This is a genomic window from Shewanella sp. GD03713 (genome assembly GCF_029843705.1).
GTDB lineage: Bacteria > Pseudomonadota > Gammaproteobacteria > Enterobacterales > Shewanellaceae > Shewanella.
Genome location: NZ_JAOCIW010000001.1, coordinates 2,188,843 through 2,246,513, shown reverse-complemented (window position 1 = coordinate 2,246,513; position 57,671 = coordinate 2,188,843). Strand labels below are relative to the sequence as shown.

The 57,671-nt window shown below is 47.0% G+C and carries 44 protein-coding genes and 3 pseudogenes (1 of these 47 running past the window's edge); 21 read left to right on the top strand and 26 right to left on the bottom strand.

The genetic code is table 11. The annotated features are described in order from the left end of the window. Positions 1-79 precede the first annotated feature (79 nt). Together N5E87_RS09965 and N5E87_RS09960 are read left to right on the top strand one after the other, a co-directional pair. The gene (locus N5E87_RS09965) at positions 80-1,675 is read left to right on the top strand and encodes an MFS transporter (protein WP_086903481.1); all 1,596 of its coding nucleotides are present in this window, start codon (positions 80-82) and stop codon (positions 1,673-1,675) included. A gap of 129 nt (positions 1,676-1,804) precedes the next feature. Then, entirely contained in the window at positions 1,805-4,321 is a 2,517-nt protein-coding gene (locus tag N5E87_RS09960; RefSeq protein WP_279775306.1) for a glucan 1,4-alpha-glucosidase, read from the top strand. A 182-nt stretch (positions 4,322-4,503) separates the two neighbouring features. On the opposite strand, the gene N5E87_RS09955 is transcribed toward N5E87_RS09960, so the two are convergent. Further along, positions 4,504-5,316, bottom strand: coding sequence for a helix-turn-helix transcriptional regulator (locus N5E87_RS09955; RefSeq protein ID WP_126513063.1), 813 nt, complete (start codon positions 5,314-5,316; stop codon positions 4,504-4,506). 79 nt (positions 5,317-5,395) lie between these two features. Between N5E87_RS09955 and N5E87_RS09950 the strand changes: the two genes are divergently transcribed. The 4 genes from N5E87_RS09950 to N5E87_RS09935 all read left to right on the top strand — a co-directional run bounded on the left by N5E87_RS09950 (position 5,396) and on the right by N5E87_RS09935 (position 8,833). Next, positions 5,396-6,784: an SLC13 family permease gene (locus N5E87_RS09950; protein ID WP_086903484.1), complete on the top strand. Its 1,389-nt coding sequence runs from the start codon at positions 5,396-5,398 to the stop codon at positions 6,782-6,784. 284 nt (positions 6,785-7,068) lie between these two features. Next, a complete protein-coding gene (gene umuD, locus N5E87_RS09945) occupies positions 7,069-7,464 on the top strand; it encodes a translesion error-prone DNA polymerase V autoproteolytic subunit (RefSeq protein WP_086903485.1) in 396 nt (131 codons plus the stop codon). A gap of 495 nt (positions 7,465-7,959) precedes the next feature. After that, positions 7,960-8,364 (top strand): hypothetical protein, encoded by a 405-nt coding sequence (locus tag N5E87_RS09940; protein WP_261731774.1) that lies wholly within the window; start codon positions 7,960-7,962, stop codon positions 8,362-8,364. Between the two features lie 28 nt (positions 8,365-8,392). Continuing rightward, positions 8,393-8,833 (top strand): hypothetical protein, encoded by a 441-nt coding sequence (locus N5E87_RS09935; RefSeq protein ID WP_140906933.1) that lies wholly within the window; start codon positions 8,393-8,395, stop codon positions 8,831-8,833. A 244-nt stretch (positions 8,834-9,077) separates the two neighbouring features. Here N5E87_RS09935 and N5E87_RS09930 read toward each other — a convergent pair. Beyond that, positions 9,078-10,058, bottom strand: a pseudogene (locus N5E87_RS09930) (IS5 family transposase). A gap of 65 nt (positions 10,059-10,123) precedes the next feature. Here N5E87_RS09930 and N5E87_RS09925 point away from each other — a divergent pair. Beyond that, positions 10,124-10,246, top strand: a pseudogene (locus N5E87_RS09925) (IS5/IS1182 family transposase); the annotation flags it as partial. 199 nt (positions 10,247-10,445) lie between these two features. Here N5E87_RS09925 and N5E87_RS09920 read toward each other — a convergent pair. The 5 genes from N5E87_RS09920 to N5E87_RS09900 form a co-directional block, all read right to left on the bottom strand. Beyond that, a complete protein-coding gene (locus tag N5E87_RS09920) occupies positions 10,446-10,904 on the bottom strand; it encodes a hypothetical protein (RefSeq protein ID WP_144374600.1) in 459 nt (152 codons plus the stop codon). Then, positions 10,897-12,954 carry a hypothetical protein gene (locus N5E87_RS09915; RefSeq protein WP_261731773.1) on the bottom strand — a complete coding sequence of 686 codons (2,058 nt, stop codon included), beginning with the start codon at positions 12,952-12,954 and terminating at the stop codon, positions 10,897-10,899. Before N5E87_RS09915 ends, N5E87_RS09920 begins: the two co-directional genes overlap by 8 nt. Beyond that, on the bottom strand, positions 12,954-14,699 hold the full coding sequence (locus tag N5E87_RS09910; RefSeq protein ID WP_261731772.1) for a hypothetical protein: 1,746 nt from the start codon (positions 14,697-14,699) through the stop codon (positions 12,954-12,956). The genes N5E87_RS09915 and N5E87_RS09910 overlap by 1 nt, the downstream gene beginning before the upstream one ends. After that, on the bottom strand, positions 14,692-14,829 hold the full coding sequence (locus N5E87_RS09905; RefSeq protein ID WP_279775305.1) for an integrase: 138 nt from the start codon (positions 14,827-14,829) through the stop codon (positions 14,692-14,694). Before N5E87_RS09905 ends, N5E87_RS09910 begins: the two co-directional genes overlap by 8 nt. A 160-nt stretch (positions 14,830-14,989) precedes the next feature. Further along, the gene (locus N5E87_RS09900; protein ID WP_279775304.1) at positions 14,990-16,015 is read right to left on the bottom strand and encodes a site-specific integrase; all 1,026 of its coding nucleotides are present in this window, start codon (positions 16,013-16,015) and stop codon (positions 14,990-14,992) included. A 109-nt stretch (positions 16,016-16,124) separates the two neighbouring features. Between N5E87_RS09900 and umuC the strand changes: the two are divergent. Together umuC and N5E87_RS09890 are read left to right on the top strand one after the other, a co-directional pair. Continuing rightward, positions 16,125-17,366 (top strand): annotated as a pseudogene (gene umuC / locus N5E87_RS09895) (translesion error-prone DNA polymerase V subunit UmuC); the annotation flags it as partial. A 448-nt stretch (positions 17,367-17,814) separates the two neighbouring features. Then, complete coding sequence (locus tag N5E87_RS09890) at positions 17,815-20,487, top strand: TonB-dependent receptor (RefSeq protein ID WP_279775303.1); 2,673 nt, start codon at positions 17,815-17,817, stop codon at positions 20,485-20,487. 85 nt (positions 20,488-20,572) lie between these two features. On the opposite strand, the gene N5E87_RS09885 is transcribed toward N5E87_RS09890, so the two are convergent. Continuing rightward, positions 20,573-20,749, bottom strand: coding sequence for a hypothetical protein (locus N5E87_RS09885; RefSeq protein WP_198134665.1), 177 nt, complete (start codon positions 20,747-20,749; stop codon positions 20,573-20,575). Positions 20,750-20,921: 172 nt separating this feature from the next. On the opposite strand from N5E87_RS09885, the gene N5E87_RS09880 reads away from it, so the two are divergent. The 9 genes from N5E87_RS09880 (at position 20,922) to N5E87_RS09840 (ending at position 28,696) form a co-directional block, all read left to right on the top strand. Next, complete coding sequence (locus N5E87_RS09880; RefSeq protein WP_011626269.1) at positions 20,922-21,326, top strand: ArsC family reductase; 405 nt, start codon at positions 20,922-20,924, stop codon at positions 21,324-21,326. Beyond that, positions 21,323-22,468, top strand: coding sequence for a succinyl-diaminopimelate desuccinylase (gene dapE, locus N5E87_RS09875; RefSeq protein ID WP_279768261.1), 1,146 nt, complete (start codon positions 21,323-21,325; stop codon positions 22,466-22,468). The genes N5E87_RS09880 and dapE overlap by 4 nt, the downstream gene beginning before the upstream one ends. After that, complete coding sequence (locus N5E87_RS09870; protein WP_279775302.1) at positions 22,462-23,262, top strand: M15 family metallopeptidase; 801 nt, start codon at positions 22,462-22,464, stop codon at positions 23,260-23,262. The genes dapE and N5E87_RS09870 overlap by 7 nt, the downstream gene beginning before the upstream one ends. A 65-nt stretch (positions 23,263-23,327) precedes the next feature. Further along, positions 23,328-24,158, top strand: coding sequence for an alpha/beta fold hydrolase (locus tag N5E87_RS09865; protein ID WP_279768255.1), 831 nt, complete (start codon positions 23,328-23,330; stop codon positions 24,156-24,158). A 153-nt stretch (positions 24,159-24,311) separates the two neighbouring features. Continuing rightward, positions 24,312-24,917: a carbonate dehydratase gene (gene can / locus N5E87_RS09860; RefSeq protein ID WP_089067888.1), complete on the top strand. Its 606-nt coding sequence runs from the start codon at positions 24,312-24,314 to the stop codon at positions 24,915-24,917. A gap of 416 nt (positions 24,918-25,333) precedes the next feature. Next, positions 25,334-26,521 carry an 8-amino-3,8-dideoxy-alpha-D-manno-octulosonate transaminase KdnA gene (gene kdnA / locus N5E87_RS09855; RefSeq protein ID WP_011716906.1) on the top strand — a complete coding sequence of 396 codons (1,188 nt, stop codon included), beginning with the start codon at positions 25,334-25,336 and terminating at the stop codon, positions 26,519-26,521. A 19-nt stretch (positions 26,522-26,540) separates the two neighbouring features. Then, positions 26,541-27,611 carry a 3-deoxy-alpha-D-manno-octulosonate 8-oxidase KdnB gene (kdnB, locus tag N5E87_RS09850; RefSeq protein WP_011716905.1) on the top strand — a complete coding sequence of 357 codons (1,071 nt, stop codon included), beginning with the start codon at positions 26,541-26,543 and terminating at the stop codon, positions 27,609-27,611. An 82-nt stretch (positions 27,612-27,693) separates the two neighbouring features. Further along, positions 27,694-28,431, top strand: coding sequence for an 8-amino-3,8-dideoxy-manno-octulosonate cytidylyltransferase KdsB (gene kdsB, locus N5E87_RS09845; protein ID WP_011622622.1), 738 nt, complete (start codon positions 27,694-27,696; stop codon positions 28,429-28,431). A gap of 28 nt (positions 28,432-28,459) precedes the next feature. Further along, complete coding sequence (locus tag N5E87_RS09840; RefSeq protein WP_086903492.1) at positions 28,460-28,696, top strand: DUF2897 family protein; 237 nt, start codon at positions 28,460-28,462, stop codon at positions 28,694-28,696. A gap of 370 nt (positions 28,697-29,066) precedes the next feature. Here N5E87_RS09840 and N5E87_RS09835 read toward each other — a convergent pair whose 3' ends face one another. The 13 genes from N5E87_RS09835 to N5E87_RS09775 form a co-directional block, all read right to left on the bottom strand. Further along, entirely contained in the window at positions 29,067-29,429 is a 363-nt protein-coding gene (locus tag N5E87_RS09835; protein ID WP_279775301.1) for a GNAT family N-acetyltransferase, read from the bottom strand. Positions 29,430-29,618: 189 nt separating this feature from the next. Beyond that, positions 29,619-31,307: a DUF262 domain-containing HNH endonuclease family protein gene (locus tag N5E87_RS09830; RefSeq protein ID WP_279775300.1), complete on the bottom strand. Its 1,689-nt coding sequence runs from the start codon at positions 31,305-31,307 to the stop codon at positions 29,619-29,621. 98 nt (positions 31,308-31,405) lie between these two features. After that, the gene (locus N5E87_RS09825; protein ID WP_279775298.1) at positions 31,406-31,729 is read right to left on the bottom strand and encodes a DUF2834 domain-containing protein; all 324 of its coding nucleotides are present in this window, start codon (positions 31,727-31,729) and stop codon (positions 31,406-31,408) included. Positions 31,730-31,850: 121 nt separating this feature from the next. Further along, complete coding sequence (locus tag N5E87_RS09820) at positions 31,851-32,216, bottom strand: hypothetical protein (RefSeq protein ID WP_279775297.1); 366 nt, start codon at positions 32,214-32,216, stop codon at positions 31,851-31,853. Positions 32,217-32,887: 671 nt separating this feature from the next. Beyond that, the gene (locus N5E87_RS09815; protein ID WP_011626281.1) at positions 32,888-33,475 is read right to left on the bottom strand and encodes a cytochrome c3 family protein; all 588 of its coding nucleotides are present in this window, start codon (positions 33,473-33,475) and stop codon (positions 32,888-32,890) included. An 8-nt stretch (positions 33,476-33,483) separates the two neighbouring features. Next, positions 33,484-33,969 (bottom strand): nitrate reductase cytochrome c-type subunit, encoded by a 486-nt coding sequence (locus tag N5E87_RS09810; protein ID WP_011716901.1) that lies wholly within the window; start codon positions 33,967-33,969, stop codon positions 33,484-33,486. Between the two features lie 10 nt (positions 33,970-33,979). After that, entirely contained in the window at positions 33,980-36,469 is a 2,490-nt protein-coding gene (gene napA / locus N5E87_RS09805) for a nitrate reductase catalytic subunit NapA (protein WP_279775847.1), read from the bottom strand. Between the two features lie 2 nt (positions 36,470-36,471). Beyond that, on the bottom strand, positions 36,472-36,729 hold the full coding sequence (locus tag N5E87_RS09800; protein WP_279775296.1) for a chaperone NapD: 258 nt from the start codon (positions 36,727-36,729) through the stop codon (positions 36,472-36,474). A gap of 44 nt (positions 36,730-36,773) precedes the next feature. Further along, positions 36,774-36,932, bottom strand: a complete 159-nt coding sequence (locus tag N5E87_RS09795) for a nitrate reductase (protein WP_011716898.1) — start codon at positions 36,930-36,932, stop codon at positions 36,774-36,776. Positions 36,933-37,566: 634 nt separating this feature from the next. Further along, a protein-coding gene (locus N5E87_RS09790; RefSeq protein ID WP_086937298.1) for an IS3-like element ISShes2 family transposase occupies positions 37,567-38,795 on the bottom strand; the annotation gives its coding sequence in 2 pieces (ribosomal slippage) (positions 37,567-38,444 and positions 38,444-38,795; 1,230 coding nt in all). Positions 38,796-38,944: 149 nt separating this feature from the next. Beyond that, on the bottom strand, positions 38,945-42,826 hold the full coding sequence (hrpA, locus tag N5E87_RS09785; RefSeq protein WP_279775295.1) for an ATP-dependent RNA helicase HrpA: 3,882 nt from the start codon (positions 42,824-42,826) through the stop codon (positions 38,945-38,947). Positions 42,827-42,954: 128 nt separating this feature from the next. Further along, positions 42,955-43,371, bottom strand: a complete 417-nt coding sequence (locus tag N5E87_RS09780) for a CBS domain-containing protein (protein ID WP_011716896.1) — start codon at positions 43,369-43,371, stop codon at positions 42,955-42,957. Between the two features lie 251 nt (positions 43,372-43,622). Next, positions 43,623-44,654 (bottom strand): isoaspartyl peptidase/L-asparaginase, encoded by a 1,032-nt coding sequence (locus N5E87_RS09775; protein ID WP_086903498.1) that lies wholly within the window; start codon positions 44,652-44,654, stop codon positions 43,623-43,625. 120 nt (positions 44,655-44,774) lie between these two features. Between N5E87_RS09775 and N5E87_RS09770 the strand changes: the two genes are divergently transcribed. Both N5E87_RS09770 and N5E87_RS09765 read left to right on the top strand, forming a co-directional pair. After that, on the top strand, positions 44,775-46,631 hold the full coding sequence (locus tag N5E87_RS09770; protein ID WP_279775293.1) for an autotransporter assembly complex protein TamA: 1,857 nt from the start codon (positions 44,775-44,777) through the stop codon (positions 46,629-46,631). After that, positions 46,628-50,914 (top strand): translocation/assembly module TamB domain-containing protein, encoded by a 4,287-nt coding sequence (locus tag N5E87_RS09765; protein WP_279775292.1) that lies wholly within the window; start codon positions 46,628-46,630, stop codon positions 50,912-50,914. Before N5E87_RS09770 ends, N5E87_RS09765 begins: the two co-directional genes overlap by 4 nt. Before the next feature lie 104 nt (positions 50,915-51,018). Here the strand turns inward: N5E87_RS09765 and rplY are convergent, their stop codons facing one another. Further along, positions 51,019-51,306, bottom strand: a complete 288-nt coding sequence (gene rplY / locus N5E87_RS09760) for a 50S ribosomal protein L25 (RefSeq protein ID WP_011622605.1) — start codon at positions 51,304-51,306, stop codon at positions 51,019-51,021. A 312-nt stretch (positions 51,307-51,618) separates the two neighbouring features. Between rplY and N5E87_RS09755 the strand changes: the two genes are divergently transcribed. Next, on the top strand, positions 51,619-52,053 hold the full coding sequence (locus tag N5E87_RS09755; protein ID WP_279775291.1) for a hypothetical protein: 435 nt from the start codon (positions 51,619-51,621) through the stop codon (positions 52,051-52,053). Here the strand turns inward: N5E87_RS09755 and N5E87_RS09750 are convergent. From N5E87_RS09750 to N5E87_RS09735, 4 genes are all read right to left on the bottom strand, one after another. Next, complete coding sequence (locus N5E87_RS09750; RefSeq protein WP_011622603.1) at positions 52,004-52,552, bottom strand: DUF882 domain-containing protein; 549 nt, start codon at positions 52,550-52,552, stop codon at positions 52,004-52,006. The genes N5E87_RS09755 and N5E87_RS09750 overlap by 50 nt on opposite strands. A gap of 123 nt (positions 52,553-52,675) precedes the next feature. Then, positions 52,676-54,352: a L,D-transpeptidase family protein gene (locus N5E87_RS09745; RefSeq protein WP_279775290.1), complete on the bottom strand. Its 1,677-nt coding sequence runs from the start codon at positions 54,350-54,352 to the stop codon at positions 52,676-52,678. A 201-nt stretch (positions 54,353-54,553) separates the two neighbouring features. Further along, complete coding sequence (mdoH, locus tag N5E87_RS09740; RefSeq protein ID WP_249555031.1) at positions 54,554-56,737, bottom strand: glucans biosynthesis glucosyltransferase MdoH; 2,184 nt, start codon at positions 56,735-56,737, stop codon at positions 54,554-54,556. Positions 56,738-56,760: 23 nt separating this feature from the next. Continuing rightward, positions 56,761-57,671, bottom strand: partial view of a glucan biosynthesis protein G gene (locus tag N5E87_RS09735; RefSeq protein ID WP_220055417.1) — the 3' portion only. Its footprint extends 727 nt past the window's final position; 911 of the gene's 1,638 nt are visible here — the last part of the coding sequence; its start codon lies beyond the right edge, outside the window — the gene reads right to left on this strand; it ends in the stop codon at positions 56,761-56,763.

Here is a 57,671-nt window from a genome sequence, read left to right as displayed (position 1 = left end):
AAGGCCATTGAATAGGCCACACATTATAACGATAAATGACTCAAGGCAGCCCCGCTGCCCGCTACTGAAGGGAAGTTGCATGTCCACGGATCAACAAACGGTTACCCCATTAGAGAATTTCTCGCCCAAGGTGGCGCAGCGCGCCGTGCATAGGGTGCAACCCGAGCTGAATTTCTGGCAAATCTTCAATATGTGCTTTGGCTTTTTGGGGATCCAATTTGGCTTTGCACTGCAAAATGCCAACGTCAGCCGCATTTTCCAAACCCTTGGCGCTTCTATCGATGATATTCCCATCCTGTGGATTGCCGCGCCATTAACGGGTCTGCTGGTTCAACCTATTATTGGTTATCTGAGCGATAACACTTGGGGGCGTTTAGGTCGCCGCCGGCCATATTTTTTAATCGGCGCCATTTGTACGACTCTCGCCATTTTTGTGATGCCGCATTCCCCGACTTTGTGGATTGCCGCGGGCATGCTGTGGATTATGGATGCCTCAATCAATATCGCCATGGAACCCTTCCGTGCCTTTGTGGGGGATAATTTACCTCCTAAGCAGCGCACCCAAGGCTATGCCATGCAAAGCTTTTTTATCGGCATCGGCGCGGTTGTGGCCTCGGCCCTGCCCTATATTCTCAGTAACTTCTTTGCTGTCGCCAATACCGCGCCCGCTGGCGAAATTGCCGATTCGGTGCGTTATGCCTTCTATTTTGGTGGCGCAGTGCTGTTTCTTAGCGTGGCTTGGACTGTTGTGTCCACCAAAGAATATTCCCCCGATGAACTTGCCGCCTTCCATGGCAATGCTGACGCGGGCATAGATGATCAACAAAACCGCACACGCACCCACAAGAATTATCAATTTGCCGCTATCGTTTGGATGGCTGTAGGCGCACTGCTGACGCTTGCGGTGTTGACACAGGATTTAGATAAGCAGCTGTATATTTTAACCTTAGGGATTTTTGCCTTTGGCCCATTGCAACTTTACTGCGCCCTGCGTTTAGGCAAATCAACGCCCTCACAGCGCGCGCAACTGGGCATTGTCTTTAATGTGGTCGATGATTTATTCCATATGCCTAAGGCCATGCATCAGTTAGCCATAGTGCAGTTTTTCTCTTGGTTCGCGCTCTTTGCGATGTGGATTTACACCACCTCGGCGGTGACGTCCTATCATTTTGGCAGCAGCGATGTGTTGTCTAAGGCCTATAACGATGGTGCCGATTGGGTGGGCGTACTGTTCGCCTCCTACAATGGATTTTCGGCCATTGCGGCCCTGTTTATCCCACTGCTTGCTAAACGTATCGGCATCAAACTGACCCACACCTTTAATATGTTCTGCGGCGGTTTTGGGTTGATCAGTTTCTATTTGATCAAAGATCCCAGTCTGTTATGGCTGCCCATGATTGGCGTGGGTATCGCCTGGGCCTCGATTCTCTCCGTGCCCTACGCCATGTTATCTGGCGCCTTACCGCCGAAAAAAATGGGCGTGTATATGGGGATTTTTAACTTCTTTATCGTGATCCCACAGCTGCTCGCAGCCAGTGTTTTAGGCTTAATTCTTAATGGATTATTTGATGGTCAGCCCATCTATGCCCTGATCACCGGCGGCGTCCTGATGCTCTGCGCCGGGGTTGCCGTGCTCTTTGTTGAGCAACCGAATACTCAGCACACTCAAGCGTAAATCGCAGATCCTACAATTCGGCACCCTTGGCGTTTGGGCAACTAAACGCCAAGACGTATGGCCACATAGCTTACAACAAGAATAAATCGCAATTAGCACCATCTATTGATTGGGGAGATTTTGAAGAATATGGCATCGACAACAGTACCTTCGCAGCAGGCTCGCAGCTTAACTCACCGCCGCAACTTAACTCGTAAGCCGATTGCGCTCGCAATTGCCGCAAGCCTTATCGGCGTTGCCAGCTTAATGGGCTGCTCACCCTCGGCCCCCAATGCTGACACATCAGCACCAACCGTCACAAAAGCCACAGACGCACAGATTGCCCCCGGCGCCCCCGGCAAAGCCCCAACCTGGGCGTTTTCCGGCAAAACCGGGATTGGCACCTCCTATGAGCCTTATACTCAGGGGCAATACCAAGACAGCGCGCAAAATCCCATTAGCCGAGTGTGGTTCTCCGTCGCGCAGGGGATTTTAACCGAGACCATGTACGGCCTTATTCACAACGCTCAGCTCAAAGAGTTGCAATTTGTAATCACAGGCAATGGCTTTGTCGATACCGAAAAAGACAACACGAACAGCAGCATTGAATACTTAGATACCGATGCCAATGGCCGCCCGCAATCCTTGGCCTATAAGATTATCAATCGCGATGTTGAAGGTAAGTATCAGATAGAGAAACATATCTTTACCGATCCCGACCGCGATACGCTGATGATGCGCGTGACGTTTACCGCCTTTGAAGCTGGCATCACACCGCATTTATACGTTAACCCCCATATCGATAATGCGGGCGCGAATGATATTGGCAGAATCGATCATCAAGCCCTTATTGCTCGCACGGCCGATCCCCACAGCAGCGTAATGACGGTGAAATCGGATATCGATTTTACGCAGGCGACTACGGGCTTTGTCGGTGTATCCGACGGTTTGGCCGATTTAGCCGATAACGGTAAGCTTGATACGCTGTATCAGGCCACCAGCAACGCTGAAAAGCCCACTCAAGGCAACATTGCCTTTACCGCCAGTTATCCTGCACTCCAAGCGAATCAACCTCTTAATGTGAATTTGGCGATTGGTTTTGGCCAAGATGAAGCCAGCAGTTTAGCCAATGCCAACGCCAGCTTAACGGCGGGGTATGATGCAGTGCTGAGCCAATACAACGCTGGTTGGCACAGTTATTTACAATCGCTGCCTGCGATGCCAGATATGGCGCAGAGCACCACAGATAATGGCAAACTGCTGTATACCAGTGCCATGGTACTCAAGGCGCAGGAAGATAAAACCTACGCGGGCGCCCTTATTGCGTCGCTTTCTAATCCTTGGGGCGATACTGTCCCTGCTGTCACACCCAGCACGGGTTACAAGGCCGTTTGGCCCCGAGACTTTTACCAATGCGCCATGGCATTTCTCGCCATGGGCGATACGCAAACGCCTAAAGTCGCCTTTGAGTACCTTAAAAAGGTGCAAGTGAGTGACAAAACTCCAGGCTATAGCGGCACGCCCGGTTGGTTTTTACAAAAGACCCATGTGGATGGCCAAATCGAATGGGTGGGCGTACAGCTCGACCAAACGGCGATGCCGATCATGCTCGGCTGGAAACTCTGGCAAGCAGGCGAGCTTAGTCAAGCTGAGCTGAGCCATTGGTATCAAGAGATGCTAAAAGCCGCGGCGGACTTTTTAGTCAGCGGCGGCGAGGTCAATCTTGACTGGAATCACACGCAAATTACGCCACCGAAAACCCAGCAAGAACGTTGGGAAGAACAAGCTGGTTATTCGCCCTCCACCACGGCCGCAGTGATCGCAGGCTTAGTGGCCGCGAGTGATATTGCTAAAGCAGTAAACGATAGCGATGCCAGTCAGCGTTATCTCGCAACCGCCAAAACGCTTAATCAACAACTTGAAAAACACTTAGTGACGACCCAAGGTTTGCTTACAGATAGCCAAGGCATTAAGGCGCCTTATTATTTGCGATTAAGCCCCAATGGCGAACCAAACACCGCCGAGCAACTCGCCGCTAATAATGGTCGTGCGGGATTAGATCAACGTCAGATCCTCGATGGTGGCTTTTTAGAGTTGGTGCGTTACGGCGTGCGTGGCGCCACCGATAAGCTGATTAATCAAAGCCTAGCGCTGGTGGATAACACTGAGCTTGAAGACAATTTACGCCTCAAATACAACTTTACTGCAAAAGATGGCAGCAGTGTTCCTGGGTTTAGGCGTTACGGTAACGATGGCTACGGTGAAGATACCCTCACTGGCGCAAACTACGCCGAATCAGGCAGTAATAGCGACAACCAACGCGGCCGCGTCTGGCCCTTCTTCACCGGTGAGCGTGGCCATTTTGAATTGGCCCTCGCCAGCGCTAAGGGAGAGCTAAACGGTGCTCACGCGCAGCAAACCAAACAGCAGCTTATCAATACCTATGTGCAAGGGATGGAAACCTTTGCCAACGCGGGGCTAATGCTCCCCGAGCAAGCATGGGACGGTGTGGGTAACGCCACACGTTACCAATATCAACTCGGCCAAGGCACTAACTCCGCCACCCCGCTCGCCTGGACCCACGCTGAATATATCAAGCTGGTGCGTTCAATGAGCGATGGTCGAGTCTGGGATAACTACCCTATCGTCCCAGAAGCGTTGAAATAGATCCTACGCAAGTGTCCCTTAGCCGCTAATTAGCACTAAGGGACTCTGTTTGGGAATGCTCTTAAGGGGTTATCTCTAAGGGTTATCTCTAAGGGCTATTTCTAAGAACAATTTCTAAGAGCTAGCTTTGCCGCTATCCAAAGCAGCTCTCTTTGTCGCTATTTGATTTAAGATTGGTAATGCTACCGCGTGGCTTGCACGCTTTTTTGGGCGTATTCCTGAGGCGTACAACCAAATAGGGCTTTAAATGCAGCGCTAAAGCTACTGACACTCAAATACCCCAGACTATGGGCCACACCTGTCGTGCTCTCCCCTTGGGTTAACCGCTCAAGGGAGTTAAGTAATCGATACCTTTGGCGCCATTGTCTATAGGTCTGCCCGGTTTCGGCTTTAAAGAGTCGTTCAATGGTTCTGATACTCGCCCCCGCACCTTGGGCTAATTCGGCCAAGGTATATTCCGCCTGCGTTTTTTTGATCAACAGTTGGATCACTCGGCCAAGACGCGGATCCGAGCCCGCATTCAAATAGGTATTCACACTGTCGAGTGCATCTAGCTCGTCAATGGCACTTAAACCCAAGCGGAAATACTTTGCGGGCTCCATCGAGGTGTTTTGACATAGCTTCAGCACCATTTCGCGCATTAGCGGCGTCATGGTAACCATCACCACCTGCGTGTCCTGCACTCTAACGCGATAACTGGGATCGATATACAAGTTGCGAAGATGAGCATGGGTTTCGCAGTTAATTTGATGTCGGCAACCACTGGGGAGCCACACGGCATGGGTCGATGGCACCACCCAAACCGCATTGTCGCTCTGTACCCGTAAAATCCCTTTTGCCGCCCAAAGTAACTGCCCACGAGGGTGAGAATGGGGTTCAACGCCCATTTCGGCCTCGAGATTGCGCGCATGACTCAATACGGGACGATTTGCGTCTAACGTGAACGCAAATTGGCTGGGCGCCAACATTGTCGCTTTGGAAATAACATCTGACACATTACCACCTTAAAACGCCATATCAACTGGGCTATCTTAGGCCGCAATATCAATGCCCGCAATATTAAGGTGATCCCCTATGGGTAAGTTAAGTATTAAAAAATGGTTGATCTTTAGCGCCATGCTCGTCGCCATTTTGTTGGCTATGTTTCCACTCAAGCAGCACCCGGCACTTTTTTCCTACAGCGCATCGGTCGTACTCATCACCCTGCTGTTTTGGAGCACGGGTTTTATTCCGCCCTTTATGGCGGGACTGATCTTTTTTGCCTTGGCCACCATTTTTAAACTGATCGATCCCAGTGCGCTGTTCTCGGGATTCGGTTCGGCGGCGGTGTGGTTAATTATCTCCGGCTTTGTGATTGGCAGCGCCATTTCAGAATCGGGATTAAGTCGCCGCCTCGCCGCCCTTATCGCCCCCGCGTTAACCATGAGTTATCCTCGCATGATCGCAGGACTGGTCATCAGCGCGATGTTACTGGGATTTGTGATGCCATCCTCCGTTGGGCGCGCGGTTGTGATGCTGCCCATCGGCATGGCCTTGGCCGAGCAACTCGGGTTTAGCCGTGGCAGCAATGGTAGAATAGGCATAGCCACCGCCCTAGCTCTCGCCTGTAATATGCCAAGCCTTGCGGTGCTGCCCGCCAATATTCCCAATATGATTTTGGCCGGTACGAGCGAAAATCTGTTTAACGTGCATTTTGGCTATGCTGAATATCTGTTTCTGCATTTTCCGATTTTGGGTCTGCTCAAATCGGCCATCATAGTAGCACTCGTGGTGTATTTGTTTCCGGCCAAGATAGATAAAACCCAGATGGCGGCAGCGACGGATATCGAAGCGTATGATGTGGTCAAGCAAGTTAAGCTCGGTATGCTACTCATCATCACCCTGTTATTTTGGATAACTGACTCATGGCATGGGATAAATCCAGCATGGGTGGGGCTAACGACCGCCATCATCCTTTTGCTACCGAAATGGGGCATTATTGAACCAAAGCGTTTTAATCAATCGGTTGATTTTTCAACGGTTATCTTTGTTGCCGCCGCACTCGGACTAGGCGTCTTAGTCAATCAATCGGGGCTTGGCAGCGAACTCGGCCAAGTATTCAGTCAATACCTTCCCTTGTCACAAGGCGCCTCCTTCCTCAACTTTATGTCCTTATCACTGATATCGACTTTAACCGGATTAGTGGCAACCGTGCCTGGCGTACCCACGGTATTAACCCCAATGGCTGCCGACTTAGCGAATGCGACAGGGTTTTCTCTCCCTGCGGTATTGATGACCCAAGTGATCGGCTTTTCGACGGTGATTTTCCCCTATCAAGCGCCGCCGCTGATTTTGGCGATGCAATTGTCTCAGGAGTCCCTCGCCCATCTGCTGAAAGTCACCTTACCCTTAGCGCTGATCACCTTACTAGTGCTGATGCCGCTGGACTACCTCTGGTGGCAGTTATTGGACTGGATAAGCTAAGCCTTTGAGGTATATAAAAATAACCCTAGTTTTATGAGCCAAACGAGACTCTAAATTGCGGCAAAGGAGTGCCGCAACCAACTTAGCGAACAACCCCATGCGTTAACGTCAGTGAATTAGAAGGTTGTGACCTAAAGTCATCCCCCACGTCGTGCTTACTATTCCTTTGCATCTGATTGTGCGACGTCAACGTTTGCCTGTCGTCTTACTCAACACACTTTCGACAAGTCATCAAAATACGCTATACTGTTTTTATATACAGTATTTTGATTTTCATTATTCATATGCTCACACAAACACAGTATCCACTTTTTAGCTCCTCCGTTGCGGCTGGATTTCCTTCTCCTGCCCATGATTACATTGAGCATTCACTCGATCTCAATGAACTTTGTATTAAACACCCCACAGCAACATTTTTTGTGAAGGTACAGGGAGACTCAATGGTCGATGCGGGCATTTCGAGTGGCGACATATTAGTGGTGGACAGAGCATTACAGGCTACGCACGGCGATATTGTGGTCGCATCCGTCGATGGTGAGTTTACCGTTAAACAATTGCAGTTACGTCCAATAGTGCAATTAATACCCCGTAATCCGGCATTTAAAGCCATTAACATCCACCATGATTCCGAGCTAAACCTATTTGGTGTTGTCACCTGTGTGGTGAAGAAATTCAAATGACTACTACGCTATTTGCCCTCGTCGATTGCAATAAATTACCTACACAGGTGGTATCAGCAATAAATCTGGAAAGGTTTGTGTGATAAGGCTTACTAGCCTTTTCCAGAAAAATAGTAATTTTTAGCTATTTTTCCTAAAACTTGAGTTTTGATGTTATCAGTTTCCAGAAAATTAGTCACTTCTTTAAGGCGTGCTTTCAATGGAAGGAGTGCAGATGTCTTTCAGCATCAAACTGCCCCATTCCTTAATTCGTATGACTTAACTAGCTCTGCTTAGTACTGGCCTGTTGGCTAAATTTTAGTAATGCAAAAAGTGTCTACGATATCAGTGGCGATTCAGTTTTGGCATAGTAGTTGACTAATTAGATTGTGAGTGATTTCGATCTGATCACTAGCTACAGATTTAGTTCCCGAATTCAGAAAAAAAGATGTTGACAATTTTAATTTCATCTCTTAATTTCTTATCGATGGATATTATTAATAAATGGATTTTAAAATGAAAAAACTACCTCTTGCTATATTAGGCACTGCAGCCTTATCTATTCCAGTAAAAGCCATTGCACATGATTCAGATGGCTTATATGGCACACCAGATAGCTTGTCTGAACAGCCTCCAAAAATTGAAGAAAGCAGCCTTATAAGGCTACCTATAAATACAGAGCAAAACTTAGCAATTAGTAATCATATTCAGCGTATGTATTCAGATCCAGAATATGCTCAAGATTACATTTATAATATAGGAAACTCCATTGGTACAGTTTCTCACAACTGTCAATCTTGTGTTTATTTACACAAAGATCCTAAAATTGTGTCGGCACTAAAGGAAAACTATGAGAAGTATATGCCAAACGTGCTTATGAAATACCATGCTAATGAGTTCATGTCTAAACGTATATCCTAGAAAAACTTGTTATAAAGGAGAGTTGTTCATGCGTTACTTAAATAATCAAATAGGGTATCCTTTTTTTATAATTTATTTCGTTACTTTGGCATCAGTTTTTGCGATTAACAAGTTCGGTATGCAAGAATTTAAAGGCGAAAACGACTTTATAATTTTAATAGTTATATTAAGTATTGTTCTTTTAATGACCTTCAAGTTAAGAGTGAGTGTTGAAGATAAACAACTAACTTTAAGTTACGGAGTTGGTCTATTTAAAAAGAGGTTTGATCTTTCAAATGTTAACAAAGTGACTATGGTAAAAAATAAGTGGTACTGTGGTTGGGGAGTACGAATTTCATCTGAAGGAACTATATACAATATATCAGGCTTCCAAGGAGTTAAAATTGACTTTCGCTCAGGTGTTTCAATCGTAGTTGGAACTAATAAGCCGCTGGAATTATATCAAACGCTTAAAGAGTTAACCTCCTAATGTCGGTTGGATTGGCTTTGTTGCTTAAATCGATGAAACTAAATCAATAAGCTACGATCTGATCGGCTACACCCATTAATCGTCGTAGCCTCATGCCTAAGGAACCTGCGATTAAGTCAGTACGCTGCGGTTTAAATTCACCGAAGTTTCTTCCTCTACTTTTTCCGCACCGATTTTCCCGTCTTGGGCAAAAAAACAGCAGTTTTATCCCACTTTTAGCCAGTTTTCTGGCTTCTACCCGATTTTAGGTAGTCTTCGGCTCATAGCGTAACATCTGGTCCACTCTGACGATGTTGGCCAACGCAAATAACATCGCCAGATGATTATCGTTTTTCACCAAGCCTTTATAGCGAGCTTTCACAAAGCCAAATTGGCACTTAATGATGCGGAATGGATGTTCTACCTTAGCTCTAATGCTAGCCTTCAACTACTCAGTTCTGATGAGCACTTTATTGAGACGTGGATGTTGCTTGAGGGTTCTGACTTTGCCCGGACGTTCTGCTATCAGCCAATCGACCTTCTTATCTGCAAGTACCTTGCGCTTTTCTGCGCCTTGATAACCGGCATCGGCTGACACAAATTGTTCTTCACCGTGTAGCAAGTTTTCCAGCTGATTTAAATCGTGCTCGTTCGCTGACGTGGTCACCAAGCTGTGGGTTAAGCCACTTTTGGCGTCGACGCCGATATGTGCCTTCATCCCAAAGTGCCATTGGTTGCCTTTCTTGGTTTGGTGCATATCGCCGTCACGTTGGTTTTGCTTATTTTTAGTTGAGCTCGGCGCTTCGATAATCGTTGCATCAACTAACGTGCCTTGCGTCATCATGACACCGCATTCACTGAGCCATTGGTTTATGGTGCTGAGTATCTTACGGGCCAGCTTATGCTGCTCCAACAGATGGCGAAAATTCATGATGGTCGTGCGGTCAGGCATGGCGCTATCTAAGGATAGATGTGCAAACAAGCGCATTGATGCAATTTCATAGAGCGCATCTTCCATGGCACCATCACTTAGGTTGTACCAGTGCTGCATGCAGTGGATACGCACCATGGTTTCCAATGGATAAGGACGGCGGCCATTGCCAGCTTTAGGGTAAACAGGTTCGATAACAGCAAGGAGTTTTGCCCAAGGAAGAATCGCATCCATCCGAGACAGGAAGATTTCCTTACGGGTCTGACGGCGTTTACTGGAGAATTCGCTATCGGCAAATGTGAGTTGATGTTCCATGAGCTGACCTGTTCCTTGGCAAACTGGATGAGTACATGATCTCATATCAGGGACTTATTCGCATCATCCCTAAACCTCGTTACAAAACAACCAACTGGACGCAGTACAACAAAGCCTTAATAAACCGTGGTTCTTTAACCTTTTGGATTGATGAAGAAGCGATAGCCGAGTGGAAGCAAAACAAACAAGGCGGGCTGGCGCAATTGAGAGTTTCTACTGTTATGGACAGCAAGCTGTGAGGTGGTGCCATACTTTGGGTAATCCGAAATGACAAAATTAGAGCAAAGGGTCTATCACGTTTATGTCCAAAAGTGAGCTAGGGAAAAAGTGGCAGTCGTGTGGAGTGTTTGGTAGCCCACATCAATATATCAGTGGGCTACTGGTGGATTACTTGATTGTCACGACCTGACTTCTTTTTAGCCTAGAAAGCTTCTCCCGAAGCTCTGCATTTTCATGCTCCAACTCATCCACACGAGTTAACGCCTGAACCAGCTTATCATTCAAGTGATGCTGCGCAGCCGCAAATAAGGCTAACTTCTCTCGCTCCGTCTCATACTTAGCCTTGTAGTTATCCTTGATACGCTTTTGCTCTTTGAGCTTAGTGCGCACGGTCTGGATCTCTGGCCGGATTATTTCACCGTTGCCTGCCGCGATTTCAGCTTTAGTCTGTTTAACCTTATCAACAAACTCGGGGTAGTAATAGCCACTGCCGTTGCCCAGGTTCGCTTCCTCCTCAACAGCGCGTACACTGAGCTTGCGATGGACAGGGATACGCTTAGGCTTACCCTGTTTAATGCGTTCTAGAGCCGCTTCAAGCGCTAGTAATGTGTTTTCGCTCTTACTCATGAGTCGCTACCTTTAAGTCAGGTTCGAAAGGGGTAAATGGCAGTTCAAAATCAGCCATGACTATCTCTGCGGCTCTTACTTGGGTGATGTAGTGGCTACGCTCACTCACCGAAATATCTTCGTCGGATTCCATGTAAGCAACCAAACTGTTGTGCTTTTTCTGCCACCACCGAGCTTGTTCCTCGTCAATGATGCTGCTGCCTGAGCCGCAATCGACACAGAATTGAGGCATGACAACACCATCCATATCGCAATTGTATCCATTTTTACAGTAGCTATGAGTCGTGCCATGAAGGGTGAGCTTACCATCCTTGACGGCCTTGTAGATGACATCCCACGAACTGTAGATGGTTGGGACATTTCCTCGCATTTGCATGATCGCTTTGCCATGTGAGCCTGATAATTTTTCACTAGAGTGCCACTGTTTGAAGATTTTATTTGCCGTGGTTTCAGCGTTAATGTCCTCAAGCATGGACTGGATTTTTTCATCCACAACAAGGCTTCGATAACTGGCTAGCTTGCCACCGTTGGTGTACCACTCGGTCATAGCAAGATACAGGTGCTTGAACTGCTGCTTGAGAGCGACCATTGTGCCAAAACGGTTCTTAATGCAATAGAATGCCAAAGAGCGTCTAAATTGGTGTGTAGCCATGTGCCAAGGCTTACCGACTAGGACATACTTTTTAACCCTCACATGTGATTGAGGGTTAGAATCTAGGCATTCTTGGTGGTCTTCCTCTGTCACAATAAAATTGAATTGCTTGCAGAACATCTGAAGACGTGCATTCCAGGATGAGATTAATGTGGGTGGTTTAGAGCGAACTGATTGGTTAACCCAAAGAGTGTTTGTGTACTTTTTATCTGGATAGGTCACTTCTTGTCGCCACCTTTCAGTTAGCGTTGTCATGAGTTCAATTGCGATCTTAGATGAACTGGCTGTTACCCATGTTTCTCGTTTTTCACCCAACTTAAAGGTGTGTGATTGGAGCATATGATACTCACGACCTTCAAAAGTATCCTTGTAATAGCTATTTGGCGTGAGCTTATCTAACTCTGAATCACGCATACCACTAAAACCGCCACACACGATGTAGCTTGCATTGATTAACTGCTCTCGATATCGCTGAAATTCCGAGCTATTGGCAAGTGGTATGTTAGGCAGTTTTTGTGCAAGAGGCGAAATAATATCACTTGGGTTTCGAGGTTTGTTGTCACGTATATAAGCGGCACGTATTTGTTTATCTATTTCGCCATTAGCCGACATAAAGGGGAAGCTTTCACCACTCGCCACCTTTTCATTGAGACGTCGATCACCTTCACGGTAGTTCTCTTGAAGTTCACTCTCGACTTGAGCAATTAGCTTCCTATTAGGGTGTGCTTCCTCAATCAGTTCAATCGCTTTGCCATAAATGGCATCGCACAAACGCTCTGGAATGGTCAGTGTTTGTTGTGCCTCTAACTGAATTAACCTTCTAGCAACAACGTCAGGCTTTAAAGGTCCAAGAAACTCATGCTTAACCTTATGCCATGCTGAATCTCTAATGATTGAATTGATAGAGACAACACATGTCCTTATTGAAGATTGAGAGTATTGTTTTTCAACCAAATCCCCTTCAAAGTTAGTCCAATTTGATGATTTCGAAAGAGCGCGTATAGAATCAAAGCCTTGCTCTACCAAATGACTGTAAGGCATGTTCGTATATTTGAGCCTTGAAAATATACTACTAAACTTCAAAGCCTTACGCTGTTTTGGACCTTTATTGAATAACCAACCGTAGGTAAAAAGTTTCAACTCTCGCTGTAAGTCTTTATTGTTATTGAATTGATTGAAATTAAGAGTGTTCTTATGCTCCCTTTTGTTTCGTGAAAACGCAAAGCAATACCAAGCGCTATCACCGAAGTAGGCTGTTACCTTGCCTGATTCATCCTTGCAGATCACAACCTTATCAAGCTCATCAAAACGTTCTTCATGATAGAGCGTGACCACATCGGCTTCTTCTACTTTATGCTGCTCAGGGAAGCTATCTAAATATAAGTGCTGAACTGGCATTACACGCTCTTCTGTTGACGATTAGGGATTAAGAAAAGAATGGATTCAGGCTCATTCCACACTGGGTGAAGCCCTTCATCATTCAGTTTTTCTTCAGCTTGTTTTAAGATTTTAGAATTGATATCGGGAAGAATTTTAGAATCTATAAACACTATGACTTGTTCAAAATTCTTGCGGTAATGGTGAGCATCCAAATGTAGGTACCGCGACTCTTCAATGCACGCCCTAAATGACAGCAAGCACCAAATATCCGCAACGGATTGAACGATGACTTGATAAGGACAACCAAAACACGCCAATAAATCCGCACAAGCCAATCGCTCTCCATCCTTGGCTAGCCCTTGCTTCAGCGCCTTTTGGGTGTGTTTTTCTGACTTACTACCAAAGGGGTCGCTACAACTACCACCATTAGATGTGCGGCTGAGATTTGGTATTTCAATCGCATTCTCTTTTTCAATCACAAGCACATCAATACCAAGGTTTTCTTGTGCTTCCTTGGGTGATACACCTTGTTTTATTTGTTCTTCACGAATGGCGAAAGTGTCTTGCAGCATCCCATTGTTACTGTGTTTATTGCCTTCACTGTAACTCTTTTTTCGAGTATTGGATGTATTCCCAAGCATGATGTTATTTACTATTTCACTCTGATGATAAGCGGTTAATCGTGCGCCTGTTTCACGAAAACGACTTACCATAGGGCGTAATCGTCGCCCCGTTTGATCGTTGAAAGTGAAGTACCTTTCCACCCAATGTGCAAGGAAAGTATTTAAGGTATTCCTTTTGACAGGCTGTACTTTTTTCATGGCAATAGTTTGCAGTAGTAAGGCATCTTCCCCAGTAGAAATTAATCGTGAAGCCTCAAGTAACTTATCAAAAAAGTCCATCGAATATTTTGGGATTTCTAGTTCGTGTTCACCCATTTCAACGCTAATGGTTTTAAACGCTCTTCGTTTAAATGCTGGCATCGTATACCATACCTCACCAGCTGTGGTTGAAGCGTTCTCTGGTTGCTTTAACTTGAACAAATCACTTGTGTTTACGTAGGTGTAATACGCCATTAGATATGTAGCAGCGGACATCATCTTAGAGATAGCTGCACATAATTTGTATTCACATCCTTTCCAGTGAAAGGTCATGGTTGGTATCGATTTATACGCTTGAATATGTTTCTCAGGATTATCTATAAACTGTTGATGTGTTTGCTTAAATAATGCCCTCAAAAAAGGGAGTATTTGCTTTAAGTCGCTTCGAGTATAGGCTTCAAAGGGTTCGACATCATCACTATATCGCGTAACAATATTATCAAAGTTCGAGCGGGGTAAATCTAGATATTCAGTCAAGAGGGTCTGACATACTGCGTGGGTTTTATTATAGGTTGCGTTTTTGATTTGCCCTAGCATGACACGTTCATTTTGATAATTCATATAGCCTTCGATTGATGATTGATTAAAGGCTTCAATATCACTCTCGTCACACCACCGAATATATTGAGTTAACGTTATGAAATAGGAGTATAGTTTTTCGTGACTACCATCTTCCTCGATAAATTCTTCATACCGAGTTTTCATTTGATAAATAAAGTCTTTCCTACCGGCATCTTCAAACTGTTTACCTTTCTTTAAATCTTCAGTAGATGGCAGGTTTTTTTTCAATAAACGATTAAAATCAAGTAGTTTTTTACCCTCCAACTTCACCTGAATACACAAGTCGGGTATCCAACCATGAAGGTGCGTGACATTACTCATTCTCAGTCTCCAAAACTTCATGCATGATGCTGTCTAATATGCCAAATTTCACCTTGAAGGCTTCTTTACGCTTGAGGTAGCGCAAATATTTCCAAGTAGTTGATTCGTTTTTATGTCCCATCCACCCCATGAGTAGCTCCATGCATCCCGCGACAGGTAAGCCTGCTTCAAGAAGGTCATTAAGGCGATATGTGCCATACGTTGAACGAAAATCGTGAAAACGATGTTCAAAAGCTGGGTTCGTTTGTTTAATTGTCGTTCTTAGCTCCCCCCACCTAGCTTCAATGGACTTAGGTGATACAGGGTTGCCTTGGCTCACTCACAAACAAGGGTTCATGATTTAAGCAAAACTCTAGTGCTTCAACGGTTTCGTAGCTTAATCCCTTTGCTGATTCTTCTAGGTTATTGAGCTTGGTATTTAGCTTGATAACTCGTTTCAAACGTCGTTCAGAAGTACGATAAACGTCTAGTTTATCAAGCAAAGTCTTCGATATTTCAATCGTCCTCTCTTTGCGGTATTTCGTTTGAACACCATTTCGTTGAGGTGAAACCGCTATCTCATAACGATGCTCAGATTCAGCAAGTGGTTTTGCAATATCGAGAGCATCAAGTGTTAGTGTGGCAACCTCTTGAATTCGAAGTCCAGTATCAATGGAGATTAAAATTTGAAGCCCTAGTTCTTCGGATGCTACAGGTAGATAGGTGGTCAGTGTCGATAACGCATCCTGACTTAATGGTGTTAAGGGGCGAATGTTTTTGCTGTCACTGTCTCGCGGCACTTTGATTCTTAAATCACTGGTTGCAATGATGAAGCTTGGAGCAATATGAGCCAGCATATCGGTTCGCTTAATAGATACGAACTCCATTCTAAAGGGCGCTTCTTTCTCATTTTTAATCTTTAGATAACCATCATGCATCAACCACTTATAGTAATTAACGACTTGGTTCATACGTACACTTGCTGTGGAATGAGCAAGCTCTCCCTTTTTTATTAACTGCAATAAATGGGATCGAAATAAGTAAGTTGGCTTTAAACGCTTAACTGGTGGGAACATATCCCATTGAAGGTTTTTATCCTCAAGAAACTGATAGTAGCCCTTTAAAGCTTGAGCGCAGGGTTGTAAGTCTATCGCTTGCTTGATTGCCTTTTGATAGAAGAAGTAGCTATTGGCTTGGTGATTAAATTCACCATGTTCAGAATAAAGCGTTGGCAGTGAACCAATGTTATCAGTGGTAGGTGTAACAGAACATTGCCCATTACTTATAGAGAGATTTGTTTCTTTAAAAACATCACTAGATCTGATTAAAAACGCCATAAAATTCTCATGAAAGCACTGGCTATACATACAGTGTAGCCGGTAATGAATTCTTTTCCAGATTTATTTATGTGTGTAAGATGCTTTTCCTACATCAACCTGTCATGGTAATAACTTCTACGCTTCCTGCGAACGCTTGTTTCGCCCCGATCTTCAAGGCAAACCCATCGTTGTGCTCTCCAATAACGACGGTTGCGTGGTTGCACGCTCAGCAGAGGCGAAACAATTAGGCGTCAAAATGGCCGTCCCCGTGTATCAGGTGATGGACATGATCCGCGCCCATAATATAGCGGTATTTTCCTCCAACTATGCACTTTATGCCGATATTTCAAATCGAGTGATGACCACTCTCGAGCACATGGTGCCCAGGGTAGAAGTCTACTCAATTGATGAGGCTTTTTTAGATTTGTCTCGGCTCGATAGATGCCAAGATATCACTCAGTTAGCCGCGGATATTCGCCAACGGATCCAACAATGGATTGGGATCAGTGTCTGTGTTGGCATAGGTCCTAGTAAAACCTTAGCCAAACTCGCCAATTATGCCGCTAAAAAATATCCCATGACTCAAGGTGTTGTCGATTTACGCACGACGGAACGCCAACGGCGATTAATGGCCTTGACGCCAATTGATGAGGTATGGGGGATTGGCCGAAAAATTGCGCAACGTTTAAAGCTTATGGGTATACATACCGCCCTACAGCTCGCCGATGCCCCACCTAAGCTGATCCGAGATAGCTTCTCGGTCACAGTCGAACGAACGGTGCATGAGCTAAACGGTATTGCCTGTGATGATATTCAACAACTTGTGGCGACAAAACAGCAAATCGTCAGTTCTCGCTCTTTTGGTGAACGCATTACCCACCTCACAGCAATGCAGCAGGCCATCAATGATTACACCTGTCGAGCCTGCGAAAAACTGCGTGTTGAGGGTCAATTTGCACGTACCCTATCCGTATTTATTCGGACCAGTTATTTCACTGAACATCAACCCCAGTACAGTCAGGTGCTCACAGGCAATTTAACTTATCCCAGTGACGATACCCGTGATTTTATCGCATTAGCGCAGCGGCTCTTATCTAGGCTTTGGCGTGAAGGATATGCCTATGCCAAGGCTGGTGTGATGCTGGGGGACTTTTATGCGCCAGGTGTGTTTCAACTAGGATTATTTGATGAAGTCAAACCACAACCTAAAAGTAAAGAATTGATGAACCTACTGGATAGCGTTAATCACAGCGGTAAAGCCAAGATCCAATTTGCAGGGCAAGGACTCAATGCCGATTGGTGCATGAAGCGTGGCCAACTCTCTCCTCGCTATACCACACAATGGACACACATCCCGACAGTAAAATAAGCCATAGTATGCAAACAAGCCATTTGCTTACCTGTTAAGGTTTGTTAAATCCCTAAAGCCTCAACAATAATGCACTTATTTTCAACAGTTAATAAGATACTCCCAATTTACCGCTTTTATCCCAACTTGATGTAGCTCACAGAATCTAAAACTCAATCAAACTAAAGACCTAGTACAAAAATTGACATTGTAAAGACAATGTTTCGTTACATTGAGATACAACCACGCCATAGCGCATACCGTGCCGTCATTTTTTATTTCCTCTCACGCTTAATTAGCCTCTCCGCCTTTACAAACGCAACACTTAGGCAGCATGCGAATAACAATTAAGCTGTTGATATTAAAGTTGTTAATGATAATTTTCCGACTATGGAGGGCAGTTGCAAATAAATATAAGCCGTGATGAAACCCTTCCTGATCGTCATGGCATTGTTAAGGGAATGAAAATATGACTACGCAAACAACCGTGGCACGTGCGGTTCGTTTTAGTTTACTCGCTTTGGTCTCCGCCTCGGTGACACCGCAAGTATTTGCCGCCGATGAAGCGGCCGTTATCGATGATAAAGTGGAGCGTATCGAAGTCACGGGTTCACGTATTAAACGTACCGATCTTGAAAATGCCTCCCCTATCGTGGTGGTGAGCGCAGCAGATATCGAAAAAGGCGGCTTTAACTCAGTGCAAGACGTGTTAGGTAACCTGTCGCAAAACTCTGGTGGATCTATGACCCAGCAGGAAGTGCACGGCTTTACTCCAGCGGCATCGGCCGTCAACCTGCGTGGTGTGGGCGCTGGCCGCGTACTGACATTAATCAATGGCAAACGTGTGCCTAAATATCCGTTTGGTGCTGGTGGTACAGACAGCTTTGTCGATACCGCTAACATTCCGTTAGGGGCCATTGAACGCATCGAGATTTTAACCACGGGCGCCTCGGCAATTTACGGCTCAGATGCGATGGGCGGTGTAATTAACATCATCTTGAAAAAAGACGTTGAACAAAGCACCTTCAAATACCGTCACTCTGATACCTTCGATGGTGGTCTGCAAAATAACCAGTTCTCCTTTATGACGGGTGTCAGCAGTGATAAAGCGAACCTGACCTTCTTCGCCGAATATGAAGATCGCCAAGCGTTAAAAGCCTCGGATCGTCCTGAATGGGGGACCGATATTGTTCCGGGTAACTACTATTCCAGCTACAGCTCCTATGGCGCCAACCTTGTGGATAGCAATGGTAAATTACTCAAGACCTTAAGCGCCGCAGAATGTGATGCGCGCGGCTATGTGATGATGGCCAATGGTAAGTGTGGGTTCGATCGCTCCGCACAGCGCGACTTTTCGCCTGAGCAAAAACGCTATTCAACCATGATCAACCTCACCAAAGACTTAAACGACAATCATCAGCTGTATTCGCGCCTCGATTACACCCATGCCTCGACCTACACTGAGATTGAATCGGCAACGGTCGGCGAAGATTTTATGTTCAACGTATCGGGCAATAACGTCACTATTGTTGATGAACTCAATGGGTTATCTCAAGTCTTCGATAAAAATACCGCCTTCGGCGGAGATTTTGCCGGCGCTGCCGATGGGGACTATTACTACACTCGCCGTATGTCGGAGTTAGGTCCACGCACCTCTGATTTTGAGACCAATAACTTCTCCTTCTTATTAGGCAGCAAAGGTTACCTCACCGATTCAATCGAGTACGACACCTCGTGGTCGATTGCGCGCCAAACGGTAGACTCCACCACCGCAGGTTCACCCACCTACCAAAGCATGTGGAATTACCTCACCGCAGGCACAAACGGCAATTCGCTGCTGGATGTGATTTCACCGGACGATGCCGCAATGCTGGATTTCCAAGGTGGTAAGAAGGGGCAATCTACCCTATCGAGCTTCAACGCGGGGATCAGTGGCGATGCCTTTGAATTACCAGCAGGCACAGTGGCTTATGCCGTGGGCGTCGAATACGGTAAAGAATGGTTCTACGATAAGTCCGATAGCTTCACCAGCAATGGTGGCGTGATTGGCAAAGGCGGCAGCAGCGCCCAAGGTGAACGTGAGCAATATGCAGGTTATGCCGAAGTCGCCGTGCCTGTGATTGAAAACCTCACCGTCACCCTTGCGGGCCGTTACGACTACTATGACGATTTATCCGATGTCGGCGGTCAATTCAGCCCACAAGTCGCAGTCGAGTATCGCCCGATTGATAATCTGTTGTTACGCGGTCTGTATGCAGAAACCTTCCGAGCGCCAGACATGCAGCGCTTATTTGGTGAACCAACGGCAGCCTATAGCACAGTGATCGACACTCCAACCTGTGAGGCCGCGGGTGGCACGGGCCCTGCCTGTGAGAAGATTGACTCACTGCCAATTACTATCGGTGCAAACCCAGAACTTGAAGCGGAAACCGGTAAAAACTATAACCTCGGCATGGTGTGGGATTATAACGATCTCAATTTAACCTTGGACTACTGGATTGTTGAAATCGATAACCTAGTCAATAGCCCAAGCGCCCAGTATATCTTGGATCACTCTGATGCCTTCGCCGATAAGATTTTCCGCGATGCAAGCGGCAAGTTAATTCAAGTGAATACTCAAGCCATCAACATGTCATCCCAAGAAACTTCGGGTATCGACTTCTCGGTGGGCTATCGCTATGAGACTTCAGGCTACGGCGATGTCACCGCCCGCTTAGAAGGCACCTATTTATTGAAGTGGGAGGAGCAATTAACCCCAGATTCAGAGCCTTTAGATCTGATCGATGGTGACGGCTCTGCCCCGCAAATCCGTGGTAACTTAAATCTGGGTTGGAACTACGATGACTTCGCTACCAACCTGCTGGTCAAGTACACCGACAGCATGAATGGCCAGCGTAAAGAGGCATTCATTAACAATGGGTTAGCGGATAAATATGCCGTCACTATCGATAGCCATGTCGAAGTGAACTGGGCCGCCAGCTATATGTTAACCGATGCGATTAAGTTCTCCGGCGGGATTAATAATATCTTCGATGCAGGCCCTGAGATTGATGAAACCCAAAACTCTTGGCCGCACTATCCACGTTCTTACTACAACGTTGTTGGGCGTGAATATTATTTAGCGGTAGAGATGAACTTCTAATCAACCTCATGTTTTGATTAGTATTGCTTCCTCAAACACAAAGCCGAGCAACTGCTCGGCTTTTATCTATTGGCTTCACACTCAGTTACGCGTAGGTATCAATCGATTCGCCTTGACTCGCCTCACGGGCGCGCTCTTTGGCGGACTCGCTCACCTCTTCCACTTTGGCTGGTGCAGGTTGAGCGGGTAACGCAGTGGGTGAAGATGAACGGTTGGCAGCATAGCTATGCGCTAACATTGGGCTGCTTGCACTGATATTCATAGCGATCCCCTTGTCGATTTAGGCTCAATGCTCAGGTTCAATACTTAGGCTAGAAGCCAATACTTAAGTGACGCTTAAGCGCTTGTGCTAAAAAATCCTTTTGCCATTGGCTGCATCGGCTGCAATTGATGACCATACAATACGATAACCCCCTTGTGGCATCTAACGCACAATGCCACAATGCGAGCAAAATCAATGCGTGCCAACGGCGCCCCGCGATAGGAGCATCATCTTGACCCTTTTTGGTATTAAAAATTGCGATACAGTGCGTAAAGCACGTAAATGGATTGAAACCCATCAACTTTCGGTCAACTTCCATGACTTTAGGGAAGATGGATTAGCAGAAAAGGATCTTCAGCATTGGTGTCAAATTGCAGGATGGGAAACTGTCTTTAACAAACGCAGTACCAGTTTTCGCGCCTTGAGTGATGCAGATAAGGCCAATATCGACCAAGCCAAAGCCATTCAACTGATGCTCACTCACCCGACGCTGATCAAGCGCCCAGTGCTAGTGGTGGGTGAACAAGTGCTGGTGGGCTTTAACGAAGCCGAATATAAGAAGGCCTTTTCCCTATGACGCACGCTTCGAACACCCACCCAGTTACCGAACTGACTAAAGCGTTAATCGCCCGTCCTTCGGTCACCCCGCTGGATGAAGGCTGCCAAACCCTGATGGCCGCACGTCTTGCCGCCATTGGCTTTAATATTGAGCCCATGGTCTTTGAAGACACCACCAATATGTGGGCGCGTCGCGGTAATGAAGGCCCAGTATTTTGTTTTGCTGGCCATACCGATGTAGTGCCCGCAGGCGATTTAAGCCGCTGGCATACCCCACCTTTTGAGCCAACCATTATCGACGGTTACCTCTATGGCCGCGGCGCGGCAGACATGAAAGGCTCATTGGCGGCGATGATCGTCGCGACCGAGCGTTTTGTGGCTAAGCACCCAAATCACCCCGGCTCGATTGCGTTTTTGATCACCAGCGATGAAGAAGGCCCCTTTATCAATGGCACCACACGGGTTATCGACACCCTAGAAGCCCGCAATGAAAAAATCACTTGGGCGCTGGTGGGCGAACCCTCATCGACCCTAAAACTCGGTGATGTGGTCAAAAATGGACGCCGTGGCAGCCTGACCGCCAACTTGACCGTTAAGGGCATTCAGGGCCATGTGGCCTATCCGCACCTTGCGGATAACCCAATCCACAAAGCCGCGCCGTTTTTAGCCGAGTTAAGCCAAACCCATTGGGATAATGGCAACGAATTCTTCCCGCCCACCAGCATGCAAATCGCCAATATTAATGGCGGTACGGGCGCATCGAACGTGATCCCAGGCACCCTAGAGGTGATGTTTAACTTCCGTTATTCGACCGAAGTGACCGCCGAGATATTAATCGAGCGCGTGGAGGCCTTATTGACCGCCCACGAACTGGATTATGACATCAGCTGGACCTTCAACGGTCTGCCATTTTTAACCGGCGAAGGCCCACTGTTAGACGCGACTCGCCATGCTATACGTCAGATCACTGGCTATGATACCGATCCGCAAACCACGGGCGGCACCTCTGATGGACGCTTTATTGCACCAACGGGCGCCAAAGTGTTGGAACTCGGTCCAGTGAACGCCACTATCCATAAAGTGAACGAGTGCGTGAAAATCGACGATCTCGAGCAGTTAGCCCTGTGCTACGAAGTGATTTTGGAACAGTTGCTGTGTTAAACGCCACGCCACGCTTAAGGAACACAGCCCAGCTCTATGGAATAGAAAGTGGAATAGAGAGTGGGATAGCAAGCAGTTTAGACACGGGCTTACATACCGACTTATCCGCTGCTGTAACCCAAGAGTCAGCGCAGAGACTGCAATTAGTCGAACTGCTGAGTCCCTATCACCCGAGCGAAACACGCTTCATGCTGGAGGCTCAAACCGCCCTCGCCTTTAAGGCGATGGCGGACAGCGCCGCCAAAGATGGGATAGCCCTCGCGATTTGCTCGGCCTATCGTCCTTTTGACAGGCAACTCGCCATTTGGAACGCCAAAGCCAGCGGTAAGCGTGTTGTGCTGGATATTAACGAACAGCCCGTGGATATCAGTCCACTGAGCGATGATGCATTAGTCGATTTGATTTTGCTCTGGTCGGCACTGCCAGGCGCGTCACGCCATCACTGGGGCACGGATATCGATGTGTTTGATGCCAAGCAAATCGAGGTGAAATCCCTGCGATTAGTGGAAGCGGAATACACTGATGGCGGCCCTTGTGCCCACTTGCACCAGTGGCTACTCCAGCACGCCAAGGATTTTGGGTTTTATTTTCCTTTTCAGCGCGGTAAAAGCGCCGTCAGCGCCGAGCCTTGGCATATCAGCTATTTCCCCGTGTCTCAAACCCTGTTACCCCAATTTGAGGTGCAGGCCTTAGCGCAGGTTATCCAGCGCAGCGAGATGTTGCTTAAAGAAGCGGTGCTCGCCCGTTTACCTGTGCTTGTGGCGGAATATGTACATCGAATTGCACAGCCTTAAGGTGTCGCCATTCGCACAACTCGATGGCGCCTTTTACTCGGCGCTTATCTTTAAAAGTAGGTTTTATGGATTTTTCTTCACACAGAAAACAACTCAACATCGCCGGTAGCCAACTCAGTTACCTCGATATAGGTTCAGGCCCAGCGCTGTTATTTGGCCACAGTTACCTCTGGGATAGCGCCATGTGGGCGCCGCAAATTGCCAGCTTAAGTCAACAGTATCGCTGCATCGTGCCCGAACTCTGGGGACACGGCCAATCGGGCGCCGTCCCAGAAAGCTGCAACAGCCTCTTAGACATCAGCGAGCATATGCTGACTCTGATGGATAGCCTCAACATCGAGCAATTTGCGGTTATCGGTTTATCCGTGGGTGCCATGTGGGGCGCCGAGCTCGTGCTTAAAGCCCCCGCGCGCGTCAATGCTCTGGTGATGCTCGACAGTTTTATTGGGTTTGAGCCAGAGATCACCCGTGCTAAATATTATGGCATGCTGGACACGATCCAAGCCGCCGGCAGCATACCTGCGCCGCTTATCAGCGCCATTTCGCCACTGTTTTTCGCCGATAATGCCAAAGCGAATAATCCCGAATTAGTGCAGCGTTTTGAGGCCTACTTGGCCGCGCAAACGCCAGAGACGATCCCGAGCATAGTTAAGCTTGGCCGAATGATTTTTGGCCGCCGCGATACGATGGAATTTGCCGAGCAATTAACTCTGCCCTGTTTAGTCATGGTCGGGGTTGAAGACAAGGCCCGCAGCGTGCTAGAGAGTTACCTGATGAGCGATGCCATCGACGGCAGTCAGTTAGTGCATATTCCTAACGCAGGGCATATTTCCAGCCTAGAGCAAGCCGAGTTTGTCACTGAGCATTTAACTCAGTTTTTAGCGAAGGTATTGTAACAGCGCCCGTATCAGCAAGGTGCCACCCAACTGCGGCACATTGGATAGACCAGCAAGCGTAAATTTACTGGTATACTCTTGCTAAAAATGTGCTGCTTGCATCACTTAGGGCAATAAAGACATTTTAATATGTCAATAAAACAATAGGTTAAAATGAAACTACTCAAACCCTTATTCGATAACAACCGTCGCTGGGCCGGACGCATTCGCCAAGAGCACCCTGATTTTTTTGAACAGCTGGCGAAACAGCAGAACCCTGAATATCTTTGGATTGGTTGTTCCGACAGCCGAGTACCTTCAAACCAAATCATCGATTTAATGCCGGGCGAAGTCTTCGTTCACCGCAATATTGCCAACATGGTGATCCACACCGATCTTAACTGCCTATCTGTTCTGCAATACGCCATTGATGTACTTAAGGTGAAGCACATTATGGTGGTAGGACACTATGGCTGTGGTGGTGTACGTGCCGCCATGGGGAATCAACGCTTAGGGCTTATCGACAACTGGCTCGGTCATTTACGTGATGTTTACCGTCTTCATCAAGATGAATTAATGCAAATGGATGATGCCAAGCGTTTCGACCGTCTGTGTGAACTCAACGTAATTGAACAGGTTTCTAACGTCACCAGCAGCACTATCGTGCAGGAAGCTTGGGCTCGCGGCCAAGAACTGGCGATCCACGGTTGGATTTACGGTATCGATAATGGTCTGTTAACCGACCTTGATGTGACTGTCGATCGCGCGCAAAAGATTTAAATCGGTTTGAGTGAAACACGCCAAAAACCTGCCCCGTGCAGGTTTTTTGTTTTAATGCATGCCAATATCTATGCACGCCACATACAAGCTCCATCCGCCTAATTTAACTTGTTGCCAAGGTACTTCCACACTCGCCCCATTGGCTCTGAATGGCGCAGTTCATCTCAACCCATCGGCTAAACCTCGAGCTGCACCTCGCTTAATGGACTCGCATGCCCTAATACAACGGCTCGCAAAGGCTAACAAGCACGAACACATGCAATAACACAGTGTTAAGTGAGCAAAATCTAAGCTCGAAACGTCAACATGACCTTATTTTCATCAATAAAACATCGCAAGGGATCTTTAGCCCAGTTATAATCCGCCAGTTAATTGCAGCGCGACCATGCGCCACAAATTCTAAGGAGATACCTTCCATGCCCGGTTTTGAATTATTTGGTCCAGAAGAAAAGCAAGAAGTCGCCGATGTGATGGAGCACGGCTTTACCTTCCGTTATAACTTCGACCATATGCGTAATGATCGCTGGAAGACTCGCGATATGGAGCAACTGCTCTGCGAGAAAATGAATGTTAAGCATGCTCACCTCTTATCTAGCGGTACTGCTGCGCTGCAAACAGCCTTAATGGCGGCAGGCATTGGTGCTGGCGACGAAGTTATCGTGCCACCTTTTACCTTTGTTGCTTCTGTAGAAGCGATTTTCATGGCCGGTGCTGTGCCAATTTTTGCCGAAATCGACGAGACACTGTGTCTATCACCAGAAGGCATTGAAGCGGCGATCACCCCACGCACTAAAGCAGTGAACTTAGTACACATGTGTGGCTCTATGGCCAAGATGGACGAAATCAAAGCCGTGTGCGCTAAACACAACATCGTATTGTTAGAAGATGCTTGCCAAGCCATTGGCGGCAGCTACAAGGGCCAAGCCCTAGGTACTATCGGTGATGTAGGTTGTTACTCTTTCGATTCTGTTAAAACCATCACCTGTGGTGAAGGCGGCGCGGTGATCACCAATAACACCGAAATCTACGATCACGCCCATATGTTCTCCGATCACGGCCATGACCATATTGGTAAAGACCGTGGCGCCGAGTCACACCCAATTATGGGCCTGAACTTCCGTATCTCTGAAATGAACGCGGCCTTAGGTTTAGCCCAGTTACGTAAACTCGATACCATTATCGACATTCAACGTAAAAACAAAAAAGTCATTAAAGAAGCGATGGCGAGCATTCCTGAAGTCAGCTTCCGCGAAATCCCCGATCCAGAGGGTGATTCAGCTGGCTTCTTAAGCTTTATGTTACCAACAGAAGCACGTACCCAAGAGATCAGCAAAAAACTGGCTGAGAATGGCGTTGACGGTTGCTTCTACTGGTACGTGAACAACTGGCATTATCTGAAAAACTGGAAACACATTCAGGAGCTTAAGGCCCCTGCTGCGTTGCCAATCACATTAATCGCCGACAGACCTGACTATACTCAAATTTCTGTGCCGAAATCTGATGCCATTATGAGCCGCACTATTTCCATGCTCATTAAATTGTCTTGGACCGATGCTCAGATTGCCGAGCGTATTGAAAACATTAAGAAAGCATTTGCCCAATAATTAAACGGGAGTTTTTGCAATGAGTTTTAAAAATTTTAAAGTAGTTGAAAAGATGATCTTCGGTCGTGGCTCCTTCGCACAATTAGACGAAGTATTAGCTGCACAGCGTAAGGCCGACGATGACTTCGTGGTATTTTTAGTCGATGACGTTCACCAAGGCAAACCACTCGAAGCACGCATCCCAGTGAAAGCCCAAGACTTACTGATTTGGGTTAACGTAGATGATGAGCCAAGCACAGTGCAAATCGACACCCTGACCGAACAAGTTCAAGCCTTCAACGGCAAACAACCGGTTAGCGTCGTCGGTTTAGGTGGCGGTTCAACCATGGACGTCGCAAAAGCGGTATCACTGATGCTGACCAACCCAGGCGGCTCTGCCATGTACCAAGGTTGGGATTTAATCAAAAACCCAGCGGTTCACCACATTGGTATTCCAACGATTTCAGGTACGGGTGCAGAAGCATCACGCACCGCAGTATTGTGTGGTCCAGTGCGTAAACTGGGTCTGAACTCAGATTACACAGTGTTCGACCAAATCATCATGGACTCTGAGTTAATCGAAGGTGTTGAAACTGACCAATGGTTCTACACAGGTATGGATTGCTATATCCACTGCGTTGAATCATTAGAAGGTACCTTCTTAAACGAATTCTCTAAGTCATACGCCGAAAAAGCCATGGAGCTTTGCCGCCAAGTGTACTTAGAAGATCACCCAGAAAAAGACGACAAGCTGATGATGGCGTCATTTATGGGCGGTATGAGTATCGCTTACAGCCAAGTGGGTGCATGCCACGCGGTATCTTATGGTCTGTCTTACATCCTCGGCTACCACCATGGTATCGGTAACTGTATCGCCTTCGACGTGTTAGAAGAATTCTATCCAGAAGGTGTGGCTGAATTCCGTCTGATGATGAAGAAGCACAACATCACTCTGCCGAAGAACATCTGTAAAGATCTGCCAGATGAAACCATCGCGAAAATGGTTGCCGTGACTAAGAGCATGGGTCCATTATGGGCAAACGTGTACGGCCCAACATGGGAAGAGAAAGTCACTGACGAAATGTTGACTGCTCTGTTCCGTCGCATTTAAGCTCTCAAGCAGATGACAAGGGCTCGTTGTGAGCCCTTTTGTCTATCTACACTGCATATCTTTGATAAATTAGGATAATTTAATGAATGTGACTCTGTTAATCCCGGCGCGTTACGGTTCAAGCCGCTTCCCGGGCAAGCCCTTAGCCCCGATTAACGGCAAGCCGATGATCCAACACGTGTACGAACGCGCGTCGTTAGCCAAAGGCCTCACCAATATTTATGTTGCAACCGATGATGAGCGTATCAAAAGCGCCGTAGAAGGCTTCGGTGGCAAAGTGGTCATGACCAGCCCTGATGCGGCATCGGGCACAGACCGTATCAATGATGCGATTAACCAATTAGGTTTGAAAGATGACGATCTGGTCATCAACCTCCAAGGCGACCAACCCCTAATCGACCCGACTTCCATCGAGCAAGTGATCAGCCTCTTCGAACGTCACCCTGGCGAGTTTGAAATGGCGACCCTCGGCTATGAAATTGTCAACAAAGCCGAACTCGACGATCCTATGCATGTGAAGATGGTGTTCGATAACGACTACTACGCGCTGTATTTCTCCCGCGCACGAATTCCCTTCGGCCGCGATACCAAAGATTATCCAGTTTACAAGCACTTAGGCGTGTATGCTTACACCCGCAGATTCGTGCAAGCCTTCGCCGCCCTCCCCTTAGGTCGTCTCGAAGATCTGGAAAAATTAGAGCAGCTACGCGCCCTAGAACATGGCCATAAGATCAAAGTCGCCATCAGCGCCTTCGACTCAATCGAAGTTGACACGCCGGAAGATATTCGTAAATGTGAGCAGCGTTTAGCCGTTGATTAATCAGGGTGTTGCTCACTAAGGAGTTGTCATGTCGAGCTTAGAAGTGTGGATCATTATTATTTTGGTGGTCGGAGTGATTGCCAGCAATCTTGCCGCACTGAAATACAGTGCCAAATTCAAACTGCCACAGTTTGGTCAGCACGATAAAGAGAAACAGTTAAAGACCGATAATCGCGCGAATTCCTCACCCGATGCCGATAAGTCCGCGGATACGGCGATTGAAAATCGCGATAAATCAACCCAAGTTGAGCAAGATAAACCCTAATCGAGTAGCTTTACTCCTCTGATTTATCCATCAAAAAGGCGCAATAGCGCCTTTTTTGTCGGTGAGAAATAATGTTTCGACCTAGCTTGGCATATACGCCCAATCTTTCACAGCAAAGATGAAGCATTGAATTATCAAGAATAATACTCGTCACTAAAATGTGTCAGGAAAAGAACAGTCTCATGTATTGAAGTTTTATACAAACCGAAGCAAGAGCGCGTGGAAAGGGACAAAGCTTGTCAGGACGTCAGCTGTATCAAGTGAATTTCGGGTAAAAATATCTATGGGTTAACGCCCCAATTTAGCGCGGAATGCCGCGCTGCGGATTGACGTCGCCACCAGCGCTTTTGCTGGCGATAAAATTTGATGGTTAGGAGATGGCACGGCTCATGTAGTAAAACCGATCATCTTCACTTGTTAAACCAAACCCTTGTCTCTTATACAAATGAACGGCAGGGCTATTTTTAAACACTTTAAGCTTCAAAATGTGAGAACCATGCTCTTTAGCCAGACGTTCCGCCTCAGCAATAGCGATTGAGCCAATCCCACGATTCTGGTAACTCTGATCCACTTGCAAATCTCGTAACCAGCACGCTTCAATGTCAAAAGATAATCTAACGACACCAACAAGCTTTTCTTCAAATAAAATATCAAAGTTCACAAGATCTTGTGTCATTTGCTCAATCTGAGCTTCATCCCAATCTACAGCGTATTGTGCATAATATGGCAGCATATTTGACAGAGTAAAATATGCTGCTTTTGCTAAATCCTTAGCTGGTCTACCGGTCTAGTCTCCTAACGTACGCCTAAGGGGCTGGCAACGCACCCCACTAAACTTAAACACAACAGCCGTAACCACCGAAGCTCATTGGGACTGGAAACGTCACGCGTTGACAGTCCCTCCTGAGGCGTTTGTTAGTTTTTAGCTGTATTGTATTGTCCAAATTGCCTTAGCTTGTTTTGCCAAAAACTTTTGACGACTTAATATATTGTCAGGAGACCATATTTTATAGCCCAATCGTTTAGATAGTTCATATCTACTACTTTTATATGTTTCGACTTTTTCTTGGAATGGCTTATTTCCCAAGAGTCTATTCTTGTCACTTTCTAATATAGTAAAATTACCAATCCTATAGATGAAGTTTTCTTCAACATCTGAAGGAAACTGCTCCTCCCAATCCAAATTTGGATTTTCAGGCAATATATGTTCTAAAGACCCATTATCATTTTCAAAATCATAATAAAAACCTGACAAATGATTTTCAATCGTATACATTACATATCTAGCTAATTTCGCACTTCTTTTAGTTCTAATAGACCTCGTTTCGAAATTCCTTTCAAAATCTTCATCTGAAACGTATAGATTTTTTAATATATTAAATATATCTCGTGCTGTTTTTGCCTCACCACTATGGATAGCTTTGCAAGCCTCATTGTATTTGGACTCTAGAGCATTCGGATTTAGACCAGAAATTATCATATATCTAAATGAAATTATTGAACATATCTTAAGCACGCCAAGCCATTCATCAGCATCTAAATATATAAATGAATTCATAAGCAAAGGGTAACACTGCGTCACATTAAATAGATTAAGTTCTTTTATGTGTTTCTTAACCTTTTCCTGACCATCCCATAACGGATGATTATAACTACCTAAGGCAGCATATATTTCTGAAACTTCACTCATATCTTTCAGCAATTCAAAGGCAGCTCTAGGATCTTTTATATTTCTTTTTATAGTCTTGAATAACTCTTTCTCTTGAACTAAACCATTTTGCATCATCCAATAATGTCTTAGAAACTTAGGGAAAGATGAATACGTAACATGATTTATCGTTACATTCCATATGTTTTTTATATGGTTTTTATCTCCATCGGCAACAATTGAAAATAGATAATTTTTCAAGAGATCTGTAACTGATAGTTCAAGCCCCCTATCATTAAGCGTTTCAAATATTAGATAAGCGCTTAAATCATCCGTTGCTATTATTTGTATAAACAACAAACTATCAGATATGTACTCCACAAAGCTAATCAATGTAGATACATCGTCATTTTTATAAACCTCTTCAACGATCATCGACTTGAAATATGAAAAACATTTCCATAACAATTTATTACTATTAATTTCGGCCCTTATATTTACAGGACTCCTAAAATTAGTAAGATATGTTGAGAAAAATGGATTATTCACTTCATTTAATTCTATTTTGTTTTCATAATTCAATGATGATAATGATTTCTTTCCAACGAAGTCATTGATTAGCAATTCTATTCTTTTGCCATTATCTTCTACATCAACACCTTTTTTTATCAAATCTTTAATTATATCAACAACCGACAATATGAGAACCGTTAAAGTTGTCAATCTTTGCTGTCCGTCAATAATATCGTATTTCTTTTTATCCTTTGATACTAAAACGATCGACCCCATATAATGCTTAGAATTATTTTTCCGATTTGTCTCTATATCCAACCATAAGTCATTCCAGTTATTCTCATCCCAAGAATAGTCTCGTTGATACAATGGGACGGAAAATTTGTTATCACCTTTTATAATTCCTGCAAATGTATCTGTCTCAGCATTAAGGAAATTTTCTGCAGACATTTTATCCTCCGTAATTAAATGATAAAAACTAACGTTTGGTTAAGGGGCCGACTTTAGCTGGATTCGCTGTGAGCGAAGCGAACGACTTGAACTAATTATTATGTTGCACCAGCACCTTGCTCCTTTGAGAAACCTTTTACGACAAGGTAGAGCAATGGACCGATAGATACAAAAACTGCCGTGATGGCTATGTAAGGAACTATGATAATGAATGGTTTTTTGCGTGATTTATTGTCTTGATACATCCAGATGCAAGAAAGTACGGCCAGGATGTAGAGAGCAATAACGACTTGTGCGGTGTCTAGGTTTGACATTAGTTCAATGCCAAAGTCTACAAGAGACTGCTCTGCCTGAGACATGACAAATGCTGTATAGGCTGTGAAAGCCAGCAATACGATTAGGAGTAGAACTGATTTTTTCATTGAACCTTCCTTGGCTAGAAGTGAAACATAATGCAGCAATATGGGGCGCATAAAAGCTTGGCTATACTAAGCTAAGAATGAGTGCTGCCAAGCTTTTTGCGTCCCATTCATTATTGCATTGTTAGATTTTTTTCAACTCGATATACTTGGCTAATACTAATAAAAAGGAACCTAAAACAAATAGTACTGATACAAATAAACCAATGAACTTGGTTTGATTTTGGGTAGTTTCCATACTTTTATTCATTTCTGCATATTTGTAATTAGTAAAAAGTTCTCCCGCTGTTTTAGGATTCTCAGGAACACCAAAATTTAAGATATCGTGATTTGATGTTAATACAGAAAATATTACATCCATTTTGTTTTCAATTTTCCAAACAACCGCATTGTTTGTTAGATCTTGAGATTTATTAAGAATGAACAATTGCGTGAAAGAAGAAAGCAATATGAGAATCAATCCCCAAAGTTCCATTTTTTTACTTTTCACTGAATCACCTAAAAAACTCTTAAATTTTATTAGTGTGCATGCGCGTTTACCTCGTTGAACCAGTGAACACGCGCACTGTTAACTATCTGTATGCAAAAAACTTATCAGCATTCTGTTAAATATACCATCAATAAAAACGCGCATGCGAGTTTTCCAAACCTATTATTTAATCCATGAATTTGTAGATTACTGATTTAAAAGGCATTTACTTATAAAAAATGTGAGAACACGCAAGAAGATAGGATGAAAATTTCTGGGTTAGAAAGTCTAGTTTTGACTGCAACACTTACAACTTGTTAACTCATTTTGGGGCAAAAAACTTTTAGCCAGATGAACAGTTCAATGGTCGTAAAGATTGTCATTGTTGCAACAGTGACCGTTGGCGGCATGGCCGCTGCGGCATTTACACTTCCATGTGTTGCAGATGCCGCCGTCGAGTCTATAGGGATGCTTATTATGAAATAAATAGGCGGCGAGTCACTGGGGAAACAATGACAATTGACTCAGTACATCTAATGATAAAGCAATCTTGCTTTGAGGCTGAAACAAGCCAGAAATGGCGATAGCGAACTAAATCCCACCTTATGCGACATACGATTTATCTACGCCATAAAAAAGGCCAAGTGTGGAGAGCACTTGGCCTTTGGCTGGAGATGGAATGCGAGTCGAGTTTAGAAGCCTTCAACCCCTGCCATATCGGGAAGATGGTGAGCAATCCCCTTATGGCAATCGATACAGGTTTTTTCACCACTGGCCAAGGACGTCGAGTGCATCTGGGCGGCGCGTGGCGACTGTCTAGTAAAGTCCATGTAGGTGAAGTTATGGCAGTTACGGCACTCAAGCGAGTCGTTTGCCTTTAACCGTTCCCATTCATGTTCGGCCAGCTCACGACGTTTGTTCTCAAACTTTTCGCGGGTATTGATGGTACCAAACACTTTACCCCACACTTCTTTCGATGCCTGCATCTTACGGGCAATCTTATCGGTCCAATTGTGCGGTACGTGGCAGTCAGGACAAGTCGCACGCACACCACTGCGGTTCGTGAAATGGATAGTCGACTGTAACTCTTGATAGACGTTATTTTCCATTTCGTGGCAACCGATACAGAAGGCTTCTTTGTTGGTGGCTTCAAGCGCGGTGTTAAAGCCCCCCCAGAAGATCACCCCCGCCACAAAGCCACCTAAGGTTAAAAACCCTAAACTGTAGTGCACACTCGGACGATTGAGAACTTGCCAGATCTTTTTGAGTTTATCTAACATGCTGACTCCTAGTGTGTTTTCTGCTCAGTGTTGGCTTTAATCAGATGATCCATATCCACAAAGTCGTTCTCGACCAGTAATTTGGCATCCAGTTGCGGCACATGGCACTGAGTGCAGAAGTAACGTCTTGGCGAAAGCTCGGCTAAGAAGTTGTTATCCCTATCCATATAGTGCGTCACGCTGACCATAGGCGCTTGGGAGTCCCCTGTGCGGTGTCTGGCATGGCATGACATACACTTGTTGACCTTAAGATCGAGCTGATAACCGTCGATCTTGTGCGGGATCACTGGTGGCTGCATCGGGTAGTTACGCATCTCTTTGATATCTTTGTTCAGCACCGCCTGCATCGCGGGCGGAGTAGGCTCAACGTTGATTGGCGCCTGACGCAAAGTATCTATTCTGTCCTCAGGAATGCTTGCCGCAGTCACGCTGGTCATCATCAGAGTGGAGAAGGCAAGCACACTGAATGCTGAGACTAATTTGAATGTTTTCATCCTGTACTCCTTATACCTTGACGATTTTCACGGCGCATTTCTTAAAGTCGGTTTGTTTTGACAGTGGATCTGTCGCATCCAAGGTGACTTTGTTAATGAGCTGACTGGCATCGAACCAAGGTACGAACACGAGTCCCACAGGTGGTTTGTTGCGGCCACGGGTTTCAACACGGGTTTTGATTTCACCGCGGCGAGACACCACGCGCACTTCATCCCCACGGCGTAAACCGCGTTTTTTCGCATCTTCTGGGTGCATAAAACACACAGCGTCGGGGAAGGCACGATAAAGCTCTGGCACGCGTTGAGTCATCGAACCTGAATGCCAATGTTCGAGCACCCGTCCGGTGGATAACCACATATCGTATTCAGTGTCTGGCGATTCTGCGGGCGGCTCGAAGGGCAAGGCGTAAATCACTGCGCGGCCATCGGGTTTACCGTAGAACTCAAAGCCTGAGCCAGGTTTGACGTAAGGATCGCTGCCCTCACGGAAACGCCATTTGGTTTCTTTACCATCGACCACCGGCCAGCGAATACCGTGGGCTTCGTGGTAGGCATCGAAAGGTGCTAAATCGTGACCATGGCCACGGCCAAAGGTGGCGTATTCTTCAAACAGGCCTTTTTGGACATAGAAGCCAAAATGTTTCGCTTCGTTGTTCAAATACTTAGGATCGGTATCGGCCAGCGGGAACTTATCGACATTGCCGTTTTTGTACAGCACTTCAAATAAGGTTTTGCCCTTAAATTGAGGATTCGCCGCTAAGACTTCCTTCGACCAGACTTCATCGGTCGTAAAGCGCTTAGAGAACTCCATCAACTGCCACAGATCTGAGTTAGATTCGCCGGGCGCCTGCACCATTTGATGCCAGAATTGGGTACGACGCTCAGCATTACCATAGGCACCCTCTTTCTCAACCCACATGGCGGTTGGCAGAATTAAGTCCGCAGCTTGGGTCGTGACTGTGGGATACGCATCGGATACCACAATAAAGTTGGCAGGATTGCGATAGCCAGGTAAGCCTTCCTCGTTGATGTTCGGCCCCGCCTGCATATTGTTGTTCACTTGCACCCAATAGCAGTTCAAGTCGCCATCTTTTAAGCGGCGGTTTTGCTCGACGGCGTGATAACCGGGTTTTGGCGGAATAATGCCACTGGGGATCTTCCAAATTTCTTCGGCGTGTTTTCTATGCTCAGGGTTTGTTACCACCATGTCGGCGGGTAAACGGTGGGAGAAGGTTCCCACTTCGCGAGCCGTACCACAGGCAGAAGGCTGACCAGTTAACGAGAACGGGCTGTTACCGGGAGTTGAAATCTTACCTGTCAGTAAGTGAATGTTATAAATCAGGTTGTTACACCACACGCCGCGAGTATGTTGGTTAAAGCCCATGGTCCAGAAGGAAGTGACTTTAGTCTCGGGATCGGCATAGAGTTTGGCCAATTCAATCAATTTAGCCTCAGGCACACCCGACATCTTACTGACCTTCTCCACCGTATATTCGGCGACAAAGGCCTTAAAGGTGTCGAAATCAATCGGAGTCGAATCCCCTGCCGTTTTCACGTTCTTGGCTTTCTGCTCCAGCGGATGGGTTGGACGTAAACCATAGCCGATATCCGTGGTACCTTGGCGGAAGTTAACGTGCTTCTTCACAAAGTCCCAGTTCACTTTATCGTTTTGAATGATGTAGTTAGCGATAAAGTTTAGGATGGCTAAGTCGGTTTGCGGCGTAAATACAATCGGTAAATCCGCGAGGTCGAAGGAGCGATGCTCAAACGTCGAGAGTACAGCCACCTTCACATGGGATGCACTTAAACGACGGTCAGTCACTCGAGTCCATAGGATCGGGTGCATTTCGGCCATGTTGGAGCCCCAAAGCACAAAGGCATCGGCCGCTTCCATATCATCGTAACAGCCCATAGGCTCATCGATACCGAAGGTGCGCATAAAGCCGACAACGGCAGACGCCATACAGTGGCGCGCATTCGGGTCGATGTTGTTAGAGCCAAAGCCCGCCTTCATCAGCTTAACCGCGGCATAACCTTCCCAAACGGTCCACTGGCCCGAGCCAAACATCCCTACTGCAGTCGGGCCTTTGGCTTTTAAGGTTTCTTTCCATTTTTGCGCCATGATATCGAAGGCGCTGTCCCAGCTGATGGGGGTAAACTCACCGTGCTTGTCGTACTTGCCGTCGGTCATTCTCAGCATTGGCGTAGTCAAACGATCGCTGCCGTACATAATTTTCGACAGGAAGTAACCTTTAATACAGTTAAGGCCGCGGTTCACTTCACTGTTTGCATCGCCGTGGGTGGCAACCACTTTGCCCTCGCGGGTCGCGACAATCACAGAGCAGCCTGTACCACAGAAGCGGCATGGGGCTTTGTTCCACTCTAATTTGGTTTGCTCTGAGCTGGTGATTAAATTGCTCGCCGATGCCGGCAGTGCTAAGCCTGCCGCGCCCGCTGCTGCAATCACCGCATTGGCTTTAATAAAGTCACGTCTATTCATGTTCATTCTTCACCCTCTTCGAGCTCTTCACTCTGGTGGTAAACCATAGTGGCGGACAAGACGCCAGGAATGGCATTAATCTGTTCGATACCGTCCATCAAGGCACGTTGGGAGTCACCTTCAAGTACGACGACGAGTTTCACTTCGTTATTAACAGAGAGTTCGGCATTTTCAATCGCCATAATGTGTTGCCTAACATCCACCATTTTTTGTGGCATGACTTGCACCACTAGACTCGTGATATGAAGCTCTTTGCTCATCCGACACTCCGCTTATTCATGCTGTTGTTATTGTTCTTTAGGCCTCAACCTGCACCCGGTGGGCCGGTGAAGATTTGGCTAAACCATATGGCAAATCCCAATCCACTTACCAACAACACGGATAAGAGGGGGGCGAGAAATACGGTTAAAAAGATAAAAATTTTCAGTTCTAAGGATTTTTCTGCTGCGCTGTTAGCACTCATGCGTCCTCCAAGAGGTTCGTTCCTGTGATGGATTGCTCTGACCAATGCAGGATTTATAGGTATCTCTATTGCATCTTTGATCCACGAAATGATCATAGCGTTAAGGTGTTAACAAACTGTATACCTCCAAATCGGTAAACCCTTTGATGCTTGATCCAGATCATCAATTTGGCGATAGATTTAGTTAGATCATGGTTTTTAAGCGTTTTTTTAGATTGTAAATAGATTGATTGGTTATGTTTTTTTATTAACTAATTGCTAAAGCATGGAAAAAATATAGGCGCTCAGCAAGTAAAGCGCACAAGATTTAAACAAAATATTCCTTAAGGAGTATTAGGGGATGGTAAAGGAAGGCACAAATTACCGATTATCCACGGCAAAATCGGCTTAACATCTTCGTCAAAGTGTTAACTCACTCAAGAGACAGCCAAATCCCCTACCGTATTGGCTAACTGATCACGCAAATTTGAGGTTCTTAATATCGCCATTAAGACCCATTCATTCGCCACCGACTTTGCCCTTTGGAGTTAGCCTGATAGCCCATAGCGAAAATCTATGCAGTAAGGGGCAAGTCTGTCGTGGCTAATGGTAGTTAGGTGAAAATGATGTCTCGTCCTAAGATAGGTTGACAGTTTTAGGCCAGCTCCAGTAGCTGGCCTTTTCTATTGTGCACCTGATTAGGGGAGTCCATATTCAAACTCAGATGCGGTCTCATATCGTTGTATATTGCTATCGATTCTCTAACAAGTATCTTCAGCTCCGCAAATGTCCTACATCGGTGCAGTAAAAACTCCTGCTTCAGTATGCCATTCACTCTTTCTGCTAATGCATTTTGGTAGCAATCATAACCATCCGTCATTGACGGCTGGATTTGGCTCGCCTGAAGCGCATTCTGATAAACGGCTGAGCAGTACTGTAAGCCTCTGTCTGAGTGATGCACCGCGTTGCCGATATAGCGCTTATCTTTGATGGCCATTTTTAACGCTTTCACCACACTCTCGGCTTTCATGTCTTTACTCACGTGATGACCGACTATTTTACGAGAACTGGCATCGGTGATCAGTGACAGGTAGTGCACACCTTGGTCTGACTCAAGATAGGTGATATCGCTGACCAGTACATGCCCTGCATCGTGCAGTCCCTCCTCTTTCAGCAGATTAGGATGCTTCTTCATCCAGTGTTTGCTGAACGTGGTTTTTGTGTAGCTTTTCTTCGGTTTAACCAGTAAACCTTCACTTCTCAAATAGGTAAAGAACCCATCTCGCCCGAGCTTAATATCGTGCTCAACCAGCTTGGATTTTATCAACGTGTAGAGCTTACGGGCCCCTAACCTTGGCATATATTTACGCCAGTACTGGACCCAGTCTTTGATAACCGATAGCTCAGCTCTACGACTTTCCATTCGAGCAACTGCCTGATAAATACCTTGCCTCGACATACCCGCAGCACGACATGCGGCAGCGAGGTTTATTTCTCCGTTGCCTTTTGCTTGCCAGACGTACCGGATAAGTACTTTTTTCTGAGGCCTGCTCCATATTCATTGTCCATGATATCAACCATGCCATTGAGGATTTGGTTACGCAGTTTCTCTTCTGCTAACTCACGTTCAAGGCGCTTGATCGTTTCGGCAGGTGTTTCTTTTGACTTAGTCATAAGGGGATGCTGAAAAGGTTTCGACCAATCGAGTCTACCATGTTTTCTAAGCCAGACGAGTACCGTTGAACGGCCTTGAATACCAAAATGGGCTTGGGCTTGTTTGTACGTCATTTCGCCTTTTTCAACACGCTCTACAACGCCTAATTTAAAGGCTAAGGTGTAATCTCGTTGTGTGCGCTTACGGCTTGAGTTAATTAATGTTGTCATAAAGAAATCCTCTTTATGTCAACGTATTTCAGGACGGGACATGAACAATAAAAAAGCCGAACCCAAAGGTTCGGCTTTTAATGCTAAAGATGACGCGTTACGCTCAACTCACTGAATCTACAGATTCAATCAGTAATGCATCAACATCATTAACTCAACAGGATATGGTTTAAGATACGCTTCTCTGAGATAGGATAAGCCGTTCCCAGCGCCTGTGCAAAGCAAGACACGCGGTACTCTTCAATCATCCAACGGGCTTCAATCAGTGCAGCTGGTACGGGCTGAGCGCGCGGCACTTTGGCAAGTTGCGCCGCTAAGGCCTCCTGCACTTTAGTGATACTCTGCATATGCAAACGGTCACGGGTCGGATCCACGGGCAACTTATCGATACGGGTTTCAATCGCCTTTAAGTAACGCGCCACATCCGCTAAGCGATTCCAACCACAGGCTTCGACGAATCCCTTGAACACTAATTGGTCTAATTGGCTTTGAATATCACTCATCGCAAAAGCGATATCTAAGCTAATTTTACCCTTAGTCCGCTTTTTAATGCCTTGATAGAGCGTCAAAATCTGCTCCACTTTTAGGGCAATTTGCTCAGCCGTTGGATTCAGCTCTTGGCGTACCCAATCCTTGGCCTGTTCGAACTGAGCGGCATCGCGCACATCCAGTGCCTTTTCATCGAGCAATTGCTGCACAGCTGCGGCAATGATGTCATCAATCAGAATTTGCACTTGGCCAAATGGATTGAAATACATCGCCAGTTTTGCCTTGTTCGGCAGCGCCTGTTGCAGGTGTTTTACTGGCGATGGAATGTTGAGCAACAGCAAGCGACGTAGACCTTGACGATGCGCCGCCTTCGCCTCAAATTCATCATCAAATAATTTGATGGCAACTGAGTCTTTATTATCAATCAGTGCGGGGAATGCCCGCACTTGATAGTTACCCTTACGCTGTTCAAATTGTTTTGGTAAGTCGCCAAAGGACCACTCGGTGAGCGCATCTTTCTCAATGCCTTTATCCGCTACTTGACGAATCGCCTTAGCGACCACGCCCTGTAACTCGGCCTTTAAGGTATCGAGTACCCGCCCCTGTGCGACTAATTTGCCCTTATCGTCCTCAATCTTAAAGTTCATCTGCAAATCCGCGGGCATCTGCGTGACATCAAAATCTTCGGGATTGACGCGCGTGCCACTCATACGCAGCAGCTGTTTGCACATAGCGTCGAGTAAACTGGCGCTAAAGGGCTGCATCGCCTGTACGCAAGCTCGGGCATAATCGGGCGCAGGCACAAAGTTACGTCTTAGTCCCTTAGGCAAAGACTTAATCAGGGCGACGCATTTCTCCTCACGCATCCCCGCCACCAGCCAATCGAAATCCGTATCATCGATTTGATTGAGTAGTGCCACTGGAATATGCACAGAAACGCCATCATCACTCGCCGCAGGATCAAAGTGATAACTCAGTTGCAAGCGAATATTGCCCTTATGCCAAGTGTCGGGGAAATCGAGCGCCGAGATATGATCGGCGCTGCGCTGCATCAATAGTGACTTATTAAAATCGAGTAAATCGGGTTGAGTTCGGCGCGCTTCCTTCCACCAGCTAAAGAACTTAGGCGCGTTATAGATGCCTTCGGGAATGCGCGGCTCGTAAAAGTCCATCAACACTTGTTCATCGACCAAAATATCGCGGCGACGGGACTTGTGCTCGAGCGCTTCGACATCCTCCAATAACTTTTGGTTAGCGATAAAGAAGGCTTCTTTGGTCTGTAATTGCCCTTCGGCAAGCGCGCTACGGATAAAAATTTCCCGCGCTTCAACAGGATTAATCGGCCCGTATTGCACGCGGCGGCGATGTACGACGGTCAAACCGTAAAGCACTTGGTTTTCAAAGGCAATCACACTGCCCTGTTTCGCCTCAAAATGCGGCTCTAGGTGATTCTTTTTAATCAGATGCGCCGCTAACGGCTCGAGCCACTCTGGCTCAATTTTGGCGCAGCAGCGAGCAAACAGCTTAGAGGTTTCGGTAAGCTCCGCCGCCATGATCCATTTCGGGCCTTTTTTCGCCAGCGGTGAACCTGGGAACACAAAAAACTTACGATTGCGCGCGCCTAAGTATTCGTTGTTATTGTCCTTAAAGCCGATATGACTCAGCAAACCCGATAACAACGCACGGTGCAGCGCATCGTAGTTGGCTGGCGTCTCGTTTAAGCGCCACTTTAAATCGTGAACCGCTTGTTTTAGCTGAGTATATAAATCCTGCCATTCACGCACACGCAGATAGGCTAAGTACTCGTCGCGGCATTTTTTACGGAACTGGCTGGCGGATAATTCCTTTTGCTGCTCTTTTAAGTGCTGCCATAGGTTAACCCAACTGACAAAATCTGAATGGGGATCGGCAAAACGGCGATGAGCCTCATCGGACGCCTGCTTTTTATCCATGGGACGCTCGCGGGGATCTTGAATCGACAGACCCGCGGCAATCACTAGTACTTCCTGCAAACAGCCCAGCTGATGACTCTCCACCACCATACGCGCTAAACGCGGATCCACCGGGATCTGCGATAGCTGACGCCCAAGCGGCGTTAACACTATATTGCCCTTCTGCTGCTTAACGGCTTGCAATTCCTCAAGCAGTAAGAAGCCATCGCGAATATGGCGCGGATCGGGCGGCTCAATAAAGGGGAACGCCGCAATATCGCCAAGGCCGATGGCGAGCATCTGCAAAATCACCGAGGCTAAGTTTGTGCGTAGGATTTCGGGGTCGGTAAATGCGGGACGACTGTTAAAATCCGCCTCATCGTATAAACGAATACAAATACCCGGGCCAACACGGCCGCAGCGACCTTGACGCTGATTGGCACTGGCCTGTGAAATGGGCTCGATGGGCAGGCGCTGCACCTTAGTGCGATAACTGTAACGGCTGATCCGCGCTGTGCCTGGGTCAATCACATAACGAATACCAGGGACGGTGAGCGACGTTTCCGCCACGTTAGTGGCAAGCACGATGCGACGCCCAGTATGGCTGCTGAATACCTTGGACTGCTCGCCGTAGGAGAGGCGCGCATATAACGGCAAAATCTCGGTATCGCGGTAATTGCGACGATTAAGCTGCTCGGCAGTATCACGAATTTCACGCTCGCCGTTCATAAAGATCAGAATATCGCCCAAGCCTTCGGCGACTAATTCGTCAACGGCAGCAAAAATCCCTTCGATTTGGTCGAGATCCGCTTCGGTATCTTGCACCAACGGGCGATAACGGGTTTCCACCGGATACGTCCGGCCAGAAACTTCGATAATAGGTGCATTATTGAAATGCTTAGAAAAACGCTCAACATCTATAGTCGCCGAGGTGATGATGATCTTAAGATCGGGGCGTTTTTTCAAAATTTGCTTGAGGTAACCCAAGATAAAATCGATGTTGAGGCTGCGCTCGTGCGCCTCGTCGATGATGATTGTATCGTATTGATCTAAATAGCGGTCCGAGGTGAGCTCCGCCAGTAAAATCCCGTCAGTCATCAGCTTGATATAGGATTCACTCTTTAAGGCATCGGCAAAACGCACCTTAAAGCCCACCACTTCGCCGAGCGGACTTTGTAATTCTTCGGCAACACGTGTCGCCACGCTGCGCGCCGCTAAACGCCGCGGCTGGGTATGACCAATAAAGCCGCGACTACCAAGGCCCAGTTCTAAACAGATTTTGGGGAGCTGAGTGGTTTTACCCGAACCAGTTTCACCCGCAATGATCACCACTTGGTTTTCACTGATGGCTTTAGCGATCTCCTCGCGCATGCCGCTAACGGGCAGATTATCTGGATATTGGATTTTCGGGCGCGCCTTAAGGCGCTGCTCGACCTTTTCGAACGCTGCTTGCGCCTGCTCGGCAAGTTTGGCTAACTCTTGGGTTTTCTTATCAGAATCGGCTTCTTTATTGAGCTTAAATAAACGGCGGCGGATCCGCGAGGCATCACTTTGAAAGCACTGCTTGAGAAAGTCGCTCGATAGCGGATGTTTGTCAGAGTTCAAAACCAAATTCCATTGCTAGCATCGAAAACAGCGATCCTAGCAAGGAACGGAACGTATTGGTACGACTAATTTGGCCTCAAAAGGATGAAAAATAGGCAAATTAATCACCTTTTGAATGGCTTAGCGCTTAGAGCTTAGGCGGGTGCTAAGTAACATTGCTGCATATACACATTCATGGCGCGCAGCACATTGGTGCGGTTAATGGTGCCGACGACTTTACCCTGCTCGACCACGGGATAAATCTTAGGTTTAGAGCCAAGCATTTGCTCTGCTAATTGCAAAATGCTGTCATCGGGACCGACATACAAGACTTCGGTGCGCATACAATCTTTTACCACTGAGGTCATATCACAGTGATAACTGCTCTTTAGCATCACGGCTAAACAATCTTGCTGGGATAAAAAGCCCACTAAATCGCCGTTATCATCCACGACGGCGGCACCCATCTTGTTATTGTCTAACAGTTTTTCAACCGCAGTGGCCAGCGACATATTGGCGCGTAGCAATACGGGTTGACGATCCATATGGTCGCGTATTTTTATTGAATCCATAGCAATCTCCCCAATCTATCCTTTACCAACTCAACTCGGCTTACGCTTTGAGTCTAGTCAAAATCTCGTAAGTGGTAAGCGATTAATATCGATTGGAGTTATCTATTTACTCAGCGGGAAGGAAATTGGGCGGATAAAAACGGTGATTTAGAGGGATAACACTGGGCCTACAAGCGCCATTTTGAAAGGGATGGCTTAGAGATATTGCCCTAGCGCATGTTAAGCACGCGCTAAGGCAATAGGCTGTAACCTTATTGGTCTTGCCAAATCATCACTTGGGCAGGCTCACCATTACTACGGGTAGCGCGGTACATACCTTCGGTATTAAATGGCGTAGCAATATTGCCCCTGTGGTCGACAGCTATCACACCACCAGAGCCGCCAGCGGTGATAAGGCGTTGATTAATCACTTCATCTGCCGCTTGAATAATCGATTTTTGCTGGTATTTCACCTTAGCACAGATATCTCCCGCCACTTGGTAGCGAATAAAAAACTCACCGTGGCCCGTGGCCGACACAGCGCAAACGCCGTTTTCGGCATAGGTGCCAGCCCCAATCACGGGCGAGTCACCAATGCGACCAAAGCGCTTGGCCGTCATACCGCCAGTCGAAGTACCGGCCGCTAGGTTGCCGTTTTTATCTAAAGCGACAGCACCAACGGTACCAAATTTATAATCGAGATCTTTCATCTCTATACCCGCAATTTGATCTGATTTTTCAGCCGCCTGCAGTTTTTGTCTGGCATCGAGTAATTGTTGATAACGGGCATCGCTATCGAAATGGCTGTTAGGTACCAGTTTAAAACCTTGGGTTAAGGCAAACTCCTCGGCGCCTGCGCCCGACAGCATGACATGCTCAGACTTATTCATCACGGCTAAGGCCAAATCGATGGGATTAGCGATATGGCGCACGCCTGCTACGGCGCCCGCATTCATGGTTTTACCATCCATAATCGACGCATCTAACTCGTGGCCGCCATCATAGGTGTAAACCGAACCGACACCGGCGTTAAACAGCGGGCTGTTTTCTAATACATTGATAGCGGTTTGCACCGCAACTAAGCTATCACCGCCCTGCTCGAGCACTTTTGAGCCTTTATCGACGGCCTCTTTAAGCTTGTCTTTATAGGCCTGACGCAGCTCTGGCGTGAGGTTGGCCTTAGAAATCGTGCCAGCGCCACCGTGGATCGCAATGGCAAAAGGTTTTTCATTCGCTTGGGTATTTTGTGACATAAAAAGTGCACTCGAGAGAATTAAACTAAAGGTGGCTAATTTTATTTTCATTATTTACATCCCCTTAAACAGTAACGTCCTTTGTAACCATTTCAATGACTAATTTCAATCATCTCCTTGCCTGTTGCGGCTATTCTGGCGACAATGAACTCACATCACAGGGATTATAAAGTGCAGCGATACTTGCAAATAACGTCATTATCTTTTCGTCTTCATTTGCTACTTGGCCTGAGTTTAGTGACATCGGGGGCGATGGCCGCCGATAACTTGTTAACGCTTTCAGTGAACGGGGTCGACGAAGCCCTAAAGCGTAATATTCTCGCCCACTTAGGTGCTATGCCCGACTCCGAAGTGCAGCGCCGAGCCTTCTTATTTAACGTGGAAGACAATGTCTCCACCGCCCTCGAGTCCATGGGCTATTACCATGGCGAAGTGGAAGAACAGTTAGTCGAAAAAGAAAAAGGCCCGTGGGAATTAAAGCTCACGGTCAAAGCAGGCGAACCGGTAAAAATCCAATGGGTTGATATTAATTTCTCTGGTGAGATGCTCGACGATCGCGCCTTCGATAAGTGGCTTGCGGAGGTGAATATCAAGCCTGGGGATACGCTCAACCATGGGGTGTATTCCGATGTAAAATCCCAACTGGTGACGCTTGCCTTGGCAAGGGGGTATTTCGATGGCGAATTCATCGAGTCGCAAATCAAAATCAACCGCGATTTAAACACGGCGCAAATTAGCCTGCATTTTAACTCAGGCGCACGTTACCATTTTGGACAAGTGAGCTTTGAAGGCCATACCTTAGAGCCGGATATTCTCACTAAGCTTATCCCCTTCAAAGTAGATGCCGCCTATTCGACCCGTCGGGTCAGCGCTCTAAATCGCCAATTGTTGGATACGGGCTATTTCGCCAATATCAAGGTCATACCGCAGATCGATCAGGCAAAGGATAACCAGTTGCCCGTCAAGGTGGAGCTCACCAATAAGGCCAGCCACTCGATTGAATTAGGTCTCGGTGGCGACATAGGCCAAAGCGCAGATAAAACCTTCGATCCGCGAGTACGGGTCACTTGGCGTACGCCACAAATTAATAAATACGGTCACTCCCAAGAAACCAGTTTGGAGTGGTCGCCTGACAGACCTAAGTTTTTAACCACTTATACGATTCCGCTGACTCACCCCTTAGACGATCAACTGAAAATTCGCCTAGGCTTACTGCGGGATAAATACGGGGTGACCCAGATTTACGAACCCGAGAACCGCGATTTTCGTAACACAGGCCAATTGGAGTCGACTAAGTATTTGCTCGGGCTACTCAGGCAGCAACGCTTAGATAATCAATGGCTGATGACCTATTCCCTCGATGCGATTCGCGAGGAATATACTCAGTCCGATACCGATTACAGCCCCAGTTTTTATCTGGCAGGAATTAACTTTTCTAAAACGACCCGTGGGGATAACTCACTCGATCCCAAGTCTGGTTTCAGGCAAATGTATAGCCTAGATTATGCCGATCCTTATCTTGGCTCCGAGACACGCCTTGCCCGCTTACAGGCCAAGTTTAAGTGGATTGACACCTTTTTTGATAACCACAGAATCGTGGCGCGTATGGATCTCGCCGCCAACCTAGCCAATGAAAATGAGCTGGCCTTTATCCCACCATCACTGCGCTATTTTGCCGGTGGCGACCAAACCATACGTGGTTATGGCTACCAAGAACTTGGGCCTTATCTCGATTACATCGATGCCGATGGTAAAGTCAATCGTGAAGTTATCGGTGGTCGCTATCTCATGGTCGGCAGTTTGGAATATCAATATTACGTCACCCCGACTTGGCGTGTTGCCACCTTTGTGGATGCGGGTAACGCCTTTGATAACAATCAGTTTGAACCCGTAGTCTCAGTGGGTGGTGGTATCCATTGGATCTCCCCCATTGGCCCAATTAAGTTAGATTTAGGGGTTGGTTTGAAAGAGACAGACACCATTGACCGTTCATGGCGCATTCACTTAACCATGGGGACAGAGCTATGAGCAAGCCCCCTATTCATGAGTCTAATGCAACAGCTCAGCAAGAGAATCAACCCCCAGAGCAATTGTCTTTGGAACAAAATCCAACGTGCGTGCAGCCCAAAACACTTAAGCTGCGCATTTGGCAAATATTTAAACTCTGCACACGGATTATTGTTTACGTTCCCTTGAGTCTTTTGGTGTTAACTGCATTACTGCTAGGGACTGAAATTGGCTCGGGGATAACTGTGGGTTTAGCCGATAAGTTTGTGCCCGATCTGGCGCTCACCTACACCTCGGGCTCGTTAAATAAAGATCTCACCTTAGCCCACGCCAGTTGGTCGATGGATGGGATTAAGGTCGAGCTCAAGGATTTACATTTGGCATGGCAACCCACTTGTCTGCTACAAAAGCAGCTGTGCGTGAATGCCTTAACGGCGAGCCAAATCGATGTCAATATCGATACCGAGGCCTTAAGCTCAGGTTCCACTGAAGCCGACGTTACCCCCGAAAATGATCAGCCGAGTGAACTGGTTCTGCCCTTTGGCATAAAGCTCGACAGCGCCGAACTGAATAACATCAATATTGCGGTCGATAAGATGCGCTTTTCGGCAAATCATATTCAGACCGCCGCTACTTGGTTTGCCGAAGGACTGACGGTCGAGCAGCTTAGCAGTGAAGGCTTGGCTGTATTAATTCCTACCGACGACAGCCCTGCGCCAGACACACTGGCCACAGATCCTCAAGTCGATAGCACACAAGTCACTGACACCAAGGCAGCCGAGACAGCTGCAGCGGCAAAAACCCTGACCGCAGCGGCGACAACTCAGCCTGAGACCGAAAAATCAGCAACCATAGCGGCGACAGCAAGTGCTAAAGCTTCAGCGGACAAGCCCAGTGTCGAAAAGAAACCTTCTACGGAAACTGCCGCAAATCCTCAAGCGGATAAACAAACGGATGAAAACGCCGATAAGCAAGCATCTACAGAGGAATGGGCACTTGCCCATTTACCACAGGTTTTTATGCCTTTCCCGGTGGATGTCAAGCACCTCAGTTTAGACAACAGCCGTTTACAGATTGGTCCGCGTGAAGATCTGTTTAGCCATATCGAGCTTCAAGGCCAATTTGCCAAGTATCAGTTAACCCTAGAAAAACTGCTGCTTGCCCATAGTTATGGCGAAGTATCTGTGGTGGGTCAACTCGCCCTCGAACAGGACTATCCGCTCGCACTTGAGGTTCAGGCCAATGTCACTCAGGTTGCCGAGTTGCCAGAACTGACCCATCAACAATTAAGCCTAACCCTTAGCCAAAGTGTCGGACAGCTGGGGATCCACGCCCTTGCCAAAGGGGATGTGGATTTTAGTCTCAATGGACAATTGACCCTCAAAGATCCCACGCTGCCCTACAAGGTCAAACTGGAAAAAGTCCGCGCACAGTGGCCGCTGCAACATGCCGAGTATCTCGTCAGCGATCTCAACCTCGACAGCCAAGGCTCACTCACTCAACAAGCGGCGACGCTCAATGGAAATGTCACCACACCTTTCCACAAAGTCTTAGCCATCAGCAGTGAACTCCATCATCAGAATGCAAAGCTCGATATTAAGCAGTTTAGTGCGAAGGGCGAGCTAGGTTCGGTCGACGTGACGGGTGAGCTAGATTACGCTAAGGCGATCACTTGGAAAGCCAAGGTATTACTCGATAACCTGAAATTACAGGAAATCACTCTGCCGGAAACCACGCAGACACCTGAAACGACAGCTAAAAAGGATTCTAAAGCGCCGAGCACAAATACCAATAAGTCGGCGCCTGCCACAACAAATGCTCCAGCTCCAACAACAGCTGCTGCAACTACAGCAACAAGTGCAACAAGTGCAACAAGTGCAACAAGTGCAACAAGCAGCCTGCCAAACAGTTTAATCTCGGGCCAATTACAGACCACGGGGCGCTTGTTAGATAAGCAGTGGCAAGTGGCTCTAACGGACACACAGCTATCGGGCACGATGCAGGGGTATCCGTTTGATATCACAGCCGATGTCAGCATCAACGATAAACTGTATATCAGCGCTAAAGGCGTCAATGCCAAGGTACTGGGTTCCACCTTAACCCTAGCGGGCGAAACCAACAAAACCTGGAATCTCGAGGGCAAACTACAAGTCCCCGATTTCGGTTTATGGCTACCCCAAGCCAGTGGCCAATTGCAGGCCGATATCAATGTCACAGGGGATGAAAAACATCCACAAGTAGAGTTAACCGCGCAACTGGTCGATCTGGTGCATCAAAATATTAAGCTCAGGGAGTCAACACTCAAGGCTTACTATAAGCCTTTGGATGCCCATGAGTTTGCCCTATCACTCAAGTCCAAGGCGCTGCAACTCGGCTCACAGAGTTTAGATACAGTGACTTTAGGCAGTAAGGGCGATATTCAAAACCAAAAACTCACCCTCAGCGCCTCAGGGGATTTAGGACTCGAGCTTGGCGTCACTAGCCAATACGATATGAAAAAATCCCAACTGCAAGCGCAGGTAAATAAAATCAACTTGGCCACCCCCGTCGGACGCTGGGAGATTGATAAGGATATTCTTGTCGCCTGGGATCAAAATAAGTCCAAAGGCAATATTAGCCCCTTCTGTCTGGTCAACCCCAACAGTAAGGTTTGCCTCGATAATCAAGTGACCATTGGCAAAACTGGCGAGGCTCAGCTCAGCTATGCGGGTAATCTAGGTAAGCTGTTAGTGCCTGTATTACCAAACAATATGCAGTGGGATGGCGGTTCTTCACTGTTGGCAAACTTTGCCTGGGCGGCGGGACGTAAACCCACGGCCAATGTCGACTTTAATTTTACGCCCGGTAGCATCAAGCTTAAACGGGCCAAAAACCGTGAAGTCACCATTAATTATCAACAGCTTGATTTTAAAGCTAACTTAGATGCTAAACGACTCCTCTCATCGATTAGCTTTGAATCGGAAGATGTCGCCAGCTGGCAGAGTGAGCTCACAGTTAACGTGACGCCAGACAGAACCTTGTCGGGTTATGCCAATATCAAGCAAATTAACCTGCAACCCTTGGGCGAGTTTTTCCCGCAGCTCAATACCCTCGAAGGTTTGTTGACCAGCAGATTAAACTTTGCCGGCACCTTGGATGCCCCAGAAGTATCGGGCAATGTGTCCCTGACTCAAGGCGCCCTCGCATTGACGGCCAACCCGACGCTTATCAATAAAATCGACATGTCGATGGAGTTGGGCGGCCAACAGGCATCCCTCAAAGGCCGCTGGATGATGGGCAATGGTTTAGGCCGAGTCACGGGCGATATGCGTTGGCCTCAAGGTCAATTTAGTGGCGAGCTTGCAATAAAGGGCGACAAACTAGCCGTGATCCAACCGCCACTCGCGTTGCTTGATGTTTCGCCCGATCTCACCATCGCCTTTAGTAGTCAACAGCTCGAACTCAAAGGGGTTGTCGATGTGCCTTCCGGTAATATCAAAATCGTCCAGCTCGCCGAGGGCGGTGTTGCCCTGTCGGAAGATGTGGTCTTCGATGATTCAATTGCCGCGGCGCAACCGAAAGCCAGTCCCTATGCCATAGTGGCGGATCTAAACATTAATGTCGGTAACGACTTAAAAGTAGATGGCATGGGCCTTAAAGGTAAGCTGCAAGGAACCTTAAAACTGCAGCAACAGGCGTTCCGCCCACCATTGCTGTTTGGCGATATTAAAGTCAAACAAGGCAGCTATAAGTTTATGGGGCAAACCCTGAAAATCCGTACCGGTGAGGTGCAGTTTGTCGGCCCGACATCCGTGCCTAACTTAAATATCGAAGCGATTCGTGAAATTAAAAGTGAAGATCTGGTCGCGGGCGTACGTGTCACAGGAACGCCTGCCCGTCCGGTGGTGACCCTGTTCTCTAACCCTGCTAAGGAGCAAGCGGAGATCCTGTCTTACATTATCAAAGGCAGCGGCTTTAACAGCAGCAATAACGAGCAGAACAATTCGCTGATGATGGGTGCGGCACTGGGCTTGGGTTCACAAGTCGGCGGCGGTGGCGCTATCAATAACATTGGCAGTACCGCCACGGGGATTATTGAAGAGTTTGGCTTCTCGAACGTACAACTGGACACCAACGATGAGGGCCGCGTGGCGTTCAGTGGCTTTATCGGTGATAACCTGATGGTGAAATATGGCGTCGGGGTATTTAACCCAGGGTATGAGATGACGGTCAGGTACTATTTGTTATCGCAACTCTATCTGGAAACGGTATCAGGCACCTTAGGCCAATCCCTCGATATCTATTACAACTTCAATATCAAGTGATGCTCCCCCGCGTAGCCATGTTACGCGGGGATTCTTATCTTTTTCGTTAAAAAACAGCCACAAAAAAAGCGCCCTATAGGCGCTTTTTTGCTTCAATCACGCGATTAAGCGTAAACGAAGTCAACGTGCTCGATCATTGGCTTGAACGCGTGACGTTGCATAGCTTGTGCACGAACACCTACTTCTTTGCCATCTAAAACGATAGTCACAACAGAAGTGTAGAAGTCTTCGTTAGTTTGAATGTTGATGATGTCTTTGTGATCAAAAACAATAGAAACTGGCTCTTTGCCTGCGCCGTAGATAACTGCAGGAACTTTACCTGCATGACGTAGGCGGCGGCTCGAACCTTTCCCTATTTCAGTGCGGGTTTGTGCTTGGATAGTGTAAGACATGTGTTTCTCACTTAAATTTAGAGTAAAAACCGTCACCATTTTCGACCAATGGTGACTCATATAAAGCGCGCGCATACTAACACAGTTACTCGGCAGGTACAAGAACAGCCCCACTCTTAAACCTGAATGATACCGAGCGGCTATCGTTATAAATCACAAAGAGTATTTATTGAATTGGAAAACTTGTTTGTAGCCTGTTACATAGCCGAAGCGGCTTTGATCTGAATCAAAAAACACGCGATCTTGATCACACTTAAGCCTGTCTATGCCTGCTAAGCTCGGGCAAATTTTGTCACTTCAGTCTTGTCAAACATGCGTCACGAGCTGTATTTATTGCAACAAGAAAATCGTCTTTCATGCCAATTAGCCCGTGAACTCGTCTCACTTATCGAAACTGTACCCTATCAGCAGACCACAATTGAATTGAAACTGTTAGAGCTGCTCGCCTGCACTCAACAAAAAAATCGCAGTTTGCTGATGTTGATGCAGCTTTGTGAATCATCCGCCGTTGAAGGCCAACGACTCAGGCAATTTAAGTTTTCACAGTGCCTCAATCAGCATGTGAACGACTGGCAACAACATCGGGAAATGAACAAGCTTGGGCAACTCTTTTTGCCGCTGTTAAAACATTATTTGCAGGATATTCAAGCACTCGAGCTGCAGTTTTATCAGCAGCTCTCAGTGCAAAACGATAAGGCTACCAGTGGCGGACTGGGCCACAGTCAACATGCACAAAGCCCGACTTAGGGTAATAGCCCACCCCTCCTAATTTAAGCGATAACGCCGCATCACGAAGGGTTTTTAGGTTCACGCCCGGGATAGCGATGTCCATTGCCATGCCTTGCATATGATAACTTTTCTTTGCCACCCCACTGCTCTTACCCGCCAACATGGCGTTGGTCTTAGGCGAACGATAGCCTGAAATCACATGGATCTCGTTCTCGGTATTGAGGGTGCTCTTAAGGGTGTAAAGCAGATCGAATAAGCGTTTATCCATGGGCGCCGCCACATTTTGGCGATGGTCCCGCAGCAAATGACTAAAATCATTCAACACTTCGCTCTGATAATGGCCGTCAATCCAATAACTGCCATTGTTATGCTCGCCCGTGTGGCGATTATAGAGGCTGAGATCGCGAACCCCTTTAGTCGACCGACTTGCAAACGCTTTAGAAGGAATTAAAGAACACAATGCCACACCACTGAGGCCTAACAACAACTGCCTACGGGCAGGACAAAGTAACGTCACATCATCACCTTTTGTTCGTTTTTTGGACACTAAAACCGCAAATTATACTGAATCGCCATTCAGATCAAGCCTTGACTGGCTCGCAAGATTTCAGATTTCAAAATCTCTTAAAAGTTCAGGTCGTTATAGAATGTAAAAAATTGCTGCAGGTACCGCTAGGGTAAACTCAGCCTCTAGCTGATAAATATCATTGCGATATTGAATTTGCCCAGCATCATCAAGCCATGCTGTCCAATAAACCGTGTAAACCGGCATGGTATCTGACAACGCAAACCATTGGGATTGAGTGGTATTAGGCGCTAATTTGTCCCAAAGACGCGTATCTTTAACTAAGTGAGTCTGAAACCAGCGGGCCAGCTCCTCGACCTTTTCAACCCGAATACAACCCGATGATAAGGCTCTATCGGTCTTTTTAAAGAGACTTGGCTCAGAAGTTCCGTGCAAATACACGCTAAAACTGTTGTCGAAATGAAATTTATATCGACCTAAGGCGTTTTTCGCCCCGGGGCGCTGCACTAAGCGATAGGGAAAATGGCTGGACGCCAACTCTTGCCACTCCTGCGGCGAATGCTCGACTCGCGCGCCGTCATAGTCGTAAACATCAAACCCGCGATCCTGCAGGTAATGACCATCTTGGCGTATATGGGGCAAAATATCGCGCCGCACAATGGTGCGTGGCACTCGCCACTGTGGATTGAGCACCACGCTGGAGATATGACTACTTAACAGCGGTGTTGGCCGCGATGCTTTGCCCACTATCACTTTTGAATTAAGAATGACCTTCCCCGCTTCGACGAACTGCAATTCAAATGCCGGGATATTTATCACCAGATAGCTTGCAGGTAAGGTGCGCGTAAAAATCAGCTGCCTAAGAGTATTTTTGGCCAACAGCTTTGCCCGAGCATAGGGAGATTGATTAAGCCAATACAGGGTTTGCTTACCTATCACCCCATCCGCCTGTAAGCCATGTTGGGTTTGAAAGTTTTTGATCGCGCGAACCAGTTCATCATCATAACGCAGGGGATTGTTATCAATTGCAGCCAGTTCCTGTAGTACGACTGATCCAGCAGGAGTTGTTGCGTCTGGTGAAATGGTGTCTGCCTTAATGACTGGCTCAGATCCTAGTTCAGATACTGGCAAAACGACTTTATCGGCTACTGGCTCTGAAGCTGCGCTATGCATATTTTCTAGAAAACCTAATAGGAAAAGACGCTGCGCAATCGGCGCGATGAGCGGACTCTCTTGTCCTGGACTGAGTTTATCTTCGAGGATAAGCATCTCCCACGTAGAGGATTCCGCTAACGCCATTAATTGCTTCAGCTTGAGGACCACAGCGCGAAAATACGCATCCTTTGGTAGCAGTGTTGCCGATGAGCATGGCGTCATGCATTCAGCTTGGGCATCAAGATACTGCCAATAGTTATCCAGTTGTAGCTGCATTTGCTGAAGCTTCACCTGCTCCTCATTATCCAGCGCCCTCTGCCGCCACTGGATCAATTGCTGATAATTGGCGCTAAAAACTGGGCTCACATCGGCAAGACTCAAGAGTAAGGTTTGCCCTAGGATTTGCTCAACTGCAGTGTCAGGGTCGGCGACTTCAGAGGAAAGTGCATCAGCTAGCAGCTCACCAGTTTGTGGTTCAACACTTAAAGGTGCAGTGACTGGAGGTTCAGCAGCATAGGATTCAATGACCACAAGGGAAAGTCCCATCAGCAATGTGCTAAGTGGCCAGCGCTTAACTGAACTCCAACTGCGTTTTCGTTTGTTAGGATTTGGCGTTAATCGACTCACAGGCATCATAAACATCCCCTGTAATTGCAGATACTGAGCTGATATACCGCGAATGTTGACATCAACACTCAATTCACCAGTAATCTGTATTCACTATAGCTGAAGCCGTTAACGAAATGCAGGCAGCAAAGGGATAAAACAAAAATGCCACTGATAGGCATCAGTGGCATTTCATCGAGTTAGCGAAATAACGCTAGGTTGAAGTTCGCACTAGCAGAAAGACACTAAGTCTTCCGGCACAAACTGCTCTGGCAGTTTTTGTAAACTTCGCAGCATCAGCGGATTAGCCAGCACCAGCGCCATCTCCTGACGGTTAAATAACGCCAAGGCACTCTGTTGGCACTGCGCTTCATGCACTTTTACGTGCACAATAGCTTCAACCGGTTCAATGGGTGTACCCGCCGCACGCAGTGGCTGCTTATCAACCATAGCTAAATGCAGTTCCATTAACGCTGGATCTTTTAACACTTGCGCTAATGTCCAAGGCTGCTCGATATGCGCCTGATAAGCGGCACGTGCCTCTTGAGCACGAATACAGATAGGCGCAGGATTACGCTCCTCTGGCGTGGCCAAAATGCCAATGCGTTTAAAGAACTCACCAATTTTGATTGACCCCGTCCACGCCGAAATCGGCACGGCCAACCAAAGACCAATCAAGGCGGGGCTCATCCACGCGAGCAATGTTAAGGAGTCCAAAATGGCCGCATAACCTAACATCACGCCCGCCAGCATATGCCAGCGGTGGCGATAGATCAGAGTTAACCAAGGCATGCTGCCATCGTCACGGCGCTGTGGAGACCAACCACTGTCACGTCCCATCAGAATCGACATCACCGCGCCGCAGTGGATAAACATCATAATAGGTGCGATCAGTGCAGAGAGGATGACCTCAAATATCACACTGAAAATCGCCTTGATGCGACCACCGACACTGCGGGCAAAGTTGCCATCTTTTAACAGCAATAGCACGCCGAAAATCTTAGGTCCAAACAACACGCCCATAGTGATATAGAACAATCTCAATGCCCTGTCCGAGTCCATGATTGGCCATGTCGGGAACAGCGAGAATTGGTCGGTAAAATACTCTGGACGAATAAAGTGTGCCTGCAAGGCGAGCATCAAACCGGTTAAAATCAATAACAACCAGAATGGCGATGACAGATACGCCATAATGCCCGTCATTAAGTGTAAACGGCTAACCCAGTGCAAGCCTTTGGTCGGCAGGATACGGGAATGCTGTAAGTTACCTTGACACCAACGGCGATCGCGCACGGCTAAATCGACAATCGATGGTGGACATTCTTCATAAGAGCCAGGTAAGTCGTAGGCAATCACCACACTCCAGCCCGCACGGCGAATAAGCGCCGCTTCGACAAAGTCATGGCTTAGAATATGACCACCAAATGGCGGTTTACCCTTAAGGTTTGGCAGACCTGCCGCGCCCATAAAGGCTTCGGTACGAATAATGGCGTTATGGCCCCAGAAGTTACCTTCTTTTTGTACCCACCAACCTAGACCCGTACCAATCACAGGACCATAAATACGCGCCGCAAACTGTTGCAGACGCGCCATTAAGGTGGTGCCATTGATGAGCGAAGGAATGGTTTGGATAAGTCCGGCGTCAGGATCGGCCTGCATACGTTGTGCTAAGCCAGTGATGGTTGATGACTCCATCAAACTATCAGCGTCGAGCACCAATAAATGATCGTAACGAGAGCCCCAACGGCGGCAGAAATCCGCCACGTTACCCGCTTTACGCGCCACGTTCTTACGACGACGGCGGTAATACACGCGAGAATGTTTATGGGTTTCTTGGCGCAGTACTAAAAACGCCTGCTCTTCTAATAGGGCGATTTCAGGATCTGTGGTATCACTTAAGATAAACCAATCGAACGCATGACCATGCCCTGTTTGCGACAAGGCTTCCGCCATCACAGATACCGCAGAGAACACCCTATCAGGCGACTCGTTATAGGTGGGCATCAAAATCGCGGTGCGGGTATGTAGCTCAGTCTGGTCAAGCTCGTTTGGCTTGGGCTTTTTCAGCAACATGAAGAAGCCTGCAATACCACTACAAAACGCCAAGGCAATCCAGCAGAAGTTAATCGCAAACAGTACCAACATCAGATATTCGAGGGGAGTGATCCCGCCGATACTGAACACAGCGCCCATTTCGTAGATTGCAAACGCAGACAGTGCCAGTGCGCCGCCTACGACAAAAAATCGACGGGAGACCTTCGAGCGCACGCCGTTAGCCACTGTGCTACGGCGTGGGAAGCCTTCAGGCATTTTGCTTAAGCTTTGGGGTTCCATCGCGCCAGGCCTTTCATTAGGCATGGCGCTACCACCCACGAGCACTTCAGTCTCAAGAACCGAATTCTCGGATACAGTCATATTATGTTGCTCCGTCATGGACCTTAAAGCGTCCAGCGATAGAGCCAGGTTTCAACCTGACGCGGTGTTGAGAACTTGAGTTCGGCACGTAATTCGATAAGTTCCTTATCTTCTGGCTCCAACTCAAACGCGAGGCGATAACCATTGTTAGCCGCGTTACGCGCAATAACCACATTTGAAATCACCCCACCGGAAGACTCAACCTTCGCGAGTGGTAATTCATCGGGCATGGCGCCGTTAAGATGATAATCCACGACAAACAAACGTCTTGGGGTCGCTTTTGCGATGTCGGCACGACCACTGGCAGTACGACTCACCACGACAGAATTGGTTTTCGCCGCTGGTTCCTCGCCCCAGCTCATACGGTAAGCAAAATGATACTCGCTGCCCGCAGGAATAGGCTGACGCGGCTTCCAGAAGCTCACGATGTTATCATGAATTTCTGATTCTGTTGGAATTTCTGTCAGAACGACCGCACCTTGTCCCCAGTTACCCACAGGTTCAATCCACAGACTTGGGCGACGCTCGTAGTGGGCTTCGAGATCTTGATAAGACGCGTAATTACGTTCACGTTGGATTAAACCAAAGCCCTGTGGCGAGTTGTCGGCAAACGCGCTCACCTGTAATTGGCGTGGGTTAGCCAGTGGGCGCCAGAGGTGCTCACCGCGGCCGTTGAACATTAACAAACCGTCTGAATCGTGAACTTCGGGTCTAAAGTCGTCGGTATCGTGGCGGCCATTGAGTGAATGTAAAAACATACTAGTGCTAGGCGCAAGTCCCACTTTGCTGAGTTCGACGCGAGGGAATAAGGTCGCTTCGACGTCGATCTGGGTGTTGTCACCAGGACGCACAGAGAAGCGATACGCGCCCGCAACACTTGGGCTATCCAGCAGTGCATGCACCACAATTAGGTTGCTGTCGTAGGAAGGACGTT

Bases quoted from the DNA above. Each gene is read 5' to 3' on its own strand.
- N5E87_RS09965 (WP_086903481.1), top strand. From the start codon at position 80: ATGTCCACGGATCAACAAACGGTTACCCCATTAGAGAATTTCTCGCCC.
- N5E87_RS09960 (WP_279775306.1), top strand. From the start codon at position 1,805: ATGGCATCGACAACAGTACCTTCGCAGCAGGCTCGCAGCTTAACTCAC.
- N5E87_RS09950 (WP_086903484.1), top strand. From the start codon at position 5,396: ATGGGTAAGTTAAGTATTAAAAAATGGTTGATCTTTAGCGCCATGCTC.
- umuD (WP_086903485.1), top strand. From the start codon at position 7,069: ATGCTCACACAAACACAGTATCCACTTTTTAGCTCCTCCGTTGCGGCT.
- N5E87_RS09940 (WP_261731774.1), top strand. From the start codon at position 7,960: ATGAAAAAACTACCTCTTGCTATATTAGGCACTGCAGCCTTATCTATT.
- N5E87_RS09935 (WP_140906933.1), top strand. From the start codon at position 8,393: ATGCGTTACTTAAATAATCAAATAGGGTATCCTTTTTTTATAATTTAT.
- N5E87_RS09920 (WP_144374600.1), bottom strand. From the start codon at position 10,904: ATGAGTAAGAGCGAAAACACATTACTAGCGCTTGAAGCGGCTCTAGAA.
- N5E87_RS09915 (WP_261731773.1), bottom strand. From the start codon at position 12,954: ATGCCAGTTCAGCACTTATATTTAGATAGCTTCCCTGAGCAGCATAAA.
- N5E87_RS09910 (WP_261731772.1), bottom strand. From the start codon at position 14,699: ATGAGTAATGTCACGCACCTTCATGGTTGGATACCCGACTTGTGTATT.
- N5E87_RS09905 (WP_279775305.1), bottom strand. From the start codon at position 14,829: ATGGGGTGGATGGGACATAAAAACGAATCAACTACTTGGAAATATTTG.
- N5E87_RS09900 (WP_279775304.1), bottom strand. From the start codon at position 16,015: ATGGCGTTTTTAATCAGATCTAGTGATGTTTTTAAAGAAACAAATCTC.
- N5E87_RS09890 (WP_279775303.1), top strand. From the start codon at position 17,815: ATGACTACGCAAACAACCGTGGCACGTGCGGTTCGTTTTAGTTTACTC.
- N5E87_RS09885 (WP_198134665.1), bottom strand. From the start codon at position 20,749: ATGAATATCAGTGCAAGCAGCCCAATGTTAGCGCATAGCTATGCTGCC.
- N5E87_RS09880 (WP_011626269.1), top strand. From the start codon at position 20,922: ATGCCACAATGCGAGCAAAATCAATGCGTGCCAACGGCGCCCCGCGAT.
- dapE (WP_279768261.1), top strand. From the start codon at position 21,323: ATGACGCACGCTTCGAACACCCACCCAGTTACCGAACTGACTAAAGCG.
- N5E87_RS09865 (WP_279768255.1), top strand. From the start codon at position 23,328: ATGGATTTTTCTTCACACAGAAAACAACTCAACATCGCCGGTAGCCAA.
- can (WP_089067888.1), top strand. From the start codon at position 24,312: ATGAAACTACTCAAACCCTTATTCGATAACAACCGTCGCTGGGCCGGA.
- kdnA (WP_011716906.1), top strand. From the start codon at position 25,334: ATGCCCGGTTTTGAATTATTTGGTCCAGAAGAAAAGCAAGAAGTCGCC.
- kdnB (WP_011716905.1), top strand. From the start codon at position 26,541: ATGAGTTTTAAAAATTTTAAAGTAGTTGAAAAGATGATCTTCGGTCGT.
- kdsB (WP_011622622.1), top strand. From the start codon at position 27,694: ATGAATGTGACTCTGTTAATCCCGGCGCGTTACGGTTCAAGCCGCTTC.
- N5E87_RS09840 (WP_086903492.1), top strand. From the start codon at position 28,460: ATGTCGAGCTTAGAAGTGTGGATCATTATTATTTTGGTGGTCGGAGTG.
- N5E87_RS09835 (WP_279775301.1), bottom strand. From the start codon at position 29,429: ATGCTGCCATATTATGCACAATACGCTGTAGATTGGGATGAAGCTCAG.
- N5E87_RS09830 (WP_279775300.1), bottom strand. From the start codon at position 31,307: ATGTCTGCAGAAAATTTCCTTAATGCTGAGACAGATACATTTGCAGGA.
- N5E87_RS09825 (WP_279775298.1), bottom strand. From the start codon at position 31,729: ATGAAAAAATCAGTTCTACTCCTAATCGTATTGCTGGCTTTCACAGCC.
- N5E87_RS09815 (WP_011626281.1), bottom strand. From the start codon at position 33,475: ATGTTAGATAAACTCAAAAAGATCTGGCAAGTTCTCAATCGTCCGAGT.
- N5E87_RS09810 (WP_011716901.1), bottom strand. From the start codon at position 33,969: ATGAAAACATTCAAATTAGTCTCAGCATTCAGTGTGCTTGCCTTCTCC.
- napA (WP_279775847.1), bottom strand. From the start codon at position 36,469: ATGAATAGACGTGACTTTATTAAAGCCAATGCGGTGATTGCAGCAGCG.
- N5E87_RS09800 (WP_279775296.1), bottom strand. From the start codon at position 36,729: ATGAGCAAAGAGCTTCATATCACGAGTCTAGTGGTGCAAGTCATGCCA.
- N5E87_RS09795 (WP_011716898.1), bottom strand. From the start codon at position 36,932: ATGAGTGCTAACAGCGCAGCAGAAAAATCCTTAGAACTGAAAATTTTT.
- N5E87_RS09780 (WP_011716896.1), bottom strand. From the start codon at position 43,371: ATGGATTCAATAAAAATACGCGACCATATGGATCGTCAACCCGTATTG.
- N5E87_RS09775 (WP_086903498.1), bottom strand. From the start codon at position 44,654: ATGAAAATAAAATTAGCCACCTTTAGTTTAATTCTCTCGAGTGCACTT.
- N5E87_RS09765 (WP_279775292.1), top strand. From the start codon at position 46,628: ATGAGCAAGCCCCCTATTCATGAGTCTAATGCAACAGCTCAGCAAGAG.
- rplY (WP_011622605.1), bottom strand. From the start codon at position 51,306: ATGTCTTACACTATCCAAGCACAAACCCGCACTGAAATAGGGAAAGGT.
- N5E87_RS09755 (WP_279775291.1), top strand. From the start codon at position 51,619: ATGCGTCACGAGCTGTATTTATTGCAACAAGAAAATCGTCTTTCATGC.
- N5E87_RS09745 (WP_279775290.1), bottom strand. From the start codon at position 54,352: ATGATGCCTGTGAGTCGATTAACGCCAAATCCTAACAAACGAAAACGC.
- mdoH (WP_249555031.1), bottom strand. From the start codon at position 56,737: ATGACTGTATCCGAGAATTCGGTTCTTGAGACTGAAGTGCTCGTGGGT.